The organism is Rhodococcus wratislaviensis (assembly GCF_041228765.1).
GTDB lineage: Bacteria > Actinomycetota > Actinomycetes > Mycobacteriales > Mycobacteriaceae > Rhodococcus_F > Rhodococcus_F wratislaviensis.
The window spans coordinates 57672-115342 of sequence record NZ_CP150490.1 but is presented as its reverse complement, the minus strand read 5'-3'; the positions used below and the strand labels follow the sequence as shown (position 1 = coordinate 115342).

The 57671-nt window shown below is 65.0% G+C and carries 55 protein-coding genes and 2 pseudogenes (2 of these 57 cut by a window edge); 42 read left to right on the top strand and 15 right to left on the bottom strand.

The features are described 5' to 3' along the window. From WKC72_RS41945 to WKC72_RS41920, 6 genes and pseudogenes are all read left to right on the top strand, one after another. Positions 1–106 carry the end of a phytanoyl-CoA dioxygenase family protein gene (locus tag WKC72_RS41945; protein ID WP_370185675.1) on the top strand. The gene continues 728 nt to the left of window position 1, outside the view, so the window shows 106 of its 834 coding nt (coding positions 729–834); its start codon lies beyond the left edge, outside the window; the stop codon is at positions 104–106. 28 nt (positions 107–134) lie between these two features. Continuing rightward, positions 135–536: a RidA family protein gene (locus WKC72_RS41940; RefSeq protein ID WP_370185672.1), complete on the top strand. Its 402-nt coding sequence runs from the start codon at positions 135–137 to the stop codon at positions 534–536. Positions 537–545: 9 nt separating this feature from the next. Continuing rightward, on the top strand, positions 546–1529 hold the full coding sequence (locus WKC72_RS41935; RefSeq protein ID WP_370185669.1) for a hypothetical protein: 984 nt from the start codon (positions 546–548) through the stop codon (positions 1527–1529). A gap of 96 nt (positions 1530–1625) precedes the next feature. Next, a complete protein-coding gene (locus tag WKC72_RS41930; RefSeq protein WP_370185666.1) occupies positions 1626–1844 on the top strand; it encodes an acyl-CoA dehydrogenase family protein in 219 nt (72 codons plus the stop codon). A 70-nt stretch (positions 1845–1914) separates the two neighbouring features. Then, positions 1915–2016 (top strand): annotated as a pseudogene (locus WKC72_RS41925) (acyl-CoA dehydrogenase family protein); the annotation flags it as partial. Between the two features lie 28 nt (positions 2017–2044). Beyond that, positions 2045–3373, top strand: coding sequence for an NAD(P)/FAD-dependent oxidoreductase (locus WKC72_RS41920; protein WP_370185664.1), 1329 nt, complete (start codon positions 2045–2047; stop codon positions 3371–3373). Positions 3374–3565: 192 nt separating this feature from the next. Here WKC72_RS41920 and WKC72_RS41915 read toward each other — a convergent pair whose 3' ends face one another. Continuing rightward, positions 3566–4534 (bottom strand): alpha/beta hydrolase, encoded by a 969-nt coding sequence (locus tag WKC72_RS41915; protein WP_370185662.1) that lies wholly within the window; start codon positions 4532–4534, stop codon positions 3566–3568. Between the two features lie 154 nt (positions 4535–4688). Between WKC72_RS41915 and WKC72_RS41910 the strand changes: the two genes are divergently transcribed. The 3 genes from WKC72_RS41910 to WKC72_RS41900 are packed head-to-tail and all read left to right on the top strand — an operon-like array spanning position 4689 to position 7478. After that, positions 4689–5360 (top strand): hypothetical protein, encoded by a 672-nt coding sequence (locus WKC72_RS41910; protein ID WP_370185659.1) that lies wholly within the window; start codon positions 4689–4691, stop codon positions 5358–5360. Beyond that, positions 5353–6708, top strand: a complete 1356-nt coding sequence (locus WKC72_RS41905; protein WP_370185656.1) for a glutamine synthetase family protein — start codon at positions 5353–5355, stop codon at positions 6706–6708. The genes WKC72_RS41910 and WKC72_RS41905 overlap by 8 nt, the downstream gene beginning before the upstream one ends. Further along, positions 6705–7478: a gamma-glutamyl-gamma-aminobutyrate hydrolase family protein gene (locus tag WKC72_RS41900; protein ID WP_370185654.1), complete on the top strand. Its 774-nt coding sequence runs from the start codon at positions 6705–6707 to the stop codon at positions 7476–7478. The genes WKC72_RS41905 and WKC72_RS41900 overlap by 4 nt, the downstream gene beginning before the upstream one ends. A gap of 67 nt (positions 7479–7545) precedes the next feature. Here WKC72_RS41900 and WKC72_RS41895 read toward each other — a convergent pair whose 3' ends face one another. After that, a complete protein-coding gene (locus tag WKC72_RS41895; RefSeq protein WP_370185651.1) occupies positions 7546–8229 on the bottom strand; it encodes a TetR/AcrR family transcriptional regulator in 684 nt (227 codons plus the stop codon). A gap of 343 nt (positions 8230–8572) precedes the next feature. Here WKC72_RS41895 and WKC72_RS41890 point away from each other — a divergent pair, with 343 nt between their 5' ends. Next, entirely contained in the window at positions 8573–10039 is a 1467-nt protein-coding gene (locus tag WKC72_RS41890; RefSeq protein WP_370185648.1) for an MFS transporter, read from the top strand. Between the two features lie 90 nt (positions 10040–10129). On the opposite strand, the gene WKC72_RS41885 is transcribed toward WKC72_RS41890, so the two are convergent. Further along, a complete protein-coding gene (locus tag WKC72_RS41885; RefSeq protein WP_370185645.1) occupies positions 10130–10783 on the bottom strand; it encodes a TetR/AcrR family transcriptional regulator in 654 nt (217 codons plus the stop codon). A gap of 293 nt (positions 10784–11076) precedes the next feature. Here WKC72_RS41885 and WKC72_RS41880 point away from each other — a divergent pair, with 293 nt between their 5' ends. The 12 genes and pseudogenes from WKC72_RS41880 (at position 11077) to WKC72_RS41825 (ending at position 27267) form a co-directional block, all read left to right on the top strand. Beyond that, entirely contained in the window at positions 11077–12705 is a 1629-nt protein-coding gene (locus WKC72_RS41880; RefSeq protein WP_370185643.1) for a class I adenylate-forming enzyme family protein, read from the top strand. A 10-nt stretch (positions 12706–12715) separates the two neighbouring features. Further along, entirely contained in the window at positions 12716–13495 is a 780-nt protein-coding gene (locus WKC72_RS41875; protein ID WP_370185640.1) for an enoyl-CoA hydratase/isomerase family protein, read from the top strand. Between the two features lie 14 nt (positions 13496–13509). Beyond that, positions 13510–14604 carry a Zn-dependent alcohol dehydrogenase gene (locus WKC72_RS41870; RefSeq protein ID WP_370185637.1) on the top strand — a complete coding sequence of 365 codons (1095 nt, stop codon included), beginning with the start codon at positions 13510–13512 and terminating at the stop codon, positions 14602–14604. Positions 14605–14648: 44 nt separating this feature from the next. Continuing rightward, positions 14649–16106, top strand: a complete 1458-nt coding sequence (locus WKC72_RS41865) for an aldehyde dehydrogenase (RefSeq protein WP_370185634.1) — start codon at positions 14649–14651, stop codon at positions 16104–16106. A 110-nt stretch (positions 16107–16216) separates the two neighbouring features. Continuing rightward, positions 16217–17881, top strand: coding sequence for a flavin-containing monooxygenase (locus WKC72_RS41860; protein ID WP_370185631.1), 1665 nt, complete (start codon positions 16217–16219; stop codon positions 17879–17881). Beyond that, on the top strand, positions 17878–18255 hold the full coding sequence (locus WKC72_RS41855) for a hotdog domain-containing protein (protein ID WP_370185629.1): 378 nt from the start codon (positions 17878–17880) through the stop codon (positions 18253–18255). The genes WKC72_RS41860 and WKC72_RS41855 overlap by 4 nt, the downstream gene beginning before the upstream one ends. Before the next feature lie 2 nt (positions 18256–18257). Continuing rightward, entirely contained in the window at positions 18258–19556 is a 1299-nt protein-coding gene (locus WKC72_RS41850) for an NAD(P)/FAD-dependent oxidoreductase (protein ID WP_370185626.1), read from the top strand. A gap of 33 nt (positions 19557–19589) precedes the next feature. Beyond that, positions 19590–20285 (top strand): transporter, encoded by a 696-nt coding sequence (locus WKC72_RS41845; protein WP_370185623.1) that lies wholly within the window; start codon positions 19590–19592, stop codon positions 20283–20285. A gap of 45 nt (positions 20286–20330) precedes the next feature. Next, positions 20331–21716: a flavin monoamine oxidase family protein gene (locus WKC72_RS41840; protein WP_370185620.1), complete on the top strand. Its 1386-nt coding sequence runs from the start codon at positions 20331–20333 to the stop codon at positions 21714–21716. A 64-nt stretch (positions 21717–21780) separates the two neighbouring features. Further along, positions 21781–21932: pseudogene (locus tag WKC72_RS41835) on the top strand (nitronate monooxygenase); the annotation flags it as partial. Positions 21933–21995: 63 nt separating this feature from the next. Further along, positions 21996–23588, top strand: a complete 1593-nt coding sequence (locus WKC72_RS41830) for an AMP-binding protein (protein WP_370185905.1) — start codon at positions 21996–21998, stop codon at positions 23586–23588. 424 nt (positions 23589–24012) lie between these two features. Next, the gene (locus WKC72_RS41825; protein ID WP_370185617.1) at positions 24013–27267 is read left to right on the top strand and encodes a protein kinase; all 3255 of its coding nucleotides are present in this window, start codon (positions 24013–24015) and stop codon (positions 27265–27267) included. A gap of 313 nt (positions 27268–27580) precedes the next feature. On the opposite strand, the gene WKC72_RS41820 is transcribed toward WKC72_RS41825, so the two are convergent. Further along, positions 27581–29302 carry a hypothetical protein gene (locus WKC72_RS41820; RefSeq protein ID WP_370185614.1) on the bottom strand — a complete coding sequence of 574 codons (1722 nt, stop codon included), beginning with the start codon at positions 29300–29302 and terminating at the stop codon, positions 27581–27583. A 1907-nt stretch (positions 29303–31209) separates the two neighbouring features. Between WKC72_RS41820 and WKC72_RS41815 the strand changes: the two genes are divergently transcribed. From WKC72_RS41815 to WKC72_RS41805, 3 genes are all read left to right on the top strand, one after another. Then, entirely contained in the window at positions 31210–31704 is a 495-nt protein-coding gene (locus tag WKC72_RS41815) for a hypothetical protein (protein WP_370185612.1), read from the top strand. Between the two features lie 42 nt (positions 31705–31746). Continuing rightward, positions 31747–32196: a hypothetical protein gene (locus WKC72_RS41810; RefSeq protein WP_370185609.1), complete on the top strand. Its 450-nt coding sequence runs from the start codon at positions 31747–31749 to the stop codon at positions 32194–32196. A 261-nt stretch (positions 32197–32457) separates the two neighbouring features. Next, positions 32458–32760 (top strand): hypothetical protein, encoded by a 303-nt coding sequence (locus WKC72_RS41805; RefSeq protein WP_370185606.1) that lies wholly within the window; start codon positions 32458–32460, stop codon positions 32758–32760. A gap of 18 nt (positions 32761–32778) precedes the next feature. Here WKC72_RS41805 and WKC72_RS41800 read toward each other — a convergent pair whose 3' ends face one another. The 3 genes from WKC72_RS41800 to WKC72_RS41790 all read right to left on the bottom strand — a co-directional run bounded on the left by WKC72_RS41800 (position 32779) and on the right by WKC72_RS41790 (position 33711). Next, positions 32779–32955, bottom strand: coding sequence for a hypothetical protein (locus WKC72_RS41800; RefSeq protein ID WP_370185604.1), 177 nt, complete (start codon positions 32953–32955; stop codon positions 32779–32781). 92 nt (positions 32956–33047) lie between these two features. Next, positions 33048–33401, bottom strand: coding sequence for an XRE family transcriptional regulator (locus WKC72_RS41795; protein ID WP_370185602.1), 354 nt, complete (start codon positions 33399–33401; stop codon positions 33048–33050). Further along, on the bottom strand, positions 33358–33711 hold the full coding sequence (locus WKC72_RS41790; RefSeq protein WP_370185600.1) for a type II toxin-antitoxin system RelE/ParE family toxin: 354 nt from the start codon (positions 33709–33711) through the stop codon (positions 33358–33360). Before WKC72_RS41790 ends, WKC72_RS41795 begins: the two co-directional genes overlap by 44 nt. Positions 33712–33951: 240 nt before the next feature. Between WKC72_RS41790 and WKC72_RS41785 the strand changes: the two genes are divergently transcribed. Next, positions 33952–34380, top strand: a complete 429-nt coding sequence (locus WKC72_RS41785) for a hypothetical protein (protein WP_370185597.1) — start codon at positions 33952–33954, stop codon at positions 34378–34380. Between the two features lie 40 nt (positions 34381–34420). Here WKC72_RS41785 and WKC72_RS41780 read toward each other — a convergent pair whose 3' ends face one another. Beyond that, positions 34421–34789, bottom strand: a complete 369-nt coding sequence (locus WKC72_RS41780) for a hypothetical protein (protein ID WP_370185595.1) — start codon at positions 34787–34789, stop codon at positions 34421–34423. A gap of 166 nt (positions 34790–34955) precedes the next feature. Between WKC72_RS41780 and WKC72_RS41775 the strand changes: the two genes are divergently transcribed. Beyond that, positions 34956–35303 (top strand): Lsr2 family protein, encoded by a 348-nt coding sequence (locus tag WKC72_RS41775; protein ID WP_370185592.1) that lies wholly within the window; start codon positions 34956–34958, stop codon positions 35301–35303. A 31-nt stretch (positions 35304–35334) separates the two neighbouring features. Then, the gene (locus WKC72_RS41770; RefSeq protein ID WP_370185589.1) at positions 35335–36585 is read left to right on the top strand and encodes a zinc-ribbon domain-containing protein; all 1251 of its coding nucleotides are present in this window, start codon (positions 35335–35337) and stop codon (positions 36583–36585) included. Positions 36586–36840: 255 nt separating this feature from the next. Here the strand turns inward: WKC72_RS41770 and WKC72_RS41765 are convergent, their stop codons facing one another. Continuing rightward, a complete protein-coding gene (locus WKC72_RS41765; protein ID WP_370185586.1) occupies positions 36841–37815 on the bottom strand; it encodes an ATP-dependent DNA ligase in 975 nt (324 codons plus the stop codon). A 594-nt stretch (positions 37816–38409) separates the two neighbouring features. After that, entirely contained in the window at positions 38410–38568 is a 159-nt protein-coding gene (locus WKC72_RS41760) for a hypothetical protein (protein WP_370185583.1), read from the bottom strand. A gap of 622 nt (positions 38569–39190) precedes the next feature. Here WKC72_RS41760 and WKC72_RS41755 point away from each other — a divergent pair. From WKC72_RS41755 to WKC72_RS41710, 10 genes are all read left to right on the top strand, one after another. Next, positions 39191–39934 (top strand): CopG family transcriptional regulator, encoded by a 744-nt coding sequence (locus WKC72_RS41755; RefSeq protein WP_370185580.1) that lies wholly within the window; start codon positions 39191–39193, stop codon positions 39932–39934. Positions 39935–40321: 387 nt separating this feature from the next. Beyond that, positions 40322–40543 (top strand): hypothetical protein, encoded by a 222-nt coding sequence (locus WKC72_RS41750; RefSeq protein ID WP_219453427.1) that lies wholly within the window; start codon positions 40322–40324, stop codon positions 40541–40543. Between the two features lie 32 nt (positions 40544–40575). Then, the gene (locus WKC72_RS41745) at positions 40576–41013 is read left to right on the top strand and encodes a hypothetical protein (protein ID WP_370185576.1); all 438 of its coding nucleotides are present in this window, start codon (positions 40576–40578) and stop codon (positions 41011–41013) included. 88 nt (positions 41014–41101) lie between these two features. After that, positions 41102–42706, top strand: coding sequence for a ParB/RepB/Spo0J family partition protein (locus WKC72_RS41740; RefSeq protein WP_370185574.1), 1605 nt, complete (start codon positions 41102–41104; stop codon positions 42704–42706). Positions 42707–43304: 598 nt separating this feature from the next. Next, positions 43305–43532, top strand: a complete 228-nt coding sequence (gene nrdH / locus WKC72_RS41735) for a glutaredoxin-like protein NrdH (protein ID WP_005249416.1) — start codon at positions 43305–43307, stop codon at positions 43530–43532. Positions 43533–43570: 38 nt separating this feature from the next. Further along, positions 43571–44128, top strand: a complete 558-nt coding sequence (locus WKC72_RS41730) for a DnaB-like helicase N-terminal domain-containing protein (protein ID WP_370185899.1) — start codon at positions 43571–43573, stop codon at positions 44126–44128. After that, positions 44125–44316 carry a hypothetical protein gene (locus WKC72_RS41725; protein ID WP_370185898.1) on the top strand — a complete coding sequence of 64 codons (192 nt, stop codon included), beginning with the start codon at positions 44125–44127 and terminating at the stop codon, positions 44314–44316. Before WKC72_RS41730 ends, WKC72_RS41725 begins: the two co-directional genes overlap by 4 nt. A gap of 61 nt (positions 44317–44377) precedes the next feature. Beyond that, positions 44378–44587, top strand: a complete 210-nt coding sequence (locus WKC72_RS41720) for a hypothetical protein (protein ID WP_370185896.1) — start codon at positions 44378–44380, stop codon at positions 44585–44587. Between the two features lie 403 nt (positions 44588–44990). Further along, positions 44991–45989 carry a CPBP family intramembrane glutamic endopeptidase gene (locus tag WKC72_RS41715; protein ID WP_370185894.1) on the top strand — a complete coding sequence of 333 codons (999 nt, stop codon included), beginning with the start codon at positions 44991–44993 and terminating at the stop codon, positions 45987–45989. Between the two features lie 182 nt (positions 45990–46171). Continuing rightward, entirely contained in the window at positions 46172–47107 is a 936-nt protein-coding gene (locus WKC72_RS41710; RefSeq protein WP_370185892.1) for a DUF3800 domain-containing protein, read from the top strand. A gap of 134 nt (positions 47108–47241) precedes the next feature. On the opposite strand, the gene WKC72_RS41705 is transcribed toward WKC72_RS41710, so the two are convergent. Further along, the gene (locus WKC72_RS41705; protein ID WP_370185889.1) at positions 47242–48300 is read right to left on the bottom strand and encodes a PIN domain-containing protein; all 1059 of its coding nucleotides are present in this window, start codon (positions 48298–48300) and stop codon (positions 47242–47244) included. A 256-nt stretch (positions 48301–48556) separates the two neighbouring features. Here WKC72_RS41705 and WKC72_RS41700 point away from each other — a divergent pair, with 256 nt between their 5' ends. From WKC72_RS41700 to WKC72_RS41690, 3 genes are all read left to right on the top strand, one after another. After that, the gene (locus WKC72_RS41700; RefSeq protein WP_370185887.1) at positions 48557–49123 is read left to right on the top strand and encodes a recombinase family protein; all 567 of its coding nucleotides are present in this window, start codon (positions 48557–48559) and stop codon (positions 49121–49123) included. 48 nt (positions 49124–49171) lie between these two features. Continuing rightward, the gene (locus WKC72_RS41695; RefSeq protein ID WP_370185884.1) at positions 49172–53623 is read left to right on the top strand and encodes a zinc-ribbon domain-containing protein; all 4452 of its coding nucleotides are present in this window, start codon (positions 49172–49174) and stop codon (positions 53621–53623) included. A gap of 434 nt (positions 53624–54057) precedes the next feature. Further along, positions 54058–55041 carry a DUF4192 domain-containing protein gene (locus WKC72_RS41690; protein ID WP_370185881.1) on the top strand — a complete coding sequence of 328 codons (984 nt, stop codon included), beginning with the start codon at positions 54058–54060 and terminating at the stop codon, positions 55039–55041. A 145-nt stretch (positions 55042–55186) separates the two neighbouring features. Here the strand turns inward: WKC72_RS41690 and WKC72_RS41685 are convergent, their stop codons facing one another. The 4 genes from WKC72_RS41685 to WKC72_RS41670 form a co-directional block, all read right to left on the bottom strand. Then, positions 55187–55384, bottom strand: coding sequence for a hypothetical protein (locus WKC72_RS41685; RefSeq protein WP_370185878.1), 198 nt, complete (start codon positions 55382–55384; stop codon positions 55187–55189). A 49-nt stretch (positions 55385–55433) separates the two neighbouring features. Next, the gene (locus WKC72_RS41680) at positions 55434–55712 is read right to left on the bottom strand and encodes a hypothetical protein (RefSeq protein ID WP_370185876.1); all 279 of its coding nucleotides are present in this window, start codon (positions 55710–55712) and stop codon (positions 55434–55436) included. A 202-nt stretch (positions 55713–55914) separates the two neighbouring features. Continuing rightward, the gene (locus tag WKC72_RS41675; RefSeq protein WP_370185874.1) at positions 55915–56745 is read right to left on the bottom strand and encodes a MurR/RpiR family transcriptional regulator; all 831 of its coding nucleotides are present in this window, start codon (positions 56743–56745) and stop codon (positions 55915–55917) included. 27 nt (positions 56746–56772) lie between these two features. Continuing rightward, on the bottom strand, positions 56773–57063 hold the full coding sequence (locus WKC72_RS41670; protein ID WP_370185871.1) for a putative quinol monooxygenase: 291 nt from the start codon (positions 57061–57063) through the stop codon (positions 56773–56775). Positions 57064–57165: 102 nt separating this feature from the next. On the opposite strand from WKC72_RS41670, the gene WKC72_RS41665 reads away from it, so the two are divergent. Next, on the top strand, positions 57166–57671 hold the start of the coding sequence (locus WKC72_RS41665; RefSeq protein ID WP_370185868.1) for an MFS transporter. It continues 910 nt past the right edge of the window; 506 of the gene's 1416 nt are visible here — the first part of the coding sequence; the start codon lies at positions 57166–57168; its stop codon lies beyond the right edge, outside the window.

Sequence of the window (57671 nt, the reverse complement as noted above, 5' to 3'; positions counted from 1 at the left end):
GTCGAACCCGCGCTACGCGCGCAACGGCGTGCTGTTCACCGACGAGATGGCGAAGCTGAACGCCGGCGACGCGTTCCGCTCACAGGTCTTCCAGCAGCTCGTCTAATCCATCCCAGAACAGGAGACCCTTCCCGATGTCGAAGCGTCAGAACTTCAATCCCGGACCGCGTGCCGAGCGTTACCACAATGACCTGCACTTCTCGACGGCCACCCGCGTCGGTGACCTGATCTGGGTGTCCGGTCAGGTCGGGATCGACCCGGCCACTTCGGCGCCCGCCGACGGCATCGAGGCCCAGGCACGGTTCGCGTTCGACGGCGTCAAGCAGGCCCTCGAATCGGCCGGGTCCTCGATGGACAACATTCTCGAACTGCTCACCTATCACACCGATATGGCCCGTGACGGTGAAATCTTCGGCCGGGTCAAGGACGAATACATCAAGGAACCGTACCCGTGCTGGACCGGCATCGGAGTCACACACCTCGCCCGCCCGGAGCTGCTGTGTGAAGTCCGCGTCGTCGCCTACGCCAACGACTGAGAGGCGGCTATGAATTCGACGCAGTCACGCCGGGTCGGACTCTACGGAACCGGACGCGCCGCCGCCCAGCTCGTCGGCGCCATCGAGGCCAGCCCGCACACGCTGACCACCGCCATCGTCTTTTTCGACGAGCAGGCCGCCCAGGACATCGGCACACTCACCGGGGGTCGGGCCACCGGGATCACGGCGACCACCGACCTCGAGGGCGCGATCCGCTCCGGAGACTTCGACGTCCTGGCCTACGCCGGCCTGAAAGGCGAAGTCCTGCAACGGGCGATGGAACTGTGCGCCGATGCCGGTGTCGACCTCGTACACGCCTGCTTCGTCCATCCCCGGGTCAAGCTCGATCCCGAGAGGTACTCGCGGTTGCAGAAGCGCGCCGAGGAAACCGGTGCGCGCATCGTCGGCACCGGCATGCTGCCCGGATTCTGGCTCGACGTGCTGCCTGCACTGCTGAGCAGCGCGCTGCCCGCGCCGGTCTCGATCATCGGCGAATCCCGCTCCGACATCACCGCGTGGGGCCGAGGCGTCCTCGCCGACGAGATGGGCCTCGGCACACTCGCAGACGGTCAACCCGGTCCCGTGGGCGGGGTACTGCACGAATCCGCGGAGATGATCGCCGATATCCTCGGCCTCACCGGGTACGAGTCGAAGGTGTACGGCGGATACGTCACGGCCCACGCCGCCACCGAGGTGGCGGGCATCCAGATCAGCCCGGGCGACCGGGTGGGTTTCGACGAGGCCGCGACGGTGGTCCACGACGGTCGCGAACGCGTCCGCATCGCCTGGAAGGGACTGCCCAAGGGGTCTTTCGAGGGCTACGAGCGCTCGTTGACGGTCACCGCGATCGGCGGCGACGGCTCCGAGTGCACCCTGAGCATCACCCCGGCACTCGATCCCTACCCGGGTACCGCCGCACGCATCGTGCACGCCGTCGGCGCGCTCGGGGCGCTGCCGGGCGGCCAGCACACCCCCGTGCAACTCGGTATCTGAACCAACAAAGTAAGGAGCGGGCGCTGTGCGCCGCGCGAACGACGACGACCACGAAGCCTTCGAAAGACCGCCCGCGTCAACATCGACACCGAGATCGTGCCGGTCTTCGACGAGTGGCTCGCCGCAGGCATCGTGCCGAGGGACTTCTATCGCACAGTAGGGGAGGAGATGGCAAGGGCCGGAGTCACGTTCGGTGGATCGCCGGTGCACATCCCGCTGTGCCCGTCCTACATCACCGAGCACGCCACCGACGAGCAGAAGCGACGGTGGCTGCCAGGCATGGCGTCAGGGAGATCAAGTTCGCGATCACGATGACCGAGCCCGGTAGTGGCACGGACCTGGCGGGGCATGCGCACCACAGCGAAGCTGTTGGCCGACGGAACACGCCACGATTGCCCACCTCTACGCCGACAGCCGCGTCAACCGCATCTACGGCGGCACCAGCGAAGTCATGCGCTCGATCATCGCCACAGACATCGGCCTCTAGGTTCCATCCGAAACACAAGGAGTGCATCATGAACGGGAGTTCGCTACCGGCCGAAGACGCCGACACCAGATACATCACCTTCACCGGCTGGGTCGACCGGCCCACCGACCTCACCGCACCACTAGACGCCACGATCAGCTGTGACGTCACCGTAGTCGGTGGCGGTCTCGGCGGCATGGCGACCGCGCTGCGACTGGCCGAGCACGGCATCGATGTCGTCCTGCTCGAATCGGATTTTTGCGGCTACGGGGCGAGTTCGCGCAACGCCGGACAGATCTCGGCCAAACCGACCGGTGAGCCCCAGATCCTGGCGAAGGCGAATCCGCAGCTGCTGCGTGACCTGGTCCGGTTCGCCGGGTCGTCGGTGCAGTTCGCGGAGGACCTGATCAAACAGCTCGGTATCGAGTGCGACTACGAAGCGGTCGGCAATGTCGGGGCGGCAGTCACCAAAGGACAGATGCGTAAGGCGCTGCGCGACGCGCAAGCGCTGTCCGACGCCGGTGCGACACTGCAATTCGGAGACCAGCACGAACTCGGCCTGCCCGACACCTTCCTCGGCGGCCTGCTGACCCCCGCCGGCGGCACGATGAACCCCGGCATGTTCACCCTCGGCCTCCGGGCGGCCCTGCTGGAATCGGGGGTGCGGGTATTCGAGCGATCGCCCGCACAGTCGGTGGACGACATCGGTTCCGGCGCGACAGTGACTACCCCGCTCGGCCGGGTGCGCGCGAAGAAGGTGGTGCTGGCCAACAATGCATGGGCGCCCGAACTCGCGATCACGCCGCAGCGGCTGTCGCGGCCGGTGTGGGTCAACATGATCGAGACCGCACCGGTCGAGCGCGAGCGTATCGAGGCGACCGGCTGGACGAGCCGTTCGGGCTTGGCGACCAAGCACAACGTGATGGAGAGCTATCACGTCACCCCGACCAACACGATCGCCGTCGGGGTGCGTCGGCTGCAGATCGGGAAGAACCCGATTGCCGACCGCATCTCCGATCCCGTAGTGGTGGCCGACCTCACCGATGCCTTCCGTGCGCGATTCCCGTCGCTGCGTGATGTGCCCGTGACCAAGACCTGGGGTGGCTGGATCGCCATGACGTCCTCGCGGGCGCCCGTGGCCGGTAAGGCGTCGAAGAACGTCTACTACGCCATCGGTTGCAACGGTCACGGGCTCGGCCAGGCACCCTACCTCGGTAGCCTCCTCGCCGATTGCCTCACCACCGACGAAATCCACCCGGACATAATGCCGTGGTGGCAGTCGGAGAACCACTTCCCCCGTTCGCTGTACCTGCACAACCCGGTGCTGCGGGCGGCGTGGCTGGCCGACCGGATCGGTGACCGCCGCGCGGGCCGTTAGTGGATGGCCGTCGCGGGGCGGGCCCCCGTGCTCGCGACAAACCGAATCGGCTGGCCCAGAGGTCGCGACTGGGTCCATGCGTGGTGTTCGGCGCGCTGCGAGACTTGGATATCAGCCGTCGGCGGCGCTTGGCGTTGTGGTGCGGGCTGTCGGTCGGGTGACCGCGGCCCCAGTCGTCGACGACTAACTGTACTAACCCCCGTCTCGGACCTCGCGCAGGTGCAGACACACCTCGTCGATCGCTTGCTTAGCCTGCGCGAACGCGCCGATCTCGGTGACGAAGCCGTGGAAGACGCCGGCATACCTGGTCAGCGAGACGGGGACGCCGTCGCGCCGCAGCCGTGCCGCGTAGGCCTCGGCGTCGTCCCGGATCGGGTCGACCTCTGCGGTCAGGATCAGGGCAGGCGGCAGACCGCGCAGCGACTCGGCGCGCATCGGTGCGGCGAGATGGTCGCCGCCCGAGTGGTGCTCGCCGACGTATTGCTCCCAGAACCAGCGGGCGTCCGCGGCACTCAGGATCGGTGCGTCGGCGAATTCCGACCACGACGGCGCGGTGAATGTCTCGTCGACGGCGGGGTAGGCGAGTACTTGCGTCACAGGGAGGGTGCTGTGCTCGTCGCGTCGGTGCAGGCAGAGGGCGGCGGCGAGATTGCCGCCGGCGGAGTCGCCCCCGATCGCGATGCGTTCCGGATCGATACCGAACTCCGGTGCTGTTCGGGTCAGCCACGCGTAGGCGTCGAGGCAGTCTTCCAGCGCTGCTGGGTAGGGGCTTTCGGGAGCCAAGCGGTAGTCCAGTGACACGACCGTCCATCCGGATCCGGCGGCGATCGCGCGGCACAGCTCGTCGGCGCCGTCCAGGGTCCCCAGGACGAAACCTCCGCCATGCAGGTAGACGAGAGCAGGACTGTTGCCGTCAGGGCCGGCACCGTCCGCGCGGTACAGGCGAGCCCGGATCGAACCCGCACGGGTCGGCACGGTCAGTTGTTCGACATGGTCCAGCGACGTGATCGGCTCCGCGGCCGATGCAGTGTTCACGAGCGCTCGGGCCTGCTCCGGTCCCAGCTCACGAATGGGTCTCTGCAACACGCGGGTGATCATCCGGGCCACGGCCTGAGCCTGGTCGTCGAGCAGATTCCACCAGGTGGGAGCGTCGTCGTTCAATGGGAAACCTCGCAGGTCGTTGACAAGTAGTGATCTGTGCCTCACCATCATAGTCACGTGATCCAGTCGTTTGACAGTGTCACGTTTCCATTTGGGATCCACTGCTGACGGGCGTACCGCGCACACGATCTCGTCGAATCGAAAGGACAGAAAGATGACCGAAACGACGATCGGCCACGCGACACGCGGGGCTGACGCGGTCGGTGGGGTCGACATTCGGATCGAGGACGATGCGAGTCCGATCGTCCGGCTGATCGGTCGGACCATCGCCGATTCCGTCCGCGCGAACGGTGCGGACTCCGTCGTGGCGGCGGTGGCAGGCACTGTGGCCGTCCGCTCCCACGACACCCCGCAGGCTGCGACGATCAGCATCTCCGACGGTGTCGTTGCGGTATCGAGCGGTGTGTTCGTCGAGCCCGACCTCACGTTGACCGTCGACCTGAACGGCCGGTTCGCCCTGGTCGGTGAGCCTGTTGTCGCCGGCGACGACGATCTCGCTGCCGCGGCGCTGGCACTGCTGGCGCCGCCGCTGCCGGATTGGAAGGTCGCCGCGGATTCGTTCTGGGCCGCGGCCCGGTCGGTGCCGGGGATCCCCGACATGCTCGTCGCGATCACGGAGGGCCCCGAGGGGCTGGATCAGCACGTCGTCGGCGAGGGCGAGACCCACTACGTCATCGCCGGCCCCCCGGAGCTGCTGGCCGGCATCTTCTCGGGCGCCGACGACCTGATCGCCGCCCTGTCCACCGGTCTGATCGGCGTGCGCGGCACGTTCTCTCAGCTGTCGGTGCTGGTCGCCGCATCCTGGAAGGTTCGTTACGATGTCTGAAACCACCTACACCGCAACAGAGCTCGAGACGCCGGTGCACACGATCCGGCTCGAGTCCACCAACCACGACGGCAGCTTCCTCGGCAAGAATCTGGCACCCAAGAAGTTCGCCACGAGCGCGGGCTCGGGCTTCGCGATGGCCGACCTCCTGTTCGGGCTCGACCTAGGCAACGCCCCGACCTTCGGCTTCGCCTTCCCCGAGTGGCGTGGGCACGTGTCCGACGTGCAGTTCCGGCCTGACATGTCGACGCTGGTGCAGTGGGAGCCCGGTCTGCAGTCCGTGATCGGTGATTACTGGCAGGCCGACGGCAGCCCCATCGGGACCTGTCCGCGCAACCTCGCCCGAAAGCTGGTCGACCGACTCGCCACGCGCGGCTTCACGGCAACCGTTGCGGTCGAGATCGAGGCGACTCTGTTCCAGGAGTCCATCCACGAGGCCCGGGAAAAGGGATATCGCGACCTGACCCCTCTCGGCGGTTCAGCCGGAACCGCGTACCACCTCGCGAAGTCGAAGGACTGGATCGACTACATGTCGGCGGTCGCCCGTCGCCTCGACGAGATCGGCATCGAGTGGGAAGCGTGGAGCGACGAGGACGCGGCGGGTCAGGTCGAACTCAACCTGGTTCCCGGTGACCCGATCTCGGTCTGCGACAACTGGGCTCGTGCCCGTCAAGTGATGCGCGAGGTGGCCTTCGAGCGCGGTCACACCGTCACCTTCATGGCCAAGCCGACCGCGGGCTATGGCCAGGCCTCGCACGTCAACCTGTCTCTGAAGCGCGACGGGGTCAACGCGTTCTACGCCGAGGACGGGCCGTCGCCCACGATGCGGCACGCGGTCGGCGGACTCCTCGCGACCATGCGCGGGGCGGCATCGGTCATGCTCCCGCAGATCACCTCGTACCGCCGCCTGGTCGACTTGAGCGGCCCTCCGACGACGATCACCTGGGGCATCGCCAACAAGAGCACCGCGGTGCGCGCAGTGTGCGGTCACCCGGCGTACTCCCGCCTCGAATACCGAGTTCCCGGCGCCGACGCGAACCTGTACCTCGCGGTCGCGGCGATTCTCGCCGGGGTGATCGCCGGCCTCGACGGCGAGATCGAGCCACCCGAGCCGGTCAGCGACCTGGCGTGGTGTGTGCCCGACCTCGAGCGGCTGCCGAACACCATCACCAAGGCGGCCGCCGCGCTGGAGACCGACCTGATCCTGCGCGAGCAGCTCGGCGACGAGTTCGTTGATTACTGGGTCGGTACCCGGCGCTGGGAGTGGATGCAGTTCCACACCGCAGGCGGTGATCCGTTCGCCGAGCTTTCCGAATGGGAGTCGGCGCGATACTTCGAGTTCCCGTGAGCGCGGGGAACGCGACGCCGGGCACGATCCGGCCGATGATCGGCATCACCGGCCGACGGGTCCGGCTGGGGCTGGTCGACGGGCTGGACAAGCGCTACGGTCACCTGCTCACTGACACCTTCATGTCCGACTTCTCGGACCGGATCGCCAGGGCCGGAGGGGTTCCGGTGAACCTGCCCTACGATGCCGACCCGGAGGCACTCTGCCATTGGCTGGCGGGCGTGGTCATTACCGGAGGTCAGGATGTTCATCCCGCCTACTGGGGCGGCGATCTGTCGGTGGTCCGTGACGTGGATCCACGGGATAATCCGATGGTCCACGACCCCGAGCGGGACGAGTACGAGATCGCGCTCGTGCGTGCCGCACTCGCCAGACATATCCCGGTGCTCGGGGTGTGCCGGGGCCTGCAGGTCCTGAACGTCGCTCTGGGTGGCACGCTGATCGCGGACCTGCCGCCCGGATCCGTCGGGCATCTGTCGAGTTCGTCCCCGCTCACCGACGGTGCCGACGACCACAAGGTGACGTTCGAGCCCGGCTCGATCGCGGAAGGTCTGTTCGGTGCCGGCGCGGTGACCAACTCGTGGCACCACCAGGCGGTCGACCGCTGCGGGACCGGTCTGGTGGTCACGGGGCGCACGGCCGACGGCGTCGTGGAAGCGGTCGAGCTGCCGGGTGCCGCGGTGCTCGGTGTCCAGTGGCATCCCGAGTGGATGGAACGTGACGATCCGGCGTTGAGCTGGATCGTCGCCGAGGGCAACCGGCGGATCTGACTCAGGGAAGACTGTCGGCCGCCACCGAAGGGTGGCGGCCGACAATTACTTTCAGGTCAGCGCGGTTTCACTCGACGCTCACCCAGGACACGAGTGAGCGCATGGCTTCCTCGGGCGAGGCCGCCTTCGGGGCCGGGGCCGCAGGCGCGGGGGCATCGCCGAGGTGGGCGGCCATCCAGGTGTCGAGCACGCCGAGGATGAGGTCGATCTGTCGTTCCGCCGCTGTGGGGTCGGTGAACACCAGCCAGTTGAGCGCGAATCCGTCCGACAATGTGGACACGATGTACGTCAGTGCGTCGATGGTGCCCGGGTCGAGCGGCTGGCCCGCAGCGGTTGCGGCGGCCTCCAGGATCGCTCGCAGGGTCGCGGATGCCTCGTTGTACACCATCTCGGCCTGCTGGCCTTCCTGGCGCTGGCCCCAGCTGATCAGCTCGACGATCGCCGCGCCGAAGTCCGGATTCGCCAGGTACCACTCCATCACGCCGCGTAACAGGGCGCGCGCGGTGATCGCCACGTCGCCATGGACATCGTTGCGCGTCAGCACTTCTCGATATTGTCCGGCGACGTGCTCGAAGACCGCCGCGAACAGCACCTCCTTCGTGGCGAAGCAGTAGTGCAGGGTGGCCAGCGGGGCGTTCGCCTCCTGTGCGATGCGGCGGGTGGTGGCGCCGTCGACCCCATCGGCGGCGATCACGCGCACGGCCGCCGCCACCAGTTCGGCGCGGCGTTCGGCGGCGGGAATGCGAGCCATGCCCTCTCCTGTCAACAGATCTGAACGGATGATCAAGTCGGTTCCACGCTACCAGTCGCAACGGTAGGCGGGCTGCCATATTTTCCCAAAGAACCGTCGTGCGGTGCGGGCAACAACGCGAAACAAATAGTCATATGCCTTGATCAGACGACTCACTTGGCTTACGGTATGAGCCGGATCACATGGACGGGTCGGCGCACTCCGATGTGACCAACACCGGTTTCGAAGGGCACAGACCCGTCATGACCGACGAACTCACGTGTCTGACTCCCGACGCCACCACCGAAGCCATGGTCGACATGATCATGCGAGACGGCGGCGTGCTTATCGAAGGAAGCAATTCATGACAGAGATCCACCAGCAATCCGGACCCGGCCGTGCGGGGGACTGCCCCGCGCCGAACAAGGCAGTGCTCATCGGTGTCGGCACGCTGCTGATCGTCCTGACCAACGCGGTCATCTTCATCCTGCCGCCGCTGTTGCCGATCATCCAGGCGCAGTATGGCCTCGCCACAGTGGCCGAGACGACGTGGCTCTACACGGCGCTGACCCTCGGCGGGGGAGCGGGCTTCATCTTGCTGCCGCGCCTCGCCGATCTGTACGGCGACCGTAACGCCGCGGTGGCGGCGTCCACATTCCTTGCGGTCGGCGCGCTCGTTCCGGCTGCCGGCGACTCGTACTCGACCCTTCTGGTCGGCTGTATTCTCATGGGATTCGGGGGCGCGGCGCAGCTGCTTCCACTCGGTTTCCTGCGCCGCAATCTCGGCGAGGACGGCATCACGGTGGGTGTCGCGGTTCTGGTCATCGCCACCGGTGTCGGCATCGTCGTGGGCATGATCGGCGGTGGCTTCATCGTCGAGAGTCTGTCGCTGCGAGGCTTTTTCGTCATCCTCACCATAGTGTGCGCAGTGACGGCCATTGCGTGCTGTGCCGTGATCCCACACACCCCGCCTGCTGAGCGTTCCGGCCGCATCGCGGTACTCGGCACGGTGTGGATGATCGCTTGGGTCGCCGCGATCCTGCTGACTCTGACACAAGGACTCGTGTGGGGCATCGCGGCACTCATTCCGTTGATGGCCGGCATCGTCGGCGGCATCGCCTGGGTGCGCGTCGAGCGCCGCTCGACCTCGGCGGTGTTCGACGTCGCACTGATGAAGGCGCCTTTGGTCACCGCGTCGTGCTTGTGTATCGCATTGTTCGCGGCGGTGAACTCGGCCTTTCTGCTGCTGCTCAGCACGTACGCCCAGATCACTCCCGAAAATCTTCGTCCCGCGGACGCCTACGGACTCGGGCTCAGCGCGCTGCAGACCGGCTGGCTCATGGCACCTTTCGCGGCGGCGTTCCTGATCCGCGGAAGCGTACTCGACCGCGCCTTGTTCAACGGCCGTGGTGTGACCGTCTTCGTCATCGGAGCGCTCATCAGTGCATCGGGGCTGGCCTGGCTCGCCGTCGCGCACGACCAGCAGTGGCACTACCTCGTGGGTGCTGCCGTCATGGGTCTCGGGATCAGAATCGGCTACGCAGCGGGGTTCACCATGGTGCAGATGGCAGTGCCCGAGGAGAAAGCCGGGATGGCGGCCGGTATCGCCGGCACGTCCATGGCCGTGGGGTTCGCCTTCGGCACGGCGCTGGTCAGCGCCGACCTCAGCGCCTCGCTGGTTCCGGTGGTCGGAACCGGTCTCGAGGTCGCTGCCAAGGGCCTCTACGGCATCGGCTACTGGTTATCGGGACTCCTCGCCCTGCTCGTCGTGGTGAGCGTGCTGGTCTCACGCGCCCGGTCCGGTCGGCGCGTCGGTGCTGCCGCGTCCTGAAAGTGGCTGGCTCCGTTGCCGCCCCAGACCTGGCGCGATGATTCGTGCGGGCGGCCGCTGCCGTGGCGCTCATCATCACTCCACGCTCATTCAGGACACGAGCTTGGCGGGGGAGGCCTGCGAGGGACTGGCCGCCGGGGCGGAGGTGTTGCCGAGGTGGGCGGCCATCCAGGCGTCGAGCACGCCGAGGATGAGGTCGATCTGTCGTTCCGCCGCTGTGGGGTCGGTGAACACCAGCCAGTTGAGCGCGAATCCGTCCGACAATGTGGACACGATGTACGTCAGTGCGTCGATGGTGCCCGGGTCGACCGGCTGGCCCGCAGCGGTTGCGGCGGCCTCGAGTTTCGTCCGTATGGTCGCGAACGCCTCGTTGTACACCATCTCGGCCTGCTGGCCTTCCTGGCGCTGGCCCCAGCTGATCAGCTCGACGATCGCCGCGCCGAAGTCCGGATTCGCCAGGTACCACTCCATCACGCCGCGTAACAGGGCGCGCGCGGTGATCGCCACGTCGCCATGGACATCGTTGCGCGTCAGCACTTCTCGATATTGTCCGGCGACGTGCTCGAAGACCGCCGCGAACAGCACCTCCTTCGTGGCGAAGCAGTAGTGCAGGGTGGCCAGCGGGGCGTTCGCCTCCTGTGCGATGCGGCGGGTGGTGGCGCCGTCGACCCCATCGGCGGCGATCACGCGCACGGCCGCCGCCACCAGTTCGGCGCGGCGTTCGGCGGCGGGAATGCGAGCCATGCCCTCTCCTGTCAACAGATCTGAACGGATGATCAGGTCAGCTGCCGGTTACCAGTCGGAACGGACAATCAGGCCGCCATATCGGCGAGTAGACCACCTCTCGGTGAGTGATCCTACCCGATCATGGTCATAGGTCTTGATCATTTGACTGTGTTCTTCTAGGCTATGACCGAGACCACAGTCCGGCGCCATCGGTGATCGGAAGGTCACGGGCCTCGAGCTCACTGCGGATGCGCCGTCACGACGAGAGATCGCGAGCGGCATCCGCATCGCACCCGACAAGCGTGAAGAGGATGACCATGACCGGAGTCGAATCAGTTCCCCGGGGACGCGCGATCGCACTCGATCGCATGGCTGTGGACCCGCCGATCGACACCGTCGTCGACCTGCTGGCGATCCAGGCCGCCCGCTTTCCCGACCGCGAGTTTCTTCGGTTCGCGGAAGGATCCTGGACCTTCGGCGAGATCGACGACTGGACGTCGCGCCTGGCGCAGCGTCTGGTCTCCGAGGACGGGGTCCGCGCCGGCGACCGGGTCGCAATCATGCTGCCCAACGTGGTGCAGTGGCCGATCGCCTGGCTCGCGATCCTCAAGGCCGGCGGCGTCGCGGTGCCGGTGAACTCGTCGTACCAGCGTGCAGACCTCGAATTCGTCCTCCGAGACTCCGGTGCCCGGGTGATGTTCACCGACACCGGTCACAGCCCGCTCGTCGACGAGGTGCGCGCCGCGAACGGTGATCTGGCCGATGTCCGTATCGTCGACGCCGCGTCTCGCGGCGAGCTCGCGCAGTACCCGGCGGACAGGCCCGATGTCGCGATCACCCCGGACACGCTGGCCAACCTCCAGTACACCTCGGGGACCACCGGATTCCCGAAGGCGTGCATGTTGACCCACGACTATTGGGTCCGGCTGGGGTGGATCTGTGCGGGCGCGGCGGGCCTCGGGTCCGGCGACGTGGTTCTCACCTCGCAGCCGTTCTCGTACATGGACCCGCAGTGGAACACCTCTCTGTGCCTTACGATCGGCGCGCCGCTGGTGGTGCTACCCCGGTTCTCCGCCTCGGGTTTCATGGCGGACGTCCGTCGACACCGGGCCACGTTCTGCTACGTGCTCGGCTCGATGCCCACGCTTCTGTTCAAGCAGCCGCCGAGCCCGGAGGACCGGGACAACGACCTGCGCCTCGTGCTGTGCTCGGCCATCCCCGTCGCGCTGCACGCGCAGCTCGAACAGCGTTGGGGCGCGCCGTGGCGGGAGATCTTCGGGATGACCGAAAGCGGGGCCGACCTGGTCAGCCTCCCCGAGAGCACCGTCGACGTCGGCAGCGGACGACTGGGGCAGCCGGTTCCCACGAAGCAGGTCCGGGTGGTCGATCCGGAGGGCCGGGAAGTTGCCGCGGGAGAATCCGGCGAGCTGATCACGTCGGGCAGACCGATGATGCTCGGCTATTGGAACCGACCCGAAGACACCGCGGAGGTCTTCCGCGACGGCTGGCTGCACACCGGCGATGTCGCGGTCCGCGAGCCGGACGGCTACCGCCTGGTGGGCCGGATCAAGGACATGGTCCGCCGCGGCGGGGAGAACATCGCGAGCGCCGAGGTCGAACGCGTCCTCGAGCGCGACGACACCGTCGTCGCGACAGCGGTGGTCGGCGTCCCGGACGAGCTGTTCGGCGAGGAGGTCAAGGCCTTCGTGCAGCTGGCCCCCGGCGTCGAGGAGAGCCGCGCGACCGCAGAGCGAATCGTCGACGGCGCACGAACGCAGCTGGCGCGCTTCAAGATTCCTCGACACATCGAGTTCGTCGCCGATTTCCCGCGCACGCCGTCCGAGCGCGTGTCGAAGCCGGCCCTGCAGGCGCGCTCCGCCGAACATCCCGGCATCACCTACGACCTGCAGCCGCCGCGCACCGCCGGCAACGGCAACTGAGGAGCCGGACATGACCGACAATTATCTGGACGTGCACATCGACGACGAGGTCGCGGTGCTCACGCTGAACCGCCCCGCGAAGCTGAACGTGATGGACGTGGCAACGAGGGTGCGGCTCGCGCAGACCATCCGCCGGTTCGGAACGGGTGATCGCGTCCGCGGGATCGTGCTCACAGGCGCCGGGCGGGCGTTCTCCGCAGGTGAGGACCTGCAGGCGGTGCCGACCACCTACGACGAGATCCGCGAGGCCTTCGCGACCTTCCACGACATCACCCGCGCGATTCTCGAGACGAAGGTCCCTGTGATCGCGGCCGTCAACGGGATCGCGGTCGGCGGCGCCTCGGAGATCACGTTGTGCTGCGACTGCCGGATCGGCACTCCCGCCGCCGAGTACTACCAGCCGGAGAACCACCGCGGAATCATCATCTCGAACGCCTCGAGCTTCCTCATGGGCCGCCTGGTACGGAACCACGCGATGCGAATAATTCTGGGCTCCAACCGGATAGACGCAGGCGAGGCCCTGCGGATCGGGCTGCTCGACGAGATCGTGGCCCCGGAGGCACTGGTGCACCGCGCGGCCCAGGTGATCAGGCAGTGGAACTCCGATCCCCGGACCACCGCGCTGCACCTGGGTCTGCTGCGGCCGCCCCCCGAAGACATCGAGGCCGCGTTTACCCGCGAAGACGACGCCGCCCGCCAGTCGTGGGAGTCCGGCGCCTTCACCGAAGGCATCGAGGGCTTCTGGGCATCGAAGAACGCGGCGCCGACGGCGCCCGCGCAGAGCAATTGAGATCGGAGACGATGATGATCACCACCGAGGCAGCGCTTCTCACCGCGCTGAACGAACCGCTCGAATTCACCGAGATCCAGGTCGACGACCCGGAGCCGAACGAGGTCCGCGTCGCGGTCTCGAACGTGGGCCTGTGCCACAGCGACCTGCATTACATGACCGGCACCGTGGGCGCCGACCTGCCCGTGGTTGTCGGGCACGAGGTGGCGGGCATCGTCGAGTCCGTCGGCTCCGCGGTGACCTCGTTGCGCCCGGGCGACCGCGTCGTCGGTGCCCTCACACCCTCGTGCGGGTTGTGCCGCAACTGCCAGGTCGGGCACTCGACGCAATGCCAGCGTGTCTCGCAGATCCGACAGCGCCCCCGCCCCGCTTTCCAGTTGCCGGGAGGCCAGGTCGTCGAACGGCTCGGCGACATCGGCGCGTTCTCCCGCCACACCGTGATGCGGGAGAACGCGCTGGTCAAGGTTCCCGACGAGGTGGGACTGCACGTCGGGTGCCTGCTGTCGTGCTGCATTGTCACCGGCGTCGGCGCCGTCTTCCGCGGCGCGCAGGTACGCCCCGGCGCCACCGTGGCCGTGATCGGCTGCGGCGGTGTCGGATCGGCCATCATCCAAGGCGCGCGCCTCGCCGGCGCCTCGGCGATCGTCGCAGTCGATCTCGACGATGTCCGGCTCGCGGCGGCGCGGACCTACGGTGCCACGCACGTCGTGAACGGTGCAGCCGATGTCCCGGCCGAGATCCGGAAGGTGCTCGGCGACGGCGTGGATTACTCGTTCGAGGCCGTCGGTTCCGCCCGGACCGCGGCTACCGCGCTGGCGGTCCTCCGCGGGACGGGCACGGCATGCCTGGTGGGCATCGCGCCCGACGGCACCGACCTCACTGTTCCGGCGTCGGATTTCTTCTTCGGTGAGAAGCGCCTCATCGGTTCCTACATGGGCTCGGGCCAAGCGCACGAGGACATCACCCAGTTCGCGCGTCTCTACCTGCAGGGCCACCTGCTGCTCGACGAGATGGTCAGCGACGTGATCCCGTTCCACGAGATCAACAAGGGCTTCGAGGCGATGAAGTCGGGCGAGGTGACCCGCATCGTCGCCGACCTCACCGCGTGATCACCCCGACCCCATCCACAATTGCGCACCGAAGGAGGCCGCAGATGTCGAATACGCAACTGCCTCAGCCGATCAACTACATCGCGGACGGGTGGTCCGAGTGCCGGGCACTTCCGGACGCGTGGAATCTCGACCCCAACACGGGGCAACCCATCCACCGCGCCGTCACCACCAGCGCGGACGACGTGGAGCGCGCGCTGCGCCATGCCGAGCGGTCCTACGGCTTCGAACACTGGGATGACGCGGCGAGCGAGGATCGCGCCGCCCTCATCGAGCGTGCAGCCGACATCGTCGAGACCCGGATCGAGGACATCGCCCGGACCGACGCCCTCACCAGCGGCGTCCCGATCGCGAAGGCCCGGCTGGTCGCGCAGTTCCTCCCGCACCGGATCCGCTCGTCCGCTGCGGATCTGCGGGCCACCCCGCGTCGCACCGCGCTGGCGGCCGGCGGCCGCGACGTGCGGTTGTACAAGGTCCCGTGGGGCCCCGCAGCCATCCTCACCCCGTGGAACGGCCCCAGTTTCATTCCCGCCGCGAAGATGGTGAGCGCCCTCGCCGCCGGCTGCCCCGTCATCCTCAAACCGTCGGAGCACGCGCCGAGCAGCGCCCAGATCATCGTCGAGTGCTTCGTCAAGGCCGGGCTGCCCGACGGTGCGCTGCAGCTCGTCCACGGCGGGGGAGACGTGGGCGCAGCGATCACCCGCGACCCCCGCGTGAAGATCGTCTCGTTCACCGGCGGCCCGAACGCAGGTCGTGCGATCGCCCGCGCCGCCGCGGAGGACTTCAAGGTGCTCCAGCTCGAGCTCGGCGGCAACAACCCGGCCCTCGTGCTGGACGACGCCGACATCGACGTGGCCGCCGACGGGATCCTCGACGGGATGACCAAGCTCAACGGCCAGTGGTGTGAGGGACCGGGAAAGGTGTTGGCGCACAAGAGTCTCGTCGAGCCGCTCCTGGCCGCGCTGCTCGATCGCATCTCACGCATCGAGATCGGCCACTCGCTCGACGAGAACACCCAGCTCGGCCCGATCTCGAACGCCCCGCATTTCGCCACCCTGCAGAGCCGCATCGACGGGCTGCGGGCCCACGGCGCGACGATCCATCAACCTGCGCAGCTGCCCGCACTCGACGGGTTCTTCCTTTCGCCCACCGTCGCTTCGGGAGTCGACGCGTCGGTGGCGACGGCCGAGCTGTTCGGACCGCTCGTCAGTCTGCACGCCGTGGAGTCCGACGAGGACGCGCTCCGCGTTGCCAATGCCAACCCGTCGGGTCTGGACGCCTACGTGTTCGGCGGCGACCTGGATCGCGCCGTCGAGGTCGGATCCCGTCTGCTGTCGGGCGAGGTGCGCGTGAACGGTGCCAAGGTCGCCGATCTCGCAGACGGTTCGGCACAGAGCTTTTGGGGCACTGCCGGAATCGGCGGTCACGCCCCCGGCGAGTCCGTCCGCGTGTTCTGCGGCGACCGCGTGGTCGGCGTCGATTCACCCGACCTTCCGATGTAGCGACCGAACTACTTTCGCGTCACCCCTTGACTGTGACCGGGACCACTGGTCTACTAAACTAAGTCAATTGATCCAGTCAAATGACTATTTTAACGAAAGCGGCAAACTCCATGTACCTCCCCTCCACCTCGGATACCGGGATCGTCGATGTCATCGGCGTCGGCGCCGGCTTCTCCGGCCTCTACCTCTCGCACCGGCTCACCACCGCCGGGTGGACCTTCGCGGGCTTCGAGGCCGGACCCAGTGTCGGCGGCACCTGGTTCTGGAACACCTATCCGGGCGCGCGCTGCGACGTCGAGAGCATCTACTACTCGTACTCGTTCGACGAGGCGCTCCAGCAGGAGTGGACGTGGAGCCAGCGATTCGCGCCGCAGGCCGAGATCCTCAGCTACATCAACCACGTCGCCGACCGCTTCGACCTGCGCAAGCACTTCACGTTCGATACCCGAGTGGTCGGCGCGACGTGGAACGCGGCCGACCGGCTGTGGGAGGTGCAGCTGGACAACGGCGAGACGCGCCGCGGCCGCTACCTGATCTCGGGCGCCGGCGGTCTGTCCACCCCCAAGGACTTCGACGTGCCGGGCCTCGGGAACTTCACCGGACTCCAGGTGTCCACCAGCCGCTGGAACATCACGCTCGACGACCTGGCGGGCAAGCGTGTCGCTGTGATCGGCACCGGATCGTCCGGCGTGCAAGCCATCCCGCTGATCGCGGAGGTCGCCGAGCACGTCACGGTGTTCCAGCGCACCCCGAACTATGTGATGCCCGCGCGCAACGCCGACCTCCCCCCGGAGCAGGTCACCGCCGTCAAGGACGGCTACCCGGCGATCCGTGAGGAATGCCGGCACTCGCCCGGCGGCATCCCCGACCGCCCCGTCACCGACAACGCCTTCGACGTCTCGGACGAGGAGCGTCGGCGGCGCTACGAGGAGGCCTACGAGCGCAGCGGCTTCCAGGGCGTCGGCGCCGAGTTCGCCGACCTCCTCACCGACGCCGAGGCGAACCGGACCGCGTCGGAATTCATCCACGACAAGATCCGCGAGATCGTCGAGGATCCGGCCACCGCCGAGCTCCTGGTGCCCAGGTATCACCCTCTCGGCGCCAAGCGCAGCGTCTTCGGTACGGACTACTACGAGACCTACAACCGGCCGAACGTGTCGTTGGTGTCGCTGCGTGACGAGCCGATCGAGACCATGACCGCGAACGCGATCGTCACCTCGAAGGGCACCTACGAGGTGGATGCGGTGGTGCTCGCCATCGGTTTCGACGCCTTCACCGGCCCGCTGTACGGGCTGGGTCTCACCGGCGCGTCCGGCAAAACGCTGCAGGAGACCTGGCACGACGGCATCCGCACCTATCTCGGATTCATGACCACGGACTTCCCCAACTTCTTCATGGTGGCCGGCCCCCTGAGCCCCGCGTTGGCGAGCAATGTGGTGGTGACCATCGAGCAGGCCGTCGACTGGATCGCCGATCTCATCGAGCACGCCCGCGACTCCGGCGCCACGCTGATCGAGGCCACCCCCGAGGCCCAGAACGACTGGGTGGACATCACCGAGGGGACCGTCGCCCAGACGCTGTACGCCACCACCGACTCCTGGTACCGCGGCTCCAACATCGAGGGCAAACCCAACACCTTCATGGGCTATGTGGGCGGTGTGGGCAAGTACCGCCGGATGTGCACCGAGATCGCCAAGCGCGGTTACCCCGGCGTCGAGATCGACGGCGAGGCGCAGTCCCGCAACCTCGGCCCGATCCATCAGGAGATCTCATGAGTAGGACGGTCCACCGGCGCTATGTCGCCTTCTCCGACGCGCACTACGCCGGGAACCTGGTCGACGGTGCGTTCGCCCTGAAGTTGTTCGGCGACGCCGGCACGAACCTGTCGATCGAGATCGACGGCCACGAGGGGCTGTTCGCCGGCTACTCGTCGGTCGAGTTCCTCGCCCCGGTCCGCGGCGGTGACGTCGTCGAGGCCGAGGCCCGGCTGGTGAAAAAGGGCAACCGCAGCCGCACGGTCGACTTCGAGCTCCGAGTGATCTGCCGCGGCTCCGACGACACCGGCCGCGCACACGTCCTCGAATCGCCACTGGTTGCGGTGCGCGCTCGCGGCACCGCGGTCATCCCTGCAGACGAGACGGAGAAGTAGCCATGGAGCTGATTCACGACACCGGTTGGGCCGCACCGCCCGCCACCGTCGAACAACCCCTGACCGGTGACATCGACTGCGATGTCGTCGTGATCGGCGGCGGCGGGGGCGGCATGACGGCCGCCATCCGCCTCGCCGAGAAGGGCGTCGACGTGGTGCTCCTCGAGGCGCAGACCCTCGGCTGGGGCGCCAGCTCCCGCAACGCCGGATACATCACGAACTCGGTCGCCGCCGATCCGGAACTGTTGGGTTTTCTGCTGAAGCGCGAGCGGCTGCGCGACCTCTACCGGTACGCCGAGAACGCGGTGCACTTCGCCGAGGACGCCATCACCCACTACGGGATCGACTGCGGCTACCAGCAGGAGGGCATCGTGATGGCCGCCGTGTCCAAGGGGCAGCTGCGGCACGCGCGCCGCAACGCGAAGGTCATGGCCGAGGCCGGATCGGCGGCCGAATTCGTCGAGGGCCGCGCAGCAGGCCTTCCGGCCGGCTTCCTCGGCGGAGTGCGCGAGGGGGTCGGTGGCACGCTCAACCCGGGTGAGTTCGTCCTCGGTCTGCGGGCCGCGACGATCGCGTCCGGCGTGCGTGTCTACGAGCGCACCCCCGCCCACGACGTCACGGACTCCGGCGACGGTGTCACCGTCGACACACCGGACGGACGGGTTCGGGCTCGCAAGGCGCTGCTGACCACCAACGCCAACAGCAACGGCTTGTCCATCGCGCCGAAGAATCTCGCCAGCCCGGTGTGGACCTCCCTGGTCGAGACCGAACCCGTTCCGCCCGAGCGACTCGACGCCATCGGCTGGACCAGCCGCGCCCCGATGGTCACGCTGCACATGATCATCGAGAGCTACCGCGTGACCCCGCGGGGCACCATCGTGTTCGGCACCCGCCGCGTACAGACCGGGCAGAACCCACTGCCGAACCGCACCCCCGCACGGAACGTCACCGACGACCTCGTCCGCGGCTTCCACGACCGCTTCCCGGGTCTGCGCGACGTGAAGCTGCAGCAGTCATGGGGCGGCTGGATCGGTATGAGTTCCACGTGGCTCCCCGTCGCCGGCGAGGCCTCCGACAACGTGCTCTACTCGCTCGCCTGCAACGGCCACGGGTTCGCCCAGGCACAGTATGTGGGCCGTCTGCTGGCGGATCGGGTCGGTGGCGCGCCGCTGCACGATGACCTGGCCGCGATCTGGCACGGCCGCAAGCGTTTCTGGCCCAGCTTCGTCAGCGGACCCGCGCTGCACGCGGCCTGGCTCGCCGACCGCGCCTCCGACCGCCTGGCAGCCCTCACGAACTAACCATCGGCGCAAGCCACCCCTCAAGGAGAAATCATGTCCATCAGAGAACTGCTCTTCGCGGTCGCGGACATCTGGATGATCGCCGTCGGATTCACCTACGGCATCAAGTTCATCCGGAACTACAAGAACTACCTGCTCGGCATCGAGTGGATCATCGTCGCGACATCGGGTTCGAACTTCCTCATTTACGGCCTCGTCAAGGCTGGTCACGACAGCCCGATGTACGCCTTCGCCTACTTCCTGGACGCTTTCTCCCGGTCCGTCGGCATCACGCTGATCCTGGTCCTGGGGCTGATGAAGGTCACCCACCGGTACAAGCCGTCCGCGGCGGTGGACATCGGCGCATTCGCCCTCGCGGCCGTGGTGGGCTTCCTCCTCAGCCAATTCGCCGTGGAGATCGGTCTGCCCGGCAAGATCTTCTACATCGTGGTCAACGTGCTCACCACGATCTTCCTGATCTACTTCGTCAAGCGCCTCTGGGGCATCGGCGAGCGCGGGCACGCCATCTCCGCCGCCGTCGCCACCGCCTGCGGATTCGTCATCGCCGCGACCTACGACTTCGTCCACATCCCGGGCGACGACGCGGAGCACACGATCTTCTACATCTTCGCGCTGTCCACGTGGGGCCTGCAGATGTTCACGTACTACCGCGCCTACCGAGCGTTCGACGCTTACAACAAGCGCGTCGATGCGCAGACGGTCAGCGGCAGCGCTCCAGCTACGGCCTGAGTGCCCGCACCGTCCTTGCGATCGATCGAGAGTCAGGAACCTAAAATGACAACGCACGACGTGCACGAAGAGATCACCGAGGTAGTCGTTGTCGGCGCCGGAATGTCGGGGCTGATGGCGGCCACCACGCTGGCGCCGGAGACCGACGTGGTGGTGCTCGAATCCACCGATCGCACGGGCGGACGAGTCGAGACCGTCCGTCGAGGCAACTACTGGATCAACGTCGGCACCCAGTTCACCGAGGGCACCGGCACGCTGATCGATGCCCTCGACCGGCACGGCATCGAGATGGGCTCGCTCGCAGGCAAGAGCGTCGCGCTGTACTTGAACGGCGAGGTGGTCGACACCTCGAACCCCGTCGCGCTCATGTTCCGCACGCGGATGACCATGTTGGACCGTCTCGGGATGGCCATCGTCGGCGCGCGCATCCTCTCGGTCATGCCGTTCCTGGAGTCGCAGAGCCGTATCGCGCAACGGGTTCGCGCCAAGCTCGACACCATGCTGGCGTCATACCTGCTGAAGGGTGTCCGGTCGGAGTTGGCCGCCGCCGTCGTGCGGTCGTGGTCGGCGCAGTGGATGGGATGCGAGGTGGAGGAGACGGCCGCCACCCAGTTCGTCACGTCCGTCGGCCTCGCGCTGGCCGACCCGGAGAAGATCCCGAACTTCTCGCTGCCGGTGGGTGGCAATCAGACGTTGACCGACGTGCTGACGGAAGATCTCGGTGGCCGGATCCGGCTGAACTCGGTGGTGCGCTCGGTGCGGCAGGACGGTGACGGCGTGGTCGTCGACTATCACGACGGTGACCGACCGGTGCGGCTGCGGGCAAAGCGCGCGATCGTGACCGCACCCGCCGATATCGCCGAGCGAATCATCCCAGACCTCCCGCAGCAACACCGGAATGCTTTCAACGACATCACCTACGGCCGGTACGTGATCGTCGGATTCTTCACCGACGAAGTCGGGCCGCAACGCTGGGACGACTACTTCGCTGTCTCGACACCGCAACTGTCGTTCCAGGCGATGTTCAACCACGCCGCGGCGATGCGGAACGGCGACGACCGTAAGCCGGGTGGAGCGCTGGCCTGTTTCGCCGGCGGCGCTCACGCCGACGCGTTGTTCGACCTCCCCGACGAGGAAATCATGTCGCAATTTGCGAAGGACCTGCTCGCAGTGTTCCCCGAGCTGGAAGGGAAACTGGGCGAGGGCATCGTGCGGCGGCACCGTCGGGTCGTGCCCTTCTGGGCGCCCGGGCGGAGGAACTCGCTTCCAACGTTGCGTGATCCGCTCGGAACCATCCACCTCGCCGGCGACTACCAGCTCGATCTGCCGTCGCTCGCCGACGCAGCGACGGCGGGCGAGCGAGCGGCGAAGGCCGTACTGGCGAGCCTGAACCAGGCCGCGAGAGAGAAGGACTCGGCAATCAGAGTTTGAGAAGTCGCTTCACCAGCTTGCCGGAGGCGCGGGGTAGTTGCCGCGTAGTCCGGGCACGCCCTCAGCCGAACAACTCGGGGTCGACGCGATCGGCATCGACGGCTTCGAGTGCGCCGGACACCCCGGCGAGGACGACGTCCCGGGCTCGTGCTGATCCCCGCCGCGGCCCGGGCACTGTCCGTCCCGATCATCGCGAGCGGCGGACTCGCCACCGGCGCCCGGCCACCGGGCCACGTGACCCATTCACCACTGCTGCAACACTTCGAGGGAGAGGCCCCAGTGAGCTTCAAGAGCCCGTTTCCGGACGTCGAGATTCCGAACCTCAGTGTCTACGATTTCCTCTTCGGCCAGGTCGATCCGGCCGATGGGGACCGGCCTGCGCTGATCGACGGTGCCTCCGGCGCGGTCACCACCTACCAGTCGCTGGTCGCCCAGATCAACGGGGTGGCCGGGGCGCTGGCCGCGCGCGGTCTCGCCGTCGGCGAGGTGGTGGGTCTGCACTCGCCGAACGTTCCCGCGTTCGCGTCGGTGTTCCACGGGATCCTCCGGGCCGGTGGTGTCGCGACCACCATCAACGCCCTCTACACCGCCGAGGACATCGCCAAGCAGCTCACCGACTCGAAGGCGAAGTTCCTGTTCACCGTCTCCCCGCTGCTGCCGCAGGCCAAGGCCGCGGCCGCGAAGGTCGGGATTCCGGTAGAGAACGTGATCGTCCTCGACGGCGCCGACGGGCACCCGTCGCTGAAAGATCTGCTGGCCGAGGGCGCCCCCGCCCCCGACGTGTCGTTCGACCCGGCCACCCAGCTGGCGGTGCTGCCGTACTCGTCCGGGACCACCGGCCGGCCGAAGGGCGTGATGCTCACGCACCGCAACCTGGTGGCGAATGTCTGCCAGATCAACCCGCGGATGGGCATCGGCGCCGACGACAAACTGCTGGCGGTGTTGCCGTTCTTCCACATCTACGGGATGACGGTGCTGCTGAACGCGGCCCTGTACAACCGGGCGAGCTTGGTGACGATGCCGAAGTTCGACCTGGTCGAATTCCTGTCGATCGTGTCCGGGCAGAAGTGCACGTATGTGTTCATCGCCCCACCGGTCGCGGTGGCGTTGGCCAAGCACCCGCTGGTCGACGAGTACGACCTGTCGAGCGTGCATTCGATCTTCTCCGGCGCCGCCCCGCTCGATCAGGAACTGGGCAAGGCCGTCGCCAACCGGCTCGGCTGCCGGGTGCGGCAGGGCTACGGGATGTCGGAGATGAGCCCGGTCTCGCATGCGATTCCGTTCGACCGCGACGACATCGCCCTGGACTCGGTGGGGCCGTCGATCGCGAACATGGAATGCAAGCTGGTCGACCCGGCCACCGGCGAGGAGGTCGCCTACCCGGCCGACGGGGTCAGCGAACCGGGTGAGTTGTGGTGCAAGGGCCCGAACATCATGGCCGGGTACCTCGGCAACGAGGCGGCGACCGCGGAGACCCTGGATGCGGACGGGTTCCTGCACACCGGCGACATCGCGACCGTCGACGCCGAGGGCGTCGTGACGATCGTGGACCGGATGAAGGAGCTGATCAAGTACAAGGGCTACCAGGTGCCGCCCGCCGAACTGGAGGCGTTGTTGTTGACGCACCCGCAGATCGCCGACGCCGCCGTCATCGGGGTTCTCGACGACGAGGGTGAGGAGGTGCCGAAGGCGTTCGTCGTCCGCCAGCCCGGTGCCGAATTGGACGAGGCCGCGGTCATCGCGTTCGTCGCCGAGCGGGTGTCGCCGCACAAGAAGGTCCGCAAGGTCGAGTTCATCGACCTGGTGCCGAAGTCCGCCGCGGGCAAGATCCTCCGCAAGGACCTACGCGCCGCCGAAACTGCCGAGAGGTAGGCCCTCCGACAAGACACACACCGACCGACCACTACCGCCACCCTCATCGACGGTGTCCTGCAGCTGCCCATCTCCACGGCGGCCGCAGGCATGTCGATGGATTTCACCCAGATCGACGAGGCCACCGAGGCCGTGCGCCTCGGCTTGCTCGACCAAATTGTCGCCGACGACGAGATCCACACCGAGCGCCCCAGAGCGCCATGCTCGACGGTATAAGGGAGCCGCCGCCAGCGTGAACGCAGCATCTGCGCTGCCACACGTGTTCGTGCAGCATCGAGTCTGTAGGTGTCGTGAGGGGGTTCGAGGCTACCGTAGCTCGCATCGTTCAGGCTACCGTCAGCGATATCCTGGAAACACGTCATCGAGAGGCTGAACGTGCAGATTTCATCGAACACATCGCGGACCGGATGAATCGATCCGGACGATGTCCGATATCGATCCGTTCGAGACCCATCGCGATGTGACCCCGTCGGTCGCGTCGGAACTGGCGGCTGACGGATTCGACGACGCCCGGGAGATCGGGCGTGGAGGCTTCGGTGTCGTGTACCGGTGCACGCAACCCGCGCTCGACCGGACCGTCGCCGTGAAGGTGCTCACCAACGATCTCGCGGAGGAGAACCGCGAGCGCTTCTTTCGCGAACAGCGGGCGATGGGCCGCCTGACCGGACACCCCAACATCGTCAATGTCCTCCAGGTCGGGGTCACCGACAGCGGACAACCATTCATCGTGATGCCGTACCACCCGCAGGGCTCCTTGGACGAACGTATCCGACGGCACGGTCCGTTAGGTGTGGACGACGTACTGCAGTTGGGGGTGAAACTTGCAGGCGCGTTGGAGGCCGCCCACGGCGAGGGCATCGTCCACCGCGACGTCAAGCCGGCGAATATTCTCCTCACCGACTATGGCGAGCCGGCGCTCACAGACTTCGGGATCGCGCATATTTCCGGCGGGTTCGAGACCGCTACCGGCATCGTCACCGGTTCACCCGCGTTCACTGCACCCGAGGTCCTCGGCGGCGCCGCCCCGAGCCCCGCCTCGGACATCTACGGACTCGGAGCCACCCTGTTCTGCGCAGTCACCGGCCACGCTGCATTCGAGCGCCGCAGCGGCGAACAGGTGGTAGCCCAATTCATCCGCATCACAACGGAATCCGCTCCGGATTTGCGAGAGCACGGCCTCGCCGATGATGTTGCTACCGTGATCGAGCAGGCAATGGCCAGTCGCCCCGAGGACCGGCAACCCTCAGCCCTAGCGTTGGGCGAGAATCTGCGCGAGATCCGACGTAGCCGCGGGATATCTGCAGACGACATGGCGCTCCACGTGCGACCCGCCCCGGAAACAGAACCACCACCGCAGGAGAGGATTCACCTGAACCCTTCCCACCACGAGAGGGGGAATCTCCCCCTGGATTTGTCCAGCTTCGTCGGTCGCAGGCACGAGATCACCGAGGCGAAGAATCTACTGGCGTCGTCACGATTGCTGACGTTGGTCGGAATCGGCGGAGTCGGGAAGACACGTCTCGCACTTCGGCTTGCAACGACTATCCGCCGCGAGTTCGCCGACGGAGCATGGTTCGTCGAGCTCGACGAGGTCCGCACTGCGTCCCGATTGATCGACGTGGTGGCGTCCACGCTTGGTTTGCGGGACCAAACTGACCGGTCGCTACGCGAGATTCTGCTGGACTTCCTGTCGTCGCGAGAACTGTTGCTGGTATTGGACAACTGCGAGCAAGTGGTCGACGCGGTGGCCGATCTCGCGACGGTTCTGCTGCAGCAGAACCCGAATCTGCGCATCCTCGCGACAAGCCGCGAACCCCTTGCAATTGCCGGGGAGGCAGCACTGCGCGTTCCCCCACTCACCGTCCCCGACCCCGACCGCGAGCCGTCCCTGCAGGGTCTGCCCCGCTACGACGCCGTCTCGCTGTTCACCGAACGCGCCACCACGGCGGTATCGACCTTCGCGTTGACCGATGCCAACAAGTCCGCTGTAGCGCGGATTTGTCACCGGTTGGACGGGTTGCCGCTGCCGATCGAATTGGCGGCGGCGCGTTTGCGTGCGATGTCGCCCGAACAGATTCTGCAACGGCTTTCCGACCGCTATGCGTTGTTGACTCGCGGAAACCGAGGCGCGCCTTCGCGCCAGCAGACGCTTCGGTTGTGCGTCGACTGGAGCTACGACCTGTGCACCCCGCTCGAGCAACTGACGTGGGCACGACTGTCGGTGTTCCCCGGCAGCTTCGAACTGGATGCCGCAGAACACGTGTGCGGGGAGAACATGTCGCCGGAGGCGTTACTGGACTCACTGGCATCCCTCGTCGACAAGTCGATCCTGATCCGCGAAGAACACGACTCCCTGGTCCGCTTCAGACTGCTCGAGACCCTCCGTGCCTACGGCAGGGAGAAGGCCCAGCACAACGGTGACTACCACGACCTGCGCCGGCGGCACCGAGATTGGTACCGCCAGCTGGCTCGCACCGCCGAGGACGAGTTCATCGGTCCCAGGCAGCTCGAGTGGATGGAGCGACTGAGCAGTGAGCAGCCCAATCTGCGGGACGCGATGGATTTCTGCCTCGCCGAAAGTGATGCCGACGCCGGTTTACAGATGGCCACACCCTTGTTGCAGCTCTGGGGGTCGCGAGGCCAGCTCAGCGAGGCGAGGCGCTGGCTCGACCAATTCCTGTCACTCCAGAAAGAACACCCGACCGTCACCTACATCCGGGCGCTGTACGCCGACTGCCTGATGTCCGAACAGCAGCAGGACCACCAGCGAGGTGCTGCCCTTGTCGAGCGGGCGCGGATCCTCGCCGATCAGATGACCGACCCGATAGCGCACGCGATCGTCGACCACGCGGACGGCATCGTCGGATTGTTCACCGGCGATCTCACACGCGCGGCGTCACGTCTGGAGCGGGCACAGCCTGTGTTGCGACAAGCCGAGAACGAACTCGCACTGCGGATCGAGTCTCTGACGCTGCTGGGATTGGCGTATCAACTGGCCGACACCGAACCTCACCGGGCAGTCGAATGCTACGAGGAAGTTCTCGCGATCACGGAAGCTCAAGGTGAATCCGTCTATCGGGCCTACGCACTGTGGGCCATGGCCGTCGCACAATGGCGACTGGGTGATCAGCGTCGCGCAACCGACCTACTTGAAGAAGGAGTGCGGCTCGCTCGACTCGTCGACGACCCGGTCAGTTGCGCGAACTGCGTCGAAGTACTCGCCTGGATCGCCGGAACCAGTGACCCTGAACGCGCCAGCACACTGATGGGGGCCGCGGAAGCGCTCGGCCGTGCTGCCGGAAGCCCCTCCGTAATCGTTCCCGACCTGTTCGTTTATCACGAAGAATGCGAGCGGTCCGCCCGCCGGATGCTCATCGAACGCGCCTTCGAGCAAACCTGGCAACACGGCAGGGCAATGGATCTCACGTCCGTTGTCTCCTACGCACTCCGCGAGCAGACCCCGAAGACGAGCCCTCCAGGTTCCACCACCCTGACGAAACGCGAAAAACAGGTCGCCGAACTGATCGCCGAGGGTCTGACCAACAAGGCGATCGCCGCCCGACTCGTCATCTCGCAGCGCACCGCGCAAGGACATGTCGAACACATCCTCACCAAACTTGGATTCACCTCACGAGCACAGGTCGCAGCCTGGGTTGTCGAAGAGAGACAATCGTCCTAGTTGCCGCTCAGCATGAAGGTGAGGCATGGGTCAGCTCGACATCGGACCCGGCGTAGATGCCGAACGACCTCCCGGTGGCCCTAGCCTGATGCGCTCCAGGCCGCCCAGTTTACATAAGGTCCGTTATCGGTACTTCGAAAATGCCCTTCTAGCGGCACGTTCGGCACATCTTGCTGTCCAAGATGTTCGGCTGAGCGAGTGAGCGTCCAACTGGGTTCGGTACGTCGCTGGCTTCGGTATACAGCCTCGTTGAAAGTCGCCCAACTCTTCTGCCGTCACTGAGAAGCCGCCGCATGAAGACCCACGTGGGGGCTCAGAAGATATCGTCAAATAGATCTTCTATGAAGTCCCCAACGTCGCCGGGTACAGACCCTATCGCGTCGATAGTATCCTCCAACGCACCACCAATTTCCTTGCCTACTTTTTCGGTAAACGACCAACCGTCGCCGCCGAAGAAGCGCACAGCCCCTGCCAGAGGCGAGACGCATGTGAAATAGAGCGCACCCATAGTGCCGATGGCTGTGGAAATGGTGTGCTGGCTTTCCCCTTTCAGGATTCCGATTGCCGCGTCGACGATTTTTCCATAATATTCGCCTGTGTTGACTGCGAGGTTGCCGGGCCCGACACCTGATATTGCGCGAATCAAACCCTCCACTACTGCGAGTGGTTGGACGATCGCAAGCACGGCCAGCCAGCCTATTCCATAGACGGCGCCACCGATATCGGCTGCCTTGATGTTCCCACTTATGATTTTTTCTTTATTCTCCGAAAAATACTTGAGGATATCCTCCTTCATTTTCTCAAGGACCTGATCACGTTGTTGGGGTGTCAGTCTGTCTGCCAAGACCTGCACGTGAGACTGCATGCCATCCGGATGAGCAATGACTAGGGCCGAGTCCCCCTCGGTTAGCTGGTACCCACCCACAAGGTCAGAAGTCGTTCCTGACATCCACCGGCTGGTCCAGACGTGGTTGTCGAGTCCGATCACGAACAGGTCCAGGTTGACCGGTCCCCGCGCCACCGCCGCGATCTGCTGGCGCTCGTGGTCGAATACATGCTGTCCGGGAATCGGGAACCACTCCGAGGTCCAGACGGAGGAGGCCTGGTTCCAGGCGGCGCTCCAGATGTGGTTGTCGAGTCCGATGACGAATAGGTCCAAATTGCCCGTTCGCCGCGCCACCGCCGCGATCTGCTGGCGCTCGTGGTCGAATACGTGCTGTCCGGGAATTGGGAACCATTCCTGGGTCCAGCCGATGCCGTCCTTCCAGGCGGCGCTCCAGATGTGGTTGTCGAGTCCGATCACGAACAGGTCCAGCATGCCCGGTCCCCGCGCCACCGCCGCGACCTGCTGGCGCTCGTGGTCGAACACGTGCTGCCCGGGAATCGGGAACCACTCCGGGCTCCATCCGGAGGCCTGGTTCCAGGCGGCGCTCCAGATGTGGTTGTCGAGTCCGATCACGAACAGGTCCAGGTTTCCCGGTCCCCGCGCCACCGCCGCGATCTGCTGGTTGTCCTTGTCGAACACGTGCTGTCCGGGAATTGGGAACCATTCCTGGGTCCAGCCGATGCCGTCCTTCCAGGCGGCGCTCCAGATGTGGTTGTCGAGTCCGATCACGAACAGGTCCAGCATGCCCAGTCCCCGCGCCACCGCCGCGATCCGCTGGCGCTCGTGGTCGAATACGTGCTGTCCGGGAATTGGGAACCATTCCTGGGTCCAGCCGATGCCGTCCTTCCAGGCGGCGCTCCAGATGTGGTTGTCGAGTCCGATCACGAACAGGTCCAGCATGCCCGGTCCCCGCGCCACCGCCGTGACCTGCTGGTGCTTGTGGTCGAACACGTGCTGCCCGGGAATCGGGAACCACTCCGGGCTCCATCCGGAGGCCTGGTTCCAGGCGGCGCTCCAGATGTGGTTGTCGAGTCCGATCACGAACAGGTCCAGGTTTCCCGGTCCCCGCGCCACCGCCGCGATCTGCTGGTTGTCCTTGTCGAACACGTGCTGCCCGGGAATCGGGGACCACTCCTGTGCCCAACTCACTGTTCTCACTCCTTCATGTCTTTCGCGGATTTGAATGATCACGGGCGGTACGGATTACTACCCTTAGTCCGTGCCGTGCCGTGCCGTGCCGTGCCGTGCCGAGGCGATTCGTGCCGAGGTCGACTAAGAACTTCCGATCTTCATCCCCGGCATTCTGTTGCATGGACGCGGCGAGACCATCGATCGTTGTGTCCCCAATTTCGAGGACAGAGACGAACTCCCCGGTCAACGCATGAGCCATGACGCTTCAACTTTTGAGCAGGCCGAATCTTTGACCAAACCGCGCGTAGGCTGGTTCGGTAAATCTGTACTCGTTAGTTAGTGTGCCTACGCATCTCCGATTCGGACACAGTATCGAGCTTGGCTATTTGTCCCGTGCGGAGATACCCTCCCTCGCTGTGAGCCGTGCGCATACTTCGTCGAAAAGCAAGACTGGTCGGTTCACTTCGATGATCCTCCAGTGCGACGCCAATGTCACCGATGGTTCGCACATCGAAGCATCAATCAGTTCGGCGCACACGGGTTCAGCGATGAGGATGACCTTCGCACGCAGATTGACACTCAACCTTGACCTCGCGCTGACCAAGATCGGTGGACAAGCCGTGCCACTGAATGCCGGACGCCTCCGAGGAGGACGCCGTCGCTCGTATCCGATAGTTGAATTCCGTGGGTCCGGAGAACAGCTTGAACAACGCCGCCGATCCCGAGCGATCCCCGCTGCACGTGAAAGTAGCTGTGTGTCAGCGTGATAGGGAACGATCCCGAATGAACCCGTATGCGTCGGTACGAGCAATCTTCCGTGCCTGAACCACGAAAGCGCACGTCACCGATGGTGAAAAGCTGTACAGGTCATCCAGCGCTTAGCTCGATCCCGGATTCTGCATGTTGCGCGGTCATTGTGGCGGGGTGTCCCGTGTGCCTAGGTAGATCGAATAGAACTTCGGCCCGCGTTCGACCTCAACGGCGAATCGGAAGAGGCAGTCCCCGTTCTGCTGGGTAAGCCCTTCGCTCATGAACCCGGTGCCGACCACCACATCGAACTCGTTCTTAACCAGCACTCGCGCACTCTCCTCGAACGAGTTGGCCCGGCTTCGACAGGTAGTGGCTGATAGAGGCAGGTAGTGGCTGATAGAGGAACGCCGTCACCGCGGCGGCTCTCACCGCTGCCGCGAACGGCGTCATAGTGCCGACCGCCGGCTACAAGGTGAGCGACCGACATCGGGTGCAGGCGAGCCGAGCGACTGCTGAGCTCGGCAGATGCCACATGTTCCTTACCTGAGAATCCCCAACTCCCACAGCTGCTCCACCGCACGAACCAGCCAGGCGGTGACTACCGGCGGAAACGGGGACCACATGCTCCAGCTATCCCCCACCAGATGAACGAAACTGTCCATCTCACTCTCCTTTCGGCGAGAGAAGTCCGCGACCGCGTTTTCACGGCGGACGGTATGTGGTCATTCTCCCCAGTGGATCCCGGATTTGATCGGGGTGACCACCATCGACCTGTGGTTCGTACCTGGACTGCGGAATATCGATCGGGGTGAAGCTGTGGGTGCGGTGATGTTCGGCGCCACAGCACGATGATGCGCGATAGTGGCAGGGGTCCGGGCACGGGCCGCTCGATGAAGGAGGTCATCCGGTGTCACTGTCGCTGGCCGCGTTGGCGGACCTGGCCGAGAAAGAGGGCCGTAGCACCGTTGATCTGTTTTCGCCGCGGGTGCGGTTCCAGAGCGTAGGTCACAGTGATCTCGACGCGTGCCTGGACTGGTTCGCCGAACTGATCATGACGGTGGACATCGACGACGCCGACGACGTGGTCGTCGGCTCACTCGACTTCACGGTGATCCGCCTCGGCACCGAGGATCCGATCGCCCCTGTGCCTGGACCAATTCGATGGCGATCACGAGATGCTGGCCGGGTTGTTCGACGGCAATCAACTCGCCGAGCAGGTCGAGGAGCAGTACGAGACTCTGACCGTCGTCACCGAGGCAGTCCTGATCCCGAACATCGCGTTCGTCACCGAACCGCTGCGGGGCCATGACCTGGGGGCGTGGCTGGTGTCGGAGACGATTCATCGGATGCTGCCCACCGGGCTCGTGCTGATGTGGCCCTACCCGGTGCTCACCACCGGCTCCATCCTCGGCGCCGACCCCGACGCGGATCCGGACGCGGATCCGGTGCACATCGCCGCGCTCGACAGCGCCACCGGCCGGCTATCGGACCACTTCGGGCGGTGTGGGCTGACACCGGTCGAATCAGCGCCGTGGGCGCTGGGCATGTCGACCACCTTCGAGGCGCTCCCCGTGGCACGGTCGCGACTCGGTGCGGTCCGCCGCACCACGGTGTCGCTGTCGCTCGATCAGCTTCGGGCCGTTTCCCCGCCACCGGCACCGGACGAGTAACAAAAATCCCCGCCACCTCCGCCCATACAGAGGAGAACGCCGATGCGCACCTTCGTCCATCTGGTCCTGTTCGCGTGCGCCATTGCGGTCGCGATCGGTGCCTTCCTTCCCCTCGCCTGGGGCATTGCGCCGGGCGACGTCGCGGTGATCGATCTGCGCGACGGCTTTCCCACCGCAGTCACCGTCGAGCAGATCGAAAATCAGGCCGTGACCTTCTACAAGTCGATGATGATTTTGCTGCTGGGGGCTGCGGTCTTGCTGCTGGTCGCCGCGCTGGTGGGTTCACGTGCGGCCGGGTGGCTGGGCGTGATCGTGGGAATCGGCACCCTCGCGGTGTTCGGGTGGCGGCTCAATGAGCGTGTCGGCGACTACCTCCGGGACAACTACGACATCGTGCTCACCGATCGCTGGGGGCTGTACCTCGCAGGCGGCGGTCTGATCGTCGCCCTTCTTGCGCTGCTGGTTCCGAGGGAACGACTGACGGCGGCGTGATTTACGCGTCTGATTCGAGGCGGCCGGTCGAGGTGGGTGGTGGATGCTGAACCGCTTCGCAGGTGATGTCGCCGGATGCTGCTAGGTTCATCGGTCAGAGCCGGTTGTTGCACGGCTGACCCCGAGCCGCCGTGATGCCCGCATCATCATTTTCGGTGGCACCCGAGGGCAAGGTCCGCTGGATCTGCGACAGCCGATCCGTCACTGACTGTGGCGGCGGATGCGGGGCGTCGCCCTCGAGTAGTGAGTTGGACCGCCGCGATGACGAAGAATTCCGCGAAGAAGAAGGCCGCCCGCGCTTACCAGGCCACTCACCCCGGAACGACGTTCCCCGAGGCGCTCCGTGCGGTGAGAAGTTCCGCGCCCATCGCTGACGGTGACGGTGCGATCGCTCCTGTGGCTGCGCAGCCCGCTCCATCCCCGGATGAGGACTGGCCGATCGGACGCCTCGTCGAAACGATCTGGGCGATGGACGCGGATGCGAACGGCGGCGTCGACGCCCTGCGGCGGAATCGGCTCGCCGACTGGGTTGCCCGCGCCCGAGCCGTGCACCGGTGCGGGTAGACGGCCGCCGAACCCTGATCATCCGGCGAGCGGGAAGCCGCTGCCTGGATCCTGGACGATCACGACGCGATAGACAGGTTCGACACCACACCGGCAGAGATCGTCACCCGCCTCGGCTACGACATCCAGGCCCGCAGCCGCGGCGAAGCCGAGCACTACTTGAATACCGCCAAGGCCGCCTTCGCGGGCGAGCACGATCCCACCACCGGACCGGCCTCCGGCCAGAACGGACCACGAGTCGTCCGGGACCAGCCGAACACCATCTGGGCAATCCCAGGCCGTCGGTCTTACGCGATCTGGAAGCGCTCGTCGCCGAGCTCGACCTCGACGCGTAGGGCTCCGCCGACGGCTTCGACATACCGGCGCAACGTGTCGATCTGCACACGCTCGAGGTCGCCGTGCTCGATGTTGGACACCCGGTTCTGCCCGACTCCGAGCCGCTCGGCCAGCTGCTTCTGTGTCATCGCCACCGATTCGCGCAGCTCCTGAAGTCGATACGCCCGCACCTGCTCGATCATGCGGGCCTTGCGCGCCTCGACCGCGCCGCGATCGACCGGACGCTCGGCGAGCAACTGCTCGAGACTCTTCGAATCGTGTTCACCTACCTTCCAACTCGTCCAGATGGGCCGCGAAGCGGTCATCGGCGATCGGGATGTTGACCTTGTACCAGCTCTTCCACTGTCCGTGTTGCCGGCAACCAGCAGGATCGCCTTTCGCGCGGGGTCGAACGCAAACAGCACCCGCAGCTGAAGAGCGGCCACTCGACCCCGGCCGCAGTTCCTTCATGTTCTTGTGACGGGACGCCTTCACCGTGTCGACCAGGGGCCGGCCGAGCTGCGGTCCACGCTCCGCAAGTAGCTCGAGTGCGGCCACCACCTGCTCGTACGACGACCGATCCAGTGCCAGCAGCCACTCTTCGACCAGCCCCACCTCTACGGTCCACTTCCCCACCGCGCGAGATTATCACACCTATATGATATCACTTTTGGGTGATAGCTGCAGTTCGAGGGTCCGGCGTGGGATTGCGGGTTGCCGGACGCGGTGCGACCGGCGGAGTTCCGGGTCGTCCCTGGTGAGGTCGGGAAGTAACGAATGACGAGAGCGTGACGACGGCATCGGTGACCCTTCGCCGCGCCGCCGAGCGTGTCCGCGAGCGAACCGCATGAGGGTCCACATGGGAGGAAAGATCCGATGCGACGCCGTACCTCGCACGCCCTACCCGGACGCCGGATGTCGGCCACCACTGTCCTGGTCGGACTGGGTGCTCTCTTCCTCAGCGCGGCGCCGGTCGCGAGCGCAGCGCCCGCGGACACCGCCCTTCCGGTGCCAGTAGTCGGGATCACGACTCTGCCCACGGGATTGCCCAGCCTCGTCTACACGCAGGTGACGGTGCGTACCGACCCGGAGAGGCGGGGTATCACCGAGTTCGTCGGCTACTGCTCCTGCACCGTGCACTGGCGCAATATGTCGACCGGAGTGGGAGGAACCGTGGTCCCGGCGGTCAAGCCGACTCCCGTCGTAACCGGCTGGGGAACCCTGGTTGCCGCCATGACGGTCGACGGCCGGTCCGGCGTTGCCGTCACGGCACTGCCCGGCGCGGGCACCTGGAATGTCCCGTGAGATAGCGGCTTACGTAACCAGCCTGCACGGCGATCAGGGATCACCAGATGGCGAGCTGACCGGTTTCCTGCCGGCGCGATGCTGCCGGGGTGGTGTCCCACCGTTTACGGGACTGGTGGGCGGTCAGGCTGGTGGCTTCGCCGATCTCTGCCCACCCGGCGCCGGCCGCACGGGCGCGAGCAATGTCCTCGGCGAGGTCGAAATGCGCCTGGTGCGCGATCGCGATCCGCACCAGCAACCGTTCCTTCACCGAGTCCGCGGTGTTCCGGCGCGCGTACCAGGCCCTCGAACCCGGCGTGGGAGCGGCCATCACCCGGTCCGCCAGACGTTCGAGCAGCATGTCCGCCTTCTGCGTCAGCAGTTCCGCCGCGTCGGCAATCGCCGCATTCGACACTGCGCTCTCGCCCATACCGCGCAGCGTAGCGACGGGGTACGACACATCCGCCGATGCCGCCGAAGCCGCGCAGTCCCTACCCCCGCGCCACACGGCGCCGGTGGCCACAAGTTCCCGTGGTCCGATCGGGGCGCTGAGCCCAGTACTGTCGTCTGGTCCTTACCGGAGAAGGAGTGAATCTGTGGCACGCAGGGTCGTAGTTGAGATGGTCGACGACATCGACGGCACAGCCTTCGGTGAGGACGGCGAGAGCATCCACTATGCCGTCGACGGCGTCGAGTACGTGATCGACCTGAAAGACGAGCACGCGAAGGAACTCCGAGAGACCTTCGAGTACTACATCGCGCACTCCACCCGGGTCGGCGGCCGCAAGCACCGCTCGGACCGACCAGGCAACCCCACTGCCGGGAAGCGGCCGCGGGACGAAACGAAGAAGATCCGCGCCTGGGCGCTCGAGCAGGGCTACGAGCTCTCCTCCCGCGGCCGTATCCCCACCGAGGTCGAGCAGGCCTTCCACGACGCCCACTGACGGCCTCGAACAGGAGACACAAGGGGGGAGTATGCGTTTCAAAGATGAGCACCCAGACCTGTTTCAGCAACTACACCGGACCCGCAATGCCGGGATCGATCTTGATTCGGTCACGGCCTCTTCGCACGAGATGCTGTGGTGGCGTTGCCCTGTTGGTCACGAGTGGCGAGAAACGCCGCTGCAACGGCGATCGCACGCGACGTGGAAGCAGGGGGATCTCCACGCATGCCTGTACTGCGTAGCTCCTGGCTGCCTCGTCTACAGCTGCGGTCATCGTAGGTTTCGGCGCAGTGAATCCACCTTCCGTGTGCTCGCCCACCCGTGCGACAAGTGTGAGATCACAGAGCACGCACAATTGATTCTCGACGCGCTGGACGATTCGGCCGCGGCCGCGGTCCGCCTTCTCGATGAGAGCCCGTTTTACGCCCAGTTCTGCGGCAAGGCGGCCGAGGTAGTCGAGTGGTGGGACGAGATCTTCCCGCTGGTGGAGGCATATTTCGTTCGCATGGTCAGCGTGTACGCCGCCATCGCGACCGTCGAGCATCGTCCCACGCTGAGCGAGCCGACATCGAGCCTGCTCGGCGCGTGCATGCTGCGCATCCTCGATGCGCTGCCGCAGGACTGCCGCGAGGAGATGCATTCGGCCGTGCCGGAAGATGCCGGGCACTTTCATGACCGGTATCTTCCCGGCCGGCACACTGCCGAGCTCGGATGGGCGCTGAAGAAGCTCGGCTTCGACATCGTCGACACACCCCTACAAGACGACATCGAGCGGCGCGTGCAATTCTGCGAGCAACAGCGCTTCTCCGCGACCGGTGAACTGCCTCCGGACAACCTCGCAGGTAGGCACTATCCCGCCTATATCCACCTGCCTCGGGACCGCGAGAGAGGGTCGTTGTCCGAGCTGCAAGGGTTCCGCCCGAAGCAGCGCCCACCACGGACTACGGCCCTACGGGTCAGGCTCGACGAATCCTCACCCGCCGATACCGGCGACCCCCTCGGCCGAACGCACGTGGGCTACTCTCCGGATCTCACGCCGCAAGAACTGTGGGAGCGCGGACGCGGAGTGTGGAAGTTCCGCGCCGACCACGTCGCCGCCTCGACGATCGTCCTCATGGTCCACGACAAGACGGTTGTCCTGGTGGCCTCGATCACCGGACTCACCGTGCACCGCGGCGGTCTGGCCATTCTCGGTGAGCCGCTTACCGATCACCCCCTCATCGGCAAGCCTGACCCGCTGCATACACCGAACCCCCTTGCCTATGGCGTCATCAATTTCTGACCGGTCGCCCCGTGAGAGTTGGCCGGCGCATCGGAATACCACCCGCTCCGCCGCTGTTGAAGAGGCTGACGGTGGCGCTCATACCCCGGGTACCACACCAGAAAAGTCGCTGCGAGCGACCACTTGCCGAGAGGCGATATGGCGTCACTGTCACCCCCGAGCCGGGTAAGACCTACATTGCGTAGCGTTCTCGACGTAGGGGATGAGGAGGCCGCTGACGCCGGGGAAGGTGTCGGCGGCTTTCCTCTGGCCGGGCTACAGGTCCTCCACCCGAACCGATTGAAAATCGACGTCGAAGCGCCGGCCTTTCAGTGAGGGGTGCCGGAGCCCACCCGCCGTGTGCGCCCTGTAAGCGACGTCCACAACCAGCCGAGGAGTCAGCCACTGAACCCCAGGGAAGGTCTCCGCGGCCGCTGACGGGTCCGTGAGAGGGTGGCCAGGGCGTTCCAGCGGCCGGAAGTCCTCCCGGAGCTGTCGGCGCATCGAGACCGTGAGTCCGCTGGAGACAGAACCTACCTGGACTAACCGTCCTTCCGCGTCGTACGCTCCGAGGATCAGCGCCGCGACAGAACGGCTCGAGCCGACGAAGCCGATCACCAAAACCGAACTGCGAGTACGGATTGCATGCTTGACCCAGGACCGGCTCCGCTGACCCGGAAGGTAGATCGAAGTCGACCTTTTGGCCAAAATCCCCTCCATACCAGCACTTTTCGCGGCATTCAGCATGATTTTGCTGCTCTGATTTTCCCAGAACGGCGGGGCGGTGATGGGCAGGCCACCGACGTCCTGGATGACCGAATCCAGCTCGGCCAGCTCCGACCGCCGCTCCAGATATGACGCTTTCGTGAGATCGTCTCCTTCGAGCGCGAGGACGTCAAAGGGTAAAAATGTCACAGGGATTCGACGCTGCAACGGCTTCGTCGCATGGGCGACCCCCATTCGGCGCTGGAGCAGCCCGAACGAAGGCTTGCCCTGATCGAGAGCTACCAGTTCGCCGTCGAGAACGATGCGGCCGCGGCCACCGAATGCGGCCGTCAATGCCTCGGCGATCTCGGGATACGAGGGTGTCACCACGTTCATGTTGCGGGTCCACAGCACCGGCTCGCGGCCGCCGCCCACCGAGGCCAGCAACCGGCACCCGTCGTACTTCATCTCGAAACTCCATGGCCGTTCCGCCGTGTCGTCCGGAAGCGTGCCGGCCGTGGCCAGCATGGGCACAATCAGCCGCATAGCCCCGATTGTGCCCGTGACCTGGGAGCTACGCAGGTAGAAGGCTCAGGACAGCGCGTCGCCGGCGGCGCGCGATAGGTACAGGGTCAGTGCCAGGAGTTCCACCAGAGAACGATGGGCACCAGCCAAGGTGTCCACACCATCCAGCTCGTTCCCGACCCGTACGGGGGGGATCGGAATCACGGTCATCACCTCCGGGGTTAGTTGAATGGAAGCGACTGCCACCACCTCGTTGCTGCAACCATTGCGTCGACAACAGGCGTGAGCCAGGGGTACCAGAACAAGAGTTCCATCGTGATCTCCTTGGTCGGAAACGGGCTCAGTTGAATGGAAGCAACCCCCTCCTGCGCTGTGTATCGCCTGCCGGAGGCGGATCGGTACAGCTACCCAATGAGTGGGCCCTTTAGGTACAGGCCGAGTGATGGCGGGTTCACCCGCAGATCGCAAAGAGAAACAGGCCGCCACACACGCGCCAATCCGCGGAATACCGCAGATCAGGACCGGGATCGGATCACCGGTCTGGGCAGTGAGTGGCGACCTGTTGCTCGTCGCGGTTGTCAGAGTAGATCGTCCCTCTGACAGGGACGATCAGGACTACGCCGGGACGAGAAACTTCACCGCGACGCTGAAGGCGTATTTTCCTGGGCTGTCCAGTAGGGACTCGATGAGTGCATGGCCGTCCTCATCGATGCTGAGGATTTTGAACTTCGAGACCCCTTGAGGGTGGAGCATCACCGTGTCGCCAGTTGTCACGAGCCAATTCCTCCGTGCCTAAACCGCCGAAAACGCAGGTCAACGGTGGTGAAGAGTATATGCCCCGGCCGGCTTCCCTCCGAGCCGGGGCGCTGTCCACAATACCTCGAGTCGAACGCGTGTGCGAATAGAATGAGGTGGTGAAGTTCGTCGAGGAGGCTCCGGTTCGATGCCCCAACAACCATCTGTTGGTCGGCGGAAATTGCCTTGTCGGCTGGGAGGTCTGCGGCTGTGATGCCGCCGTAGCAACCGGCATGAGCGGGCATCGTTCTCACTACTGCCGGACTTGCGGGCAGACAGTGCGAACCCCGCCCTGTGATGGGGCGCAACCACAAGCCGACCGCTGGTTCACTCCTCCCAAATCCGTCTGACTGCGATTCGTGGCCACGTGATCGCCTGTCGGGGGCAAGCCGTAGACTCGGCTCGTTCTGGAGCATCCCCCCAATTTTGCTTCTGAACATCCCCCCTGTGCCCCGGCGTCACCCCCCGATGCCGGGGCACAACCATGCGCACAGGCGGACGAGAAGATCGAGGAATGACGGAGACGAGGCCAGGTCGGATCCCCGTGGGCGATCCCATCGCGCTTCGCTTCGACCCTGAGACCAAACGCAGGCTAGAGGACATGGCCGAGGGAATCGGGCCGCGCCGGTTCGGGGCGCTTATCCGTGTTGCCTGCCGGCGACTTGTCACCCAACCCAAAGCCGTCGGCAACGGCCTCGCCGAACAGCGTCGACTCTCGGAAGCGCTGCGGGCGATCCCGCTGGTCATGCTCAAGATAAAGCTGGAACCGGATACCGCGCAGAAGTTCTCGGCGCTGGCCGCCGAGCACGACACCACGGTCAGCGCGCTCATGCGGATCGCGCTGCACCGATTCCTCGAAACACCCGGTCGCTACAAGCACCCGATGCTCCGCGAGGCCGATCGCACCGGACTGTCCGACTGGGTCGACGTCATGGTCAACCCTTCCAGCAAGCAGCAAATCTCGAGACTCGCCGGCCGATACGGGGACAAGCTCAACACCGCACTGCTCCGAGTCGCCCTACGACACCTACTCGACGAGCCCGGTGACCTCACCACGGACCTGGAGACCATCGCCCCACTGCGAGACCTCCGGCCCGAAATCTATCCAGCCAGGGCGAATGTGCACTTCGACCCACCACTACGCGACAGACTCGACGCGCTGGCAGAACAGCTCGGCTCCGATCGCGCCGAGTTGATGCGCCTCGCCGCCAAACGCGTGCTCGACGAGCCCGGATTGATCGAGCAGGCCGTGAACAACGAAATCTTCCGCAGCGAGAAGAACCGGAAGCACCTCATGGCCAGGCACGCCCGCCGCCAGGCGCAACGCCACACCCGGCACGACTGATCAAACCGGCCAGCAAGCCGCTGGCCAATTCAACGGGGCGAGTTCCGTTCCCGATGTACCCGCCTCCGGCGGTTACCAGGCCACCTGCGGTGTCCTCCGAGAGGATGCTCCGCTGCGCTCCGCCCTGTTGAAGAGCAATCGTTCTTTTGACCTGCTGGCCTTCCGATTCTGATCGACGGCGGCCGGGGAACAACCCCTGGCGGCGCGAGCGCCGGCCTGGCGGCTCCGAACAAGTTTCCGCGACTCGCAGGCTCCCCGCGAAAACTTCTCCGGCCCAGGGGTTGCACCCCGTCCTGATACCGCCGATCCGACTCTCCCTTGCCAGCAGGGCAAAAAGAACGATCAGGGCGCCGCAGGTGGCCTGATCCGAGCACGGGAGGCATTCCGTTGAGCAACACCATCATTCTCGATTCCGTCTTCGACCCGTTCGACGTCGCGCGCGTGATCTACGCCGAACTCGCCATCCCCACCGATCCGGGGTTCGACGACCTCGACACCGACACCCGCACCGTCCTTCTCGGCATGGTCTTCGACCTCGAACCGGACGACCCGCGCATCCTCGCCGCCCACCGGCCGGTGAACCCGGCCGATTTCGGCCTCACCGCCTGACCCCAAACCCCCATCACCGAAGGAGAAACCCCATGACCCGCAGCACCGACACCATCACCGGCATCACCATCGAAACCGACGGAACCTTGCAGGTCACCGACATGCGCGTGGACGACTTCTGGACCAGCCGCCGGATCACCGATGGGCGCGGCGCGGCCCTGGACGCCGTTCGCGACTATCGCCTCGCCGCCTACCCGATCGGCGGCAACGGCCGACCCGGTATCGCCTGCCTGCTCGCCGGAGCCAACCACCGCTTCGACCCCCGCCAACCCGAGAACGACGCGGCCCGCGCGATCGTCACCCGCTACGGGGCAGGCACCGACATCCCGATCCGGGGTCGGGCCGTCATCCTCGCCGGATGGGAGACCGACCCGCGACCGATCCTCGAGCTGGTCGCTCGCGAGCTGGTCGCGCAGATCAACAACGACCTGTTCACAGCCTCGCCGACGCGGATGCTCCGCACCGCCTGACACCGCCAAAGCCCCACGGAGAAAAAGGAAACACCGGACAGCTGGTACCTGCCCGGTGTTCTCCTCTCACCCTAGGAGAGAGAACACCATGACCGCAAACACCACCGAAATCGCTACCGCCGCACACGCGGAACTGATTTACCTGAACCCGACCGAGGCCGAGATCGAACCCAACACCCGCGACACCGTCGACCCGGTCAAGCTCGCCGAACTCACCGAATCGATCCGCGAACACGGCGTGCTCCAAGCGATCAAGGCCGTCCGCTACGCAGACGGCACCATCCGGGTGCGCGATGGCCAATGCCGCACCCTCGCCAGCCGCGACGCCGGTGTGACCAGCCTTCCCGCCCTGGTCACACCGGACACCGCAACGAGCGACAAGGAACGCGGCATCCAGCGAATCACCCAGCAGATCGTCGCGAACGATCACCGCAACGACCTGACGGATGGGCAGCGCGCGGCCGGTGTCGCGCAGATGCTCGACCTCGGTGCATCGGTCACCAAGGTGTCCAGGGCAATTCAGCTACCCCGCGAGCAGGTCAAGGCGCTCGCCGCCGTCGGCGCATCGGAGACCGTCCGCGAGCGACTCGACCAGGGTCAGCTCTCGCTCGAGCGTGCCCAGGTCGTCGCCGAATTCGACATCGCCGGTGACGAGGACGCCGTCGCCGAACTGCTCTCACCCCAGTGCTGGAACTTCCGTGCCACCGCCGAACGGCTGCGCAGGGACCGTCAGGAACGCGCTGCCCGCGCCGAAGCCGCCGCCCCCTACGCCGAACGCGGCTACGCCATCCTCACCGAGAGCCCCAGCATCCTCGAGCACATCACCCTCGACGACCTGCGCACCACCACCGGTGAGCCGGTCACCGCAGAACACACCACCACCACGCCCGCGCTGTGGGGAGTGTGGGTCGATCTGGACGAAGGCTATTTCGACAAGGAGACCGGCGAGGAAGTCGACGGCGAGACCGTGGACTGGTCGACCGAGGACGACGACGAAGCCCAGCCCGAGGAAGGATTCCGGCACGCGAACACCGTCGAGGCCCGCCCGGTGTGGGTCCCCGAGTACGTCTTCCTCGACCCGGCCACCCTCGACGGCAGTGGTTTCGAGCTGACCGAGACCTCCGCCGCCATTCACGCCGCCAAGACCGACGGCACCACAACTGATGCCGATGCTGCCGACCCCGATGCGCAGGCCATCGAGGCCGCCCGCCGCGAACGCGAACAACAGGAGACCCAGAAGCAGGAGCGCCGCCGGGTAAGGGAGTTGAACAAAGCCTCAGAGGCAGCCACCACGGTCCGCCGCGACTTCCTGCGCACCACCTTGCTCGCCCGCAAGACTCCGCCGAAGAACGCCGCTGCCTGGGTCACCGCCACCCTCGCCACCGACCCGCAGCTCCTCGGTGAGTACCACGCCGGAGATCACCTGGGCGATCTGCTCGGACTCACCGGATTCACCCCCTGCAAGGCCGTCGCCGAGCTGGTCGCCAAGAGCAGTGAAGCCCGCGCCCACGTGCTCACCCTCGCCCTGGTCGTCGCCGCGATGGAAGGACGCATGGTCAAGGACGGCTGGCGGACCCGCCCACGCGGGGCCGCTGCCTACCTCGACATGCTCGCCGCCAACGGCCACGAGCTGACCGACGTCGAGAAAGCCATCGCCGGACAACTCGCCCCCACCGCCATCGACATCGACTGACCACCACCTGGGCCGGGGCGCAACACCAGCGCCCCGGCCCAGAGGGCCGGTCACCGCGAATCTTCGCGGTCGGCCGCATCCCGCGCGGCCCAGCCACGTCCCTCACCTGCCCGAGCGGGGCACGGGATGCGGCCGAGCAGCGGCCACCACGGGCGCCACACCCCAAGTGCACCCGGCCGCCAGGCCCCGAAAAACAAAACTCAAATACGCCACGAAACGAAACGAAACGGATTCTTTCCTGCCGTCCCCGAAATTCTTCTACCGGGCCACGCTCCGCATCAAGGACGCGAAACAAATACTCGCCCGCGGTCGCGCACTCCCTTATATCGCGCGACTATTTGTTTTCACTTTCCCTTGACGCTCCGGTGTACCGGACAGGAACGCGTCCAGTACGACAAGAAGGCGCACACCTGCAGTAATGGGCGCAGGTTGCACGGATCCGGGGTAGCGGATCGCAGATTCGGAGGTGCATATGAAACGCCGAGTGGCGCGTAGAAATTGCACAAATAAAAGGCAGAATATCACCGCATAAGCCTTGGAATAAGTGGCGATATTCGATAAAATGAAATCACTGGAAATGATACTCGGAGGGGAAATCATGACGGTCACCATTTACACCAAACCAGCCTGCATGCAGTGCAACGCGACGCACCGCGCACTCGACAAGGCGGGAATCGACTACACCACCGTCGACATCACCGAAGACCCCAACGCTCGCGAACACCTCCTCACCCTCGGCTACCTCCAAGCCCCCGTCGTCATCGCAGGTGACGACCACTGGTCCGGATATCGCCCGGACCGCATCCGCCGACTGACCGCGGCCTGAAACACCCTCCCGTGTCACCCAGAAGGGACCGACCCGCCATGACCGCAGCACTCGAACTGGTCCACACCCAGGCCACCGACGCCGGACCCGCAGAGTCCATCGAGGCCACCGACCTCGGCATCGACGCCCACGCCGACATCGAGGTCCTGTGCCTGTGCGCACTGCTGTGGGCGCCCACCGACGCCGCTCACCGTGCCGTCGCCGCACTCGACCCCGCCGACTTCCAGCAGCCCATCCACAGAGAGCTCTACACCGTCATCGCCGGCCTGGTCCGCTCCGGTGTTCCGCACGATCCCACCATGGTCGCCGCCGACCTCGAACGCACCGGCAAGTTCGCCGGCCACCACGGACGCCAACGATCCCGGCACCTCGCGAACATCACCACCCGCGGAGCCGACCACATCGCCCTCGACCATTACACCCGCGCCGTCATCTCGCAGGCCTACCGGCGCAGCTTCCGCGCCGCCGCCGAATCCCTCGCCCAAGCCGCCGAACAACTTCCCGAAGACCAACTCTTCGAGCACATGGTCGCTCTCGGCCGCCAACAACGCACCGCCACCCAGCGTCTCGACAACCTCCGGGGAGCAGACCAGTGACCCTCCACGCCGCCGACCCGACCACCGACGACGAGCGCGATGCCTGGCACCTGCACGAGAGCGGACTGTCCTGGGCGCAGGTCGGCCGCGAGATCGGCTGCACCGAATCCGCCGCACGCGCCTTCGCCGCCGCCTACCAGCAGCGCACCGACGCCGCCGCCGACGAGGCTCAGATCAGCCTGTTCTGACAGACCCCCACGGCACTCAACCGGCAGCGCCATGTCCACCGACTACTTCCCAGGACTGCACATGAGCATCGATCACCACGGACAGCACCCCGGCGACAGTGAACTCGCCCTCGACACCACCGAAACCGCCATCCTCGACACCTTCCTCCGGGCTCTCACCCTGCACACCGCGGCCGACGCCATCACCCCGAACGAGTCGTTGATGAGTGCCGCCGCCGGGATGGGGGATGACCGCCGAGTCCGCAAAGGGAACCACAGTCGGCCCCGCTGACGTCGATGCGGCGAGCTGTCCGCTCGCCATCCGATCCACAGGTACGCCCGGTACACACGCCCGAAAGGCCTCTATGACAACCGCTATCCGCGCGACTCTGTCCACCGCCGACTATCGCGCCACGGTCGCAGACCTCGTCGAACAAGCGGGACAACACGGCTAGCCGGAAGTGGTGTTCAAGCAATCGACCACTACGCCAGCCGCTCGATACGTGCGCCGCAGATACGGGCGCCGCGTCGACAGGATCGAGGTGAACCCCCAACGCATCAACCTGCCGAACGCCGAGGACTACTCCCAAGTGATCCTTGCGAGAGCGGTAGCGGACCGAGGGCACCGAGACCCGGTACGGACTGTCCTGGCTGTACTCGTCAGCGCTTTCATCGCCGCCAGCAGCGTCGCAATGATGGCCCCCCTCCTGTTGACGGGCGACCGTACAGCAGCATTCCCCGGGATCGGCGCACTCTGCTTCTCGATGGCCCTATGCGTTCTCGCGGGCATCCGCGCCGACCTGAATAGAGACAAGAACGCAGCCGAGCTGGTGGGTCGCGATGCGCTCCTCCGCTGGCTCGACCAGCAACCCCAGACCATGGACACGCGACTGCGGATCAGTCGACTCGGCGGCCGGCCGCGGCCGCGCCGGGCAGCAAATCCCACCCCGCGTCCTCGCAAGGAACTGTCCTGGAGAATCACGCTCGGTGTGCTCGCAGTGGTTTGGATCGTGCTCTACGCCACCCCCACGATCGGCGCCATCGGCGACTTCGCCACAGGGACGGTGAAACCAGACGACACATCCACCCTCTGGGCCAGCCTCCACGCGGCCACGAGACTGGTTGCGAGCGCAGTTCTCGCAGTGGCCATCTGGGTCGTAGTCCGGAAGTGGCGCAACCTCACCTGGACGCAGGTCGGCGTGCCCTACCAGCGGACACTCACCGGCAAGCGCGGAAAAACGAAGCTCACCAAATCGCGACGGAACACCACCCTGCTCGTCTTCGGAAGCTTCTTCGTCGCCGCCGCCATTGCGAGCTGGTTCGGGGGCGTAGTCGGCGGGGAACCGAGCAGCGGTATCGGCATCGACAACCCGCTGGTAGCGATCGTCCAGTGCGTCCGGGCAGGGATCTTCGAAGAACTCGGTCTCGTGGCCGTCCCCGCCGCCCTGGTCCTCTACCGCACCCGCGTGGACAGGCCGACCGGAAACCCCTGGATGTACATCCTGCTCATCGCCGGATCCGGTGTCGCCCGAGCGATCCCCCACATGTACTACGGATCCTGGGCGCTGCTCTGGGCATTCACCTGGGGATCCCTGGTCATGGCCTCCTACCTCCGATGGCGGCGCATCCTCCCGTTGATAGCCGCGCACATCACCATTGATCTCGTGGTCACGCTGTATTACCAGCTCACATAGGATCCATCGCACTTCCGCAGGGCTATGTCCGCCATCACACTTGCGCTAATCGTGGACACAGCACTATCCTTCGAGGCAGTAGCTGGAGATGAAATAGTTCTCCAAAGCGCTAATTCCGGAACCCACGCCATGCGCGTGGGTTTCCGCGTATCTGGGGGTCATAGGGGGTCATAATCGTTCCCATGCTGCTGGCGTACATCGACGAGATCGGGGAGACGGGTGCGTTCATTGCACGAGATGACCCGCGATTCAACACGAGTCCCGCGTTCGGCTACGCCGGCCTGATCCTTCCGGCCGAGCATGCCAGGGCTTTCGGCCAAACCTTCACGTTCAAGAAGCAGGAACTCTTCAAGACAGAGATCGAGAATGCAGACCATCCTGGGCGGTGGGAACGCAAAGGTGCAAGTATCTTTCGCCGGGATACTCTCGACTTGTTCCCACAGCAGATTCGAGTGTTCAACTCTCTGGTGAGATCCGTGCGCAAGGTAGATGGTGCACTCTTCTATTACGTCAACGAGAAGCCTTTAGGAACCCCCAAACAGACGAAGCTCGATACTGATGAACGAGAAACGGCAGCGATGCGAGAGGCCCTCAACCGTATCGCCCGGTACGCGAACCTCAGGGGCTCGGACGTGATGGTCATGATCGATCAGATCAACGAGAAGACGCGAGCAGCGCGACTCCCGGTCATGTACGAGCACATCTTGGGCCGAGCCGCGGGGTATCCAGAGATGAAGCGGATTGTCGAGCCGCCGATGCACATCGATAGTGTCCTGAGCTCGAACATTCAATTCGCAGACTGGGTTGCAGCATGCGTTACAAGGGCGATCGAGTACCAGCTCATCAAGGATTCTCCATATGGGTGGGTGACGAGAGACAAAGCACTCCCGGCAGTTAGAGGTGCATTCACGCACGAGTCAAAGGTCCACCTGTGGAGGCGCGACCTCCCGGATCTCAATAACTCCGACATCTTCCGGGGCGAACGACCCCTCCATCCCACTGCACAGGGACATTTGGTCGGAGACAAGATTGCCGCTGATCAGATTCGGCGGATTAAGGCCGCCGCCGAGCGTGCGCATGACCGGAAGAAAGAGACTCTCGTTCGCCGAGGTCCATGAGGATTTCCATCCTGGTTTGATACTCGGTGAGACGTCGGCTCCCTACAACTCATCGCCTCATCGCCCAGAATGTGTTCCTAGGCGGTGGAGTTTCAGCAACCCGGGCGACGACAACACGTGGGTCGGGAAACTGTCTATCCAACATAGGTGAGCTTGGCGTCGAAGATGCGACCGTCTTGATACCGGGCCTCCACGTCGCATGTTGCAGTGATAGTTTCGGCCGTGTACTCGGTATGGGATCCGCCGAATAACTCATCACCCTCGAACTGGCGATCATCGTATTCCACGTCGACTTCGACATCCACATCTATTTCAGCTTCGATAGTTACAAAGTAGTTGTCCTCAGATATGTTCTTTGCGCCGATTACCTTCACGAGGTGCAGGTCGTATGCCGATATTGGTCTGATCTCGGTAATGGATCCTCCGACGGAAATTTCAAAGCGGCTGGAATCCGCCGATATTTCGGGTTCCGAAACGAGTAAGTCATCGAGTAGGTCGCGAAAATTTTCGCGGATGTATCCGTCTCGCTGTAGCTCGACCTCGAGCCGCGCGCGGACGCCTTCGTCGGATTCTATCTGGTCCTTCACGAATGCATCTGTTGTCCGGTATATGACTACACGGTCAGCGCTCAATCCGGACTTTTCGAGGTCGGCGATCAAATCTGGATGCAGTTTCGGAGTCCCGTCGGCGCTGTCGACGAAGCCGCCATCGTTCGTGACGAGGAACGTCTTACCTTGTGGGGCGAGCTCGAGGATTGATTCCCATATCAGCACGTCTCGATAGCCGACATGCCCTTCTTTGGTGAAGGGCCGGCGGCGATCAAGTGCCCGACGCGTGATTGCCTCGTGGGTGGCTGCGGGGTACGGCAGAATTTTCGCTTTCGCCCGGAATAGGATGTCGGTGAAGGACTTTTTATGTATTGTTGTTAGGTCGTCGAAATTGGGCTTGCCATTGGTAAAATTTGACTGTTGCGATTCGGGCAAATATGCCTTGTAGCTTCGTAGTGAATTATTAAATTCTTGATACGCTTTTGGTACTGTTTCACGAAATTTATTGATGTATTCGTCGAATACTACCTGCGGGACCACCAGTTGGATGTGGCCCGCCTCGCTCGAAGCTAAAATTGACTCAAATTTTGCAGATGTCAATTTCTTGTCTTGCAATAAGATATTCGAGTCGAGTACGACGAACATTGCGCCTCCGGTGGCTGGTCGAGCTAGTCCGCTGTTCATCCTGCCATCGCAAGCCTCTCGCACTGTGGCGGGCGTTGGTGGGCCGCCACGGTGCGAGCCCCAACTGGAGCGTCATCTCTGATACGGGTTGTTCGATCGAGGTGCGAAAACGAACGTTTTTGAAACATCCGCGACTCCGCAGGCCGACCAGCGGACGGATATGTTCCGAAACTCGTGTCGCAAACTGATGTTTCACAAGTTCGCTTGTCGGTGAGTTATGGAACACTCCTGGCTCGTGAACGAACTAATGGGCTACGCGAGGGTCTCGACCGCCGAGCAGACCGCAGATTCGCAGAGAGACGCTCTCAGCGCCGCCGGCTGTTCGCGCGTGTGGACAGATACCGCGAGCGGATCAACAACGTCGCGTCCACAGCTCAACGATCTCCTCTCACACCTGAGGGAAGGAGACACGCTCGTGGTGTGGCGGCTCGATCGCCTCGGTCGATCGCTCCCACACCTGTTGCAGACGGTGGAGGACCTCGACGAACGCGGCATCGGATTCCGGTCAGTCACAGAGTCGATCGACACCACCACCTCGGGGGGCAAACTGATCTTCTCCATCTTCGGCGCCCTCGCCGAGTTCGAACGCAATCTCATCCGCGAACGCACCGAGGTCGGCCTCGCCGCCGCCCGTGCCCGCGGCCGCATCGGTGGCCGGCCACCGAAGATGACCGCCAACAAGATCCGGCAGGCACACAAGATGCGCGAGAACGGAATGCCGCTCGTCGACATCGCCGAGATCCTCGGAGTCGGACGCACAACGCTGTACCGGCATCTGAGATGACGACACCTGTATGGACATCAAACACCCCATCAAATGAGGAAACTCCACATGGCAGCATCGACTGAATCCCTAACCTCCAAATTCCCGGAGATCGCCGCGGAGTGGGACGAAGTGGAGAACGGTTCGCTGACACCGGATCGGGTTTCGCCTGGAAGCAACAAGAAGGTCCACTGGAGGTGCCGGAAGGCCGGGCACCGCTGGGAAGCCGTCATTGGGAGCCGCACACGTCAAGGGACCGGCTGTCCAGTGTGCTCCGGACGGCAGGCGATTACGGGGGTCAACGACCTGATGTCGAAGTTTCCGGCGATTGCAGCGGAGTGGGACGACGAGAACAACGGTTCTCTGACGCCCGATCAATTCTTGCCTGGAAGCAACAAGAAAGTCCATTGGAGGTGTCGGGCATTTGGGCACCAGTGGGAGGCCGTGATCGTGAGCCGAACACGCCAAGGTGGCGGTGGCGGCTGTCCTGTGTGTGCCGGCAAGAAGGTCGTGGCGGGATTCAATGACCTGGCGTCGCAGTTTCCGGAGATCGCCGCGGAGTGGGACGACGAGAAGAACGGTGCTCGCCGCCCCGACGAAGTGACGACGGGAAGTCAAAGCAAGGCCCATTGGAGGTGCCGGGCGCTTGGGCACCAGTGGGAGGCCGCAATCGGGAAGCGAACCCGTCGAGGTGATGGCTGCCCAGTGTGCTCCGGACGGCAAGTGGTTCCGGGGGTCAATGACTTGGCGTCGCAGTTTCCGGAGATCGCCGCGGAGTGGGACGACGCGCGAAACGGCGACCTAACCCCGGACCAAGTTGTGGCTGGCAACGGCAAGAAGGCCCATTGGAAGTGTCGGGAGTTCGGCCATCAGTGGGAAGCCGTGATCGTGAGTCGAACACGTCAAGGTGTCGGATGCCCGGTGTGTGCCGGCAAGAAGGTTTCCGCTGGGGTGAATGACCTGGCGTCGAAGTTTCCGGAGATCGCCGCGGAGTGGGACGCCGAGAAGAACGGCAACCTGACTCCCGACCAGGTGACGGCGGGAAGTCATAGCAAGGTTCATTGGAAGTGTCGGGCATTCGGACACCAGTGGCATGCCTCGATCGAGAAGCGAACCCGCCAAGGAAGGGGGTGCCCCGTGTGCTCCAACAACAAGGTACAGCCGGGGTACAACGACCTGGCGTCAAAGTTCCCGGAGATCGCCGCGGAGTGGGACGCCGAGAAGAACGGCAACCTGACCCCCGGCCAGGTGGTGGCCGGGGGCGACAGCACGGTCCACTGGAAGTGCCGGGCATACGGGCACCAGTGGAAAACCAAGATTGCGGAGCGGACCAGCGGAGGTTACGGCTGCCCAGTATGTGCCGGCAATAAGGTGCAGGCGGGATTCAACGATCTGGCGACAAAGTTTCCAGAGGTCGCCGCAGAGTGGGACGACGAAAAGAACGGTGCCCGTGGCCCTCACGAAGTGACGGCGAAAAGCCGCAAGAAGGCCCACTGGAAGTGCCGAGAGGCGGGGCATCAGTGGGAGGCCTCTATCGCGAACCGGACCCGACTCGGTAGGGGTTGCCCTGTGTGCTCCGGACTGCAGGTGCAGGTAGGGGTTAACGACCTTGCCTCGCAGTTCCCGGAGATCGCCGCTGAGTGGGACTACGTGAAGAATGCCCCGCTGACACCCCAGGACGTCACGGCACGATCGGGTTCTGAAAGACATTGGTTGTGCTCCAACGGACACAAATACACATTGCAAGTAGAGCGACGCACCAGCCCGATCAATCCGACGGGCTGCCACTGCCAGTTGCAGAGATGGACTGGCCGAAGGCTCGATGGCTTCGTGGCGGATTTGGCTGCCTACACAGTCGAGATGACTCCGGCGATGCGGTACGCCGTTTGCCAGCAAGCCGGCGTACTGACCTCCACGAAATCGGACGTGATCGGAAGGATTCTGAGCGACCCGACACTCTTGCCCAGCTCACTCCCCACCGATGATGCGGATTCGATCGACGACGGCTCTGGATCCTCGGTTCCTGCGCAATCAGAGATGGAAGAGGGTGATCTCGACGAACTCGATCCCGAGAGTCATCTGCCGACGCCTGATGATGTCGCCTCGGCAACAGCCGACGCCGAAGGAACGGCAGACGAGCAGGCGCCAGACGCCGACTCGGGCACACTCCCGAACCTCGACGTGAACCACCTACTCGGGATGGGCGAGAAATTCTTCGCGAGCGTAGACGAGGACACCGCGGATTTTCTGACGGCCGCTGCCGCCGCGCAGCTCTGGAAGGCCGCATACAGGCTGGACTCCGCCGCCCTCTCGAAGGACGAGCAAGACACGCTGCAGGTCGAACTGGACAAGACGCTCACGCCGCGGACAGACGAGTACGCAGAACGCATCCGGTGCCGGTTCCGTTCCGAGTACGACCAGGCGCTTGCCCTCGTCCCACCGGCGAACTGGTCCTTCCGGCCAGAAGCCGGCGGGGACATCGTGTTACCCAACCTGATGCAGCGACACGTCGCGACGCAGGTTGTCACGCGCAAGCGGGTCGGCAACTGGTCCGGAACCGGCGCGGGAAAGACCGTGTCGGCGATTCTCGCCGCGGGACTGCTTGAAGCCGGGCAAGCGGACGGCATCGTCCTCGTGATCTGCCCGAACAACGTCGTCCCCGGGTGGATCAGCTCGGTGCGAAACTGCTACCCCGATGCCCGCATCGCGTCGAAAACACTAACCCCGATTTGGGCCCCGGGATCGGGTCCTCGCTGGTTGGTCGTCAACTACGACCGGCTGCCCGGCAACGAGGGCACGATCAAGCAACTCATCGACGAGAATCCCATAGACATGCTCGTCATCGACGAAGTTCACTACGTCAAGGAGCGGGAGAACGTCGCCCCCTCACAGCGCAGAGGGGTACTCGCCGCAATCACGGTGGAGGCGGCACGGTCCAATGCGGACCTTGCAGTGTTGGGCATGTCGGCCACTCCGGTCGTCAACGATCTTCACGAAGCGCGGAGCCTGCTCGAGTTGATCGAAGGCGTGAAACTCGACGACATCGCCACGGCGAAGACCGTGCCGAACGCGATGCGAGTGCATCAGTACCTCACCCGCTTAGGATCTCGCTGGATGCCGGATTACAGCGCCCAGCTCGAAGCCGTCACAGTTCCGCTGGACGTAACTCACCACCTCGGCGACATTCTGGCGCTCGGAAAGCACCCCACCCCAGCTGCGCTGGACCAGACGCTGCTGACCGACAAGCTCGACACGATCATCGACAGCTGCCGTTCCGCGCGCAAGGCACTGATCTACACGCAGTTCGTCACCGGTGTCGTCGAGCCGCTCACGGAGGCACTGAACGCTGCGGGACTTCGGGTCGGACTGTTCACCGGCGATGACAAGGACGGGTACTCCCGCTTCGTGGGCACATGGCCGAATGGCGACACGGTCTCGGATGAGGATCGGGTTGACGTCCTTATCGGGTCAGAAGCCATCTCCACCGGTGTTGATGGGCTCCAGCACGTCTGCGACACCCTGATCTTCGCAACGCTGCCGTGGACGCATGCGAACTATCAGCAGATCGTTGGACGCATTCACCGGCAGGGACAGGCCTCGACAGCCGTCAAGGTAGTCATCCCGGCGACGTTCGCCGACATCACCACGGCGGAGGGTGAGGAGAAGCAGTGGTCATGGTGCGGACAGCGCTGGGCCCGTGTCGAGATGAAGGAGTCGCTTTCCGACTGCGCTGTAGACGGCGTGGTCCCGAAGGGCGTGTTGGTCAGTCCAACTGAGGCGGCACGCGCCTCACTCGAGTGGCTGCGCCGACTCAAGGAAGGTGGCCTCCAGACGGCTACCCGAGTGCCCCTTGACCGGCTTCTCGGCGAGGACATCGAACGGATGTCTTCTGTTGCCAAGCGACGTCGCTATGGTGACCTGACGACGATGCACGGCGCATGGGCTTCAACGAATTCCGCAGTCACACACAGCAGGCTCGCCGAGAATCCGGCTGAGTGGCGGCGGTACCACGACCTCTACACCGAAGCCAGGCGCAAATGGGAGACCGTGCCGGCGTACGAATTTGCGAAATGGCTCAACGACGGTCGGCGCCCGTGTGTCGTCGCGGACCTCGGGTGCGGTGAGATGCTGCTCGCCGACCGGGTGACGAGCGGTCACACAATTTTGCCGTTTGACCATGTCGCGTTCGACGACCGCGTGACTGTCTGCGACATCGCTGCCGTCCCACTTGACGACGCATCGGTAGACATCGCGATCCTATCGCTGGCATTGATGGGCAAGAACCATGCCGACTACGTCAGGGAGGCGCACAGGATCCTCCCAGTCGATGGTCATCTCTGGCTCTGTGAGCCCACCTCCAGCATTGGTTCGGACGAGACGCGGCTGAAGAATGTCCTCGCAGATTTTGGTTTCGACTTGTATCGCGTACAGGTTGCGGGGCAGTTCACGTTTATTCGTGCACTCAAATCCGACAACACGCCGAACGACGTCTCAGCGCCGATCAAAATACCTAGCCAATAATCCAGCTCTGAGTTAAGGCAGGAACGACCCGGCCCCGGACCGCCACGGTTCGGGGCCGCTTCGTGTGCGGGCGTGGGATGCGTACGCGGCTGCACCCCCCGGGTGACACCTCCCCTGCGGTCCGGTGGAGGCCACCTGCGGTGTCCCCTGAATCGAGCTCCGCTGCGCTCCGCCCTGGAGGAAGAACATCGTTCTTTTGACCTGCTGGCATTCCGATCCTGATCGACGGCGGCCGGGGAACAACCCCTGACGGCTGCGCCGGCCTGCGGCTCCGAACAAGTTTTCGCGACTCGCAGGCTCCCCGCGAAAACTTCTCCGGCCCAGGGGTTGCACCCCGTCCTGATACCGCCGATCCGACTCTCCCTTGCCAGCAGGGCAAAAAGAACGGGCAGGGACTTCGGTTCGGCCCACCGACACTTCCAAGGAGCGTTTTGATGATCCGTCTTTCCACCGCCACCGATGTTCTCGCCGCGATCCCCGCGTTGCTGGGATTCGTTCCGGTGCAATCCATCGTGGCGATCCTGGTCGGCGAGTCCGACACTGACAACGCCCCCCGAGTCATCCTCGCGGCCCGCTACGACGCCGACACGGACGTTGCGTCCGTCGCCTATCAGCTGTGCGGGATCGCCGTCCGCGAGCAGGCCACCGGCGCGGTCCTGACCGCCGTCGTCGGCGGACCGGGCGCATCCGCCGCACTCGACAACATGGCAATGCTCGGTGACGGTCTCGAGGCACACGGCACGCGCGTGATGATGTCGCTGCACACCGCCGAACTCATCGAAGGTTCCCAGTGGGTCAACCTCGACACACTAGAGCGCGGCGCGGTCCCGGACCCGAGTACCTCCGCCGTTGCCGCCACTATGGTCGCCGAGGGCCGCAGCATCGAGACCACCCGCGCCGCGATCGCCGCCCGCTACGGCATCGCCGCCGAAGCCGATCCCCGCCCCGCTCGTGAGGCGTTCCACGACCAGGGCCACGACTTTCCCCGCGCCACCATTACCGAACTTGCTGCCGTGGCCCGCAGTCGTGAAATCCCGAGCGCCGACCTCGCTGCCCGCGTCGGAATGGTCGCCGCCGCCAGCCCGCAGCTGCGGGATGCGTTGCTCTCGCTCGCCCGCTACGGGGCCGCCGAGGCACACGCCGCGATGCTGCTGGTGGCGAACCAGCTACGCGGTGTCGCCCGCGTGCAGACTCTCACCGCCGCCGGACTGTTCGCCTACCTCGACGGGCGCGGCGCAGAAGCGGGCATCGCATTCGACATCGCCCGCGAGACCGCCGACACCGCCCCGGAGGCCGACACCGGACTGCTCGACCTGCTCGACATCGCCGTACAGAACGGCATCCATCCGCACGCGATCGCGGAGCTGGTGACGATCGGCGTCGACGTTGCACAGAAGTTGGGCGTCGAGTTCGACTGACACCGACAAACAAACGGCGCGCCCCCGAACTCCCTAGGTTCGGGGGTGCGCCTCCGGTGAGCGTAGAGGGTGTTCGGGCATCGAGCCCGAACACCCTCCGCGCCTGCGTCACGCACGACACACCTCGTGTCGCGCGGGCCGCGGTCTAGAGCAGGCCGCGCAGCGCGTCCGGGTTCGGAAACGTGATGTCGGCGCCGGCGTCGGTGCGGTGCAATGGGTCGGCGGACTCGCCCGCAACGATCGCTTCCAGATCTGCATCCGACACCGACCAGGTGTGCTTGGTCGCCTGATACAACGCAGCTTCGACCGTCGAACGTGGCACGACTGCTTCGTTCTCGCTCATGTTCTTCCCTTTCGCCTAACGCTTCCGACGTCGGTCGGGTGCGTGTTGTTCAGAACAATGTCGGGACGTCGCTGTGCAAGAGGGCTTCCTGCACCTTCTCGTCGTCCCATCCGTGGCGTACTGCCTCCCGCAATGCCCGCGATCGAGCGGCCCGTGCGGCGCGGTCGGGCCCGTACCAACGCCATGTCTGGCCGCGGCCACCGCCGCGACCCTTTGCACCCATCCCCGCGAGGTTCTGTGCTTGCGTCCCGAGCACCACGTGCGGTCGCCCCGATGTTCCCGAGGCACGCACACAGATCGGGTTGTCACACACTTCGTGCAACGCCACCTCGTCCTCCGTAAGGGGTCGCCCGAGTTCGATTGCCAACGCGTATCGGTGGGGGCGCACCACCCGTTGCTTGCCGTTACGCGAGATCCAAAAGACTGGTGGTGCGCGATATTCGCAAGGTGCGGTATTCCTTCAGCCATGCCAGGCGGGTCAGCCCAGTCCCATCCACTGCCGTTGTCTCGGGACCTGGACCATTTCCTCACTACAGTTGGCGGTCGAGCAGGTCCAGTTCGTCCCATACAACCTGAACCTCTCCCGCTGCGTGATTCGAACTCTCATCCGTGAGCTCAGCGAGGATTGCGTGGACTGTGGCAACCATGGATGTCAGGGACGGCAGGGCCGCGATTCCTTCTATCGGGGCGACGATGAGGTGATCGGCATCCGCTGCGAGGGGTGACACTTTCAGGTCGGTGACGACGCTGACCGTGGCGCCACGGGCACGACCGAGCCGAGTGAGGTCGCGAAGAGCACGGGTGAGCCGCCATATGTTGAGAGTGATCAAGCAGTCCCCTGGCTGGAGCCGCGCGATTTGAGCGGCCTGGACGGTCGGGGGGCCTGCGGCAAGGCGAATGTCGTAGCCCATGACCGAGCCGAGATAGCTCAGGATATGGGCGGGGGCCGCTCCGCTTCCGGAGCTGATGACCAGGGTGCGGCGGGCAGTTCTGATCGCCTGGGCGGTGGCGTGGATGGCCTCACGGTTCTCAGGGGTATTCAACGCGGCCAGGTTGGTCGCGTCTTGACGGAGCATCTGGGCAGCGGGGTCGGTGATGTCGTCCGAGTTTGAGGAGTCCGAGGTCACCGAGCTCAGGTAGACCGCACGAAGTTCTTCGCGCAGGCTCGGCCATCCGTCGAATCCGAGTTGCTGCGCTGTGCGGACAACTGTGGAGACATTGACCTGTGCGCGTTCCGCGATTTCGCCGACCGAGGAGTAGGTCGCGAAGTGCGGGGTCCTGACCAGAACGTTGACGACACGTTCGGCGGACGCTCCACGGGTCTCTCGCCCGCGTCCCGCCAGCCACTCTTCGATGGTCACTTCCACTCTTTTCGTTGCACTGTCAGGTCAGATCGCCGGGTTGCGGTGAGCGATGTGGAATTCTTGCACAGAAGCTTTCTTACCACTGTTGAGCAGGGGCTCCGTCTCGTCGACGAAGCGCCGGCGTTGCCGACTGACCTGCCAGCGGTCGTATGCTTCGGCGTCCGTCCACAGGGCGCCGACAACAACGGTGTCGGGATCGCTCTCGATGGTCGCCACGTATGACGACAGCGCGCCGGAGGACTCCAGGACTTCCGCCGTGCGGAAGTACTCAATCACGCAATCGCGTTGTCCCGGCCGGGTGTGCAAGGTCAACATTGTCCATTCCATGCAACAACTATTGCATGGAATGGTCTTGTGCAGCTACTGTTCGACGCCGGGCGTCCCTCCTCCCCTCCCCCTCCCCCCCTGGAGATTGCCGTGAGCACATCGGAAAATATGCAGGTGGCGAACTCCGCCACCTTGTTCGACAGACTCGAGAACCTCGAACCCGGGTTGCCGCATCGGCGCCTGATGTTCAAGGCCGGGCTGGGCTACACCTTCGATTCCTTCGACGGTGCACTGATGACATATGCGCTCTCCGCGCTGATCGTGATCTGGAACATTCCAACCGGCACCAGCGGCTGGCTGCTGTCCGCGATCTTCTTCGGCTATTTGATCGGCGCCCTGGGTGCAGGAGTACTAGCCGATCGCTTCGGACGTCGCCGGCTGATGCTGTGCGCACTCGTGATCTTCACCGTGTTCAGCGTCTTGACTGCTACGGCGTCGACAACGACCGAGTTGTTCCTCTGGCGCGTACTCGCAGGTATCGGGATGGGCGCGGAGACCACCCTCATCGCTCCCTACATTGCAGAGTTCCTGCCCGCGCGCGTTCGTGGTCGATTGGTCGCTCGCACAGTCGGATTCCTGGCATTCGGTTACATCCT

Bases quoted from the DNA above. Each gene is read 5' to 3' on its own strand.
- WKC72_RS41940 (WP_370185672.1), top strand. From the start codon at position 135: ATGTCGAAGCGTCAGAACTTCAATCCCGGACCGCGTGCCGAGCGTTAC.
- WKC72_RS41935 (WP_370185669.1), top strand. From the start codon at position 546: ATGAATTCGACGCAGTCACGCCGGGTCGGACTCTACGGAACCGGACGC.
- WKC72_RS41920 (WP_370185664.1), top strand. From the start codon at position 2,045: ATGAACGGGAGTTCGCTACCGGCCGAAGACGCCGACACCAGATACATC.
- WKC72_RS41910 (WP_370185659.1), top strand. From the start codon at position 4,689: ATGACCGAAACGACGATCGGCCACGCGACACGCGGGGCTGACGCGGTC.
- WKC72_RS41905 (WP_370185656.1), top strand. From the start codon at position 5,353: ATGTCTGAAACCACCTACACCGCAACAGAGCTCGAGACGCCGGTGCAC.
- WKC72_RS41895 (WP_370185651.1), bottom strand. From the start codon at position 8,229: ATGGCTCGCATTCCCGCCGCCGAACGCCGCGCCGAACTGGTGGCGGCG.
- WKC72_RS41890 (WP_370185648.1), top strand. From the start codon at position 8,573: ATGACAGAGATCCACCAGCAATCCGGACCCGGCCGTGCGGGGGACTGC.
- WKC72_RS41885 (WP_370185645.1), bottom strand. From the start codon at position 10,783: ATGGCTCGCATTCCCGCCGCCGAACGCCGCGCCGAACTGGTGGCGGCG.
- WKC72_RS41880 (WP_370185643.1), top strand. From the start codon at position 11,077: ATGACCATGACCGGAGTCGAATCAGTTCCCCGGGGACGCGCGATCGCA.
- WKC72_RS41875 (WP_370185640.1), top strand. From the start codon at position 12,716: ATGACCGACAATTATCTGGACGTGCACATCGACGACGAGGTCGCGGTG.
- WKC72_RS41870 (WP_370185637.1), top strand. From the start codon at position 13,510: ATGATCACCACCGAGGCAGCGCTTCTCACCGCGCTGAACGAACCGCTC.
- WKC72_RS41865 (WP_370185634.1), top strand. From the start codon at position 14,649: ATGTCGAATACGCAACTGCCTCAGCCGATCAACTACATCGCGGACGGG.
- WKC72_RS41860 (WP_370185631.1), top strand. From the start codon at position 16,217: ATGTACCTCCCCTCCACCTCGGATACCGGGATCGTCGATGTCATCGGC.
- WKC72_RS41855 (WP_370185629.1), top strand. From the start codon at position 17,878: ATGAGTAGGACGGTCCACCGGCGCTATGTCGCCTTCTCCGACGCGCAC.
- WKC72_RS41850 (WP_370185626.1), top strand. From the start codon at position 18,258: ATGGAGCTGATTCACGACACCGGTTGGGCCGCACCGCCCGCCACCGTC.
- WKC72_RS41845 (WP_370185623.1), top strand. From the start codon at position 19,590: ATGTCCATCAGAGAACTGCTCTTCGCGGTCGCGGACATCTGGATGATC.
- WKC72_RS41840 (WP_370185620.1), top strand. From the start codon at position 20,331: ATGACAACGCACGACGTGCACGAAGAGATCACCGAGGTAGTCGTTGTC.
- WKC72_RS41825 (WP_370185617.1), top strand. From the start codon at position 24,013: ATGTCCGATATCGATCCGTTCGAGACCCATCGCGATGTGACCCCGTCG.
- WKC72_RS41815 (WP_370185612.1), top strand. From the start codon at position 31,210: ATGCTGGCCGGGTTGTTCGACGGCAATCAACTCGCCGAGCAGGTCGAG.
- WKC72_RS41810 (WP_370185609.1), top strand. From the start codon at position 31,747: ATGCGCACCTTCGTCCATCTGGTCCTGTTCGCGTGCGCCATTGCGGTC.
- WKC72_RS41805 (WP_370185606.1), top strand. From the start codon at position 32,458: ATGACGAAGAATTCCGCGAAGAAGAAGGCCGCCCGCGCTTACCAGGCC.
- WKC72_RS41795 (WP_370185602.1), bottom strand. From the start codon at position 33,401: ATGACCGCTTCGCGGCCCATCTGGACGAGTTGGAAGGTAGGTGAACAC.
- WKC72_RS41785 (WP_370185597.1), top strand. From the start codon at position 33,952: ATGCGACGCCGTACCTCGCACGCCCTACCCGGACGCCGGATGTCGGCC.
- WKC72_RS41780 (WP_370185595.1), bottom strand. From the start codon at position 34,789: ATGGGCGAGAGCGCAGTGTCGAATGCGGCGATTGCCGACGCGGCGGAA.
- WKC72_RS41770 (WP_370185589.1), top strand. From the start codon at position 35,335: ATGCGTTTCAAAGATGAGCACCCAGACCTGTTTCAGCAACTACACCGG.
- WKC72_RS41765 (WP_370185586.1), bottom strand. From the start codon at position 37,815: ATGCGGCTGATTGTGCCCATGCTGGCCACGGCCGGCACGCTTCCGGAC.
- WKC72_RS41755 (WP_370185580.1), top strand. From the start codon at position 39,191: ATGGCCGAGGGAATCGGGCCGCGCCGGTTCGGGGCGCTTATCCGTGTT.
- WKC72_RS41745 (WP_370185576.1), top strand. From the start codon at position 40,576: ATGACCCGCAGCACCGACACCATCACCGGCATCACCATCGAAACCGAC.
- WKC72_RS41740 (WP_370185574.1), top strand. From the start codon at position 41,102: ATGACCGCAAACACCACCGAAATCGCTACCGCCGCACACGCGGAACTG.
- nrdH (WP_005249416.1), top strand. From the start codon at position 43,305: ATGACGGTCACCATTTACACCAAACCAGCCTGCATGCAGTGCAACGCG.
- WKC72_RS41730 (WP_370185899.1), top strand. From the start codon at position 43,571: ATGACCGCAGCACTCGAACTGGTCCACACCCAGGCCACCGACGCCGGA.
- WKC72_RS41720 (WP_370185896.1), top strand. From the start codon at position 44,378: ATGAGCATCGATCACCACGGACAGCACCCCGGCGACAGTGAACTCGCC.
- WKC72_RS41715 (WP_370185894.1), top strand. From the start codon at position 44,991: ATGGCCCCCCTCCTGTTGACGGGCGACCGTACAGCAGCATTCCCCGGG.
- WKC72_RS41710 (WP_370185892.1), top strand. From the start codon at position 46,172: ATGCTGCTGGCGTACATCGACGAGATCGGGGAGACGGGTGCGTTCATT.
- WKC72_RS41705 (WP_370185889.1), bottom strand. From the start codon at position 48,300: ATGTTCGTCGTACTCGACTCGAATATCTTATTGCAAGACAAGAAATTG.
- WKC72_RS41700 (WP_370185887.1), top strand. From the start codon at position 48,557: ATGGAACACTCCTGGCTCGTGAACGAACTAATGGGCTACGCGAGGGTC.
- WKC72_RS41695 (WP_370185884.1), top strand. From the start codon at position 49,172: ATGGCAGCATCGACTGAATCCCTAACCTCCAAATTCCCGGAGATCGCC.
- WKC72_RS41690 (WP_370185881.1), top strand. From the start codon at position 54,058: ATGATCCGTCTTTCCACCGCCACCGATGTTCTCGCCGCGATCCCCGCG.
- WKC72_RS41685 (WP_370185878.1), bottom strand. From the start codon at position 55,384: ATGAGCGAGAACGAAGCAGTCGTGCCACGTTCGACGGTCGAAGCTGCG.
- WKC72_RS41670 (WP_370185871.1), bottom strand. From the start codon at position 57,063: ATGTTGACCTTGCACACCCGGCCGGGACAACGCGATTGCGTGATTGAG.